Origin of the sequence: Isachenkonia alkalipeptolytica (assembly GCF_009910325.1) — a bacterium.
GTDB lineage: Bacteria > Bacillota > Clostridia > Peptostreptococcales > T1SED10-28 > Isachenkonia > Isachenkonia alkalipeptolytica.
Genome location: NZ_SUMG01000002.1, coordinates 230,686 through 288,356, shown reverse-complemented (window position 1 = coordinate 288,356; position 57,671 = coordinate 230,686). Strand labels below are relative to the sequence as shown.

Annotated in this window: 49 protein-coding genes, 5 tRNA genes and 1 other annotated feature (2 of these 55 only partly in view); of the genes, 49 read left to right on the top strand and 5 right to left on the bottom strand. The window is 46.0% G+C overall.

Features of this window, described 5'->3' with window-relative positions; all coding sequences use genetic code 11:
• From purF to ISALK_RS02960, 30 genes are all read left to right on the top strand, one after another.
• On the top strand, window positions 1-689 hold the final stretch of the coding sequence (purF, locus tag ISALK_RS03105; protein WP_160718929.1) for an amidophosphoribosyltransferase. The gene continues 763 nt to the left of window position 1, outside the view; only the last 689 of its 1,452 coding nucleotides appear in the window; its start codon lies beyond the left edge, outside the window; it ends in the stop codon at window positions 687-689.
• A gap of 118 nt (window positions 690-807) precedes the next feature.
• Window positions 808-1,854, top strand: coding sequence for a phosphoribosylformylglycinamidine cyclo-ligase (gene purM / locus ISALK_RS03100; RefSeq protein ID WP_160718927.1), 1,047 nt, complete (start codon window positions 808-810; stop codon window positions 1,852-1,854).
• Window positions 1,842-2,471, top strand: coding sequence for a phosphoribosylglycinamide formyltransferase (gene purN, locus ISALK_RS03095; RefSeq protein WP_160718925.1), 630 nt, complete (start codon window positions 1,842-1,844; stop codon window positions 2,469-2,471). The genes purM and purN overlap by 13 nt, the downstream gene beginning before the upstream one ends.
• A gap of 145 nt (window positions 2,472-2,616) precedes the next feature.
• Window positions 2,617-4,263 (top strand): bifunctional phosphoribosylaminoimidazolecarboxamide formyltransferase/IMP cyclohydrolase, encoded by a 1,647-nt coding sequence (gene purH, locus ISALK_RS03090; protein ID WP_160718923.1) that lies wholly within the window; start codon window positions 2,617-2,619, stop codon window positions 4,261-4,263.
• A 15-nt stretch (window positions 4,264-4,278) separates the two neighbouring features.
• Window positions 4,279-5,529, top strand: a complete 1,251-nt coding sequence (gene purD / locus ISALK_RS03085; RefSeq protein ID WP_160718921.1) for a phosphoribosylamine--glycine ligase — start codon at window positions 4,279-4,281, stop codon at window positions 5,527-5,529.
• A gap of 284 nt (window positions 5,530-5,813) precedes the next feature.
• A complete protein-coding gene (locus ISALK_RS03080; protein ID WP_160718919.1) occupies window positions 5,814-6,923 on the top strand; it encodes a metallophosphoesterase in 1,110 nt (369 codons plus the stop codon).
• Between the two features lie 146 nt (window positions 6,924-7,069).
• Complete coding sequence (locus tag ISALK_RS15300; RefSeq protein WP_371723457.1) at window positions 7,070-7,747, top strand: methyl-accepting chemotaxis protein; 678 nt, start codon at window positions 7,070-7,072, stop codon at window positions 7,745-7,747.
• A gap of 208 nt (window positions 7,748-7,955) precedes the next feature.
• Window positions 7,956-10,031, top strand: coding sequence for an ATP-binding protein (locus ISALK_RS03070; RefSeq protein ID WP_160718915.1), 2,076 nt, complete (start codon window positions 7,956-7,958; stop codon window positions 10,029-10,031).
• Window positions 9,997-11,175 carry a hybrid sensor histidine kinase/response regulator gene (locus tag ISALK_RS03065; protein WP_160718913.1) on the top strand — a complete coding sequence of 393 codons (1,179 nt, stop codon included), beginning with the start codon at window positions 9,997-9,999 and terminating at the stop codon, window positions 11,173-11,175. Before ISALK_RS03070 ends, ISALK_RS03065 begins: the two co-directional genes overlap by 35 nt.
• Window positions 11,150-11,791 (top strand): pyroglutamyl-peptidase I, encoded by a 642-nt coding sequence (gene pcp, locus ISALK_RS03060; protein ID WP_201756826.1) that lies wholly within the window; start codon window positions 11,150-11,152, stop codon window positions 11,789-11,791. The genes ISALK_RS03065 and pcp overlap by 26 nt, the downstream gene beginning before the upstream one ends.
• Window positions 11,792-11,953: 162 nt before the next feature.
• A complete protein-coding gene (pcrA, locus tag ISALK_RS03055) occupies window positions 11,954-14,101 on the top strand; it encodes a DNA helicase PcrA (protein ID WP_160718909.1) in 2,148 nt (715 codons plus the stop codon).
• 13 nt (window positions 14,102-14,114) lie between these two features.
• A complete protein-coding gene (gene ligA, locus ISALK_RS03050) occupies window positions 14,115-16,199 on the top strand; it encodes an NAD-dependent DNA ligase LigA (protein WP_160718907.1) in 2,085 nt (694 codons plus the stop codon).
• Window positions 16,200-16,202: 3 nt separating this feature from the next.
• Window positions 16,203-16,901, top strand: a complete 699-nt coding sequence (locus ISALK_RS03045; protein ID WP_160718904.1) for a TIGR01906 family membrane protein — start codon at window positions 16,203-16,205, stop codon at window positions 16,899-16,901.
• Window positions 16,902-16,970: 69 nt separating this feature from the next.
• The gene (gene gatC / locus ISALK_RS03040; RefSeq protein WP_160718901.1) at window positions 16,971-17,273 is read left to right on the top strand and encodes an Asp-tRNA(Asn)/Glu-tRNA(Gln) amidotransferase subunit GatC; all 303 of its coding nucleotides are present in this window, start codon (window positions 16,971-16,973) and stop codon (window positions 17,271-17,273) included.
• Window positions 17,274-17,311: 38 nt separating this feature from the next.
• On the top strand, window positions 17,312-18,799 hold the full coding sequence (gene gatA, locus ISALK_RS03035) for an Asp-tRNA(Asn)/Glu-tRNA(Gln) amidotransferase subunit GatA (protein ID WP_160718898.1): 1,488 nt from the start codon (window positions 17,312-17,314) through the stop codon (window positions 18,797-18,799).
• A gap of 1 nt (window position 18,800) precedes the next feature.
• Window positions 18,801-20,255 (top strand): Asp-tRNA(Asn)/Glu-tRNA(Gln) amidotransferase subunit GatB, encoded by a 1,455-nt coding sequence (gene gatB / locus ISALK_RS03030; RefSeq protein ID WP_160718895.1) that lies wholly within the window; start codon window positions 18,801-18,803, stop codon window positions 20,253-20,255.
• 188 nt (window positions 20,256-20,443) lie between these two features.
• Entirely contained in the window at window positions 20,444-20,659 is a 216-nt protein-coding gene (locus ISALK_RS03025) for a FeoA family protein (RefSeq protein ID WP_160718893.1), read from the top strand.
• Window positions 20,660-22,435, top strand: a complete 1,776-nt coding sequence (locus ISALK_RS03020) for a FeoB small GTPase domain-containing protein (protein ID WP_371723433.1) — start codon at window positions 20,660-20,662, stop codon at window positions 22,433-22,435.
• Between the two features lie 96 nt (window positions 22,436-22,531).
• Window positions 22,532-23,161: a Rossmann-fold NAD(P)-binding domain-containing protein gene (locus tag ISALK_RS03015; RefSeq protein ID WP_160718889.1), complete on the top strand. Its 630-nt coding sequence runs from the start codon at window positions 22,532-22,534 to the stop codon at window positions 23,159-23,161.
• Window positions 23,097-24,131 (top strand): lysylphosphatidylglycerol synthase transmembrane domain-containing protein, encoded by a 1,035-nt coding sequence (locus ISALK_RS03010; RefSeq protein WP_160718886.1) that lies wholly within the window; start codon window positions 23,097-23,099, stop codon window positions 24,129-24,131. The genes ISALK_RS03015 and ISALK_RS03010 overlap by 65 nt, the downstream gene beginning before the upstream one ends.
• Window positions 24,132-24,281: 150 nt before the next feature.
• Window positions 24,282-25,265, top strand: coding sequence for an AIR synthase family protein (locus ISALK_RS03005; protein WP_160718881.1), 984 nt, complete (start codon window positions 24,282-24,284; stop codon window positions 25,263-25,265).
• A 177-nt stretch (window positions 25,266-25,442) separates the two neighbouring features.
• Complete coding sequence (locus tag ISALK_RS03000; protein WP_371723430.1) at window positions 25,443-25,967, top strand: DUF2179 domain-containing protein; 525 nt, start codon at window positions 25,443-25,445, stop codon at window positions 25,965-25,967.
• Window positions 25,968-26,177: 210 nt separating this feature from the next.
• Window positions 26,178-26,933 (top strand): ribonuclease PH, encoded by a 756-nt coding sequence (rph, locus tag ISALK_RS02995; RefSeq protein ID WP_160718878.1) that lies wholly within the window; start codon window positions 26,178-26,180, stop codon window positions 26,931-26,933.
• A complete protein-coding gene (locus ISALK_RS02990; protein WP_160718875.1) occupies window positions 26,934-27,536 on the top strand; it encodes an XTP/dITP diphosphatase in 603 nt (200 codons plus the stop codon).
• 28 nt (window positions 27,537-27,564) lie between these two features.
• Entirely contained in the window at window positions 27,565-28,050 is a 486-nt protein-coding gene (locus ISALK_RS02985) for a metallophosphoesterase family protein (RefSeq protein ID WP_160718872.1), read from the top strand.
• 164 nt (window positions 28,051-28,214) lie between these two features.
• Window positions 28,215-28,288, top strand: a tRNA-Gly gene (locus tag ISALK_RS02980).
• Window positions 28,289-28,296: 8 nt separating this feature from the next.
• Window positions 28,297-28,372, top strand: a tRNA-His gene (locus ISALK_RS02975).
• Between the two features lie 122 nt (window positions 28,373-28,494).
• Window positions 28,495-28,569 (top strand) — tRNA-Gly (locus ISALK_RS02970).
• A 9-nt stretch (window positions 28,570-28,578) separates the two neighbouring features.
• Window positions 28,579-28,655, top strand: a tRNA-Arg gene (locus ISALK_RS02965).
• A gap of 30 nt (window positions 28,656-28,685) precedes the next feature.
• Window positions 28,686-28,762, top strand: a tRNA-Arg gene (locus ISALK_RS02960).
• Between the two features lie 138 nt (window positions 28,763-28,900).
• On the opposite strand, the gene ISALK_RS02955 is transcribed toward ISALK_RS02960, so the two are convergent.
• Window positions 28,901-29,893 (bottom strand): dihydroorotate dehydrogenase-like protein, encoded by a 993-nt coding sequence (locus ISALK_RS02955; protein WP_160718868.1) that lies wholly within the window; start codon window positions 29,891-29,893, stop codon window positions 28,901-28,903.
• Between the two features lie 214 nt (window positions 29,894-30,107).
• On the opposite strand from ISALK_RS02955, the gene ISALK_RS02950 reads away from it, so the two are divergent.
• The 5 genes from ISALK_RS02950 (at window position 30,108) to ISALK_RS02930 (ending at window position 35,224) form a co-directional block, all read left to right on the top strand.
• Window positions 30,108-30,665, top strand: coding sequence for a YtxH domain-containing protein (locus tag ISALK_RS02950; protein ID WP_160718866.1), 558 nt, complete (start codon window positions 30,108-30,110; stop codon window positions 30,663-30,665).
• A 277-nt stretch (window positions 30,666-30,942) separates the two neighbouring features.
• The gene (locus tag ISALK_RS02945) at window positions 30,943-31,686 is read left to right on the top strand and encodes an ABC transporter ATP-binding protein (RefSeq protein WP_160718864.1); all 744 of its coding nucleotides are present in this window, start codon (window positions 30,943-30,945) and stop codon (window positions 31,684-31,686) included.
• On the top strand, window positions 31,686-32,759 hold the full coding sequence (locus tag ISALK_RS02940) for a Lon protease family protein (protein ID WP_160718862.1): 1,074 nt from the start codon (window positions 31,686-31,688) through the stop codon (window positions 32,757-32,759). The genes ISALK_RS02945 and ISALK_RS02940 overlap by 1 nt, the downstream gene beginning before the upstream one ends.
• A gap of 12 nt (window positions 32,760-32,771) precedes the next feature.
• Entirely contained in the window at window positions 32,772-34,010 is a 1,239-nt protein-coding gene (locus ISALK_RS02935) for an ABC transporter permease (protein ID WP_160718860.1), read from the top strand.
• A complete protein-coding gene (locus ISALK_RS02930; protein ID WP_160718858.1) occupies window positions 34,007-35,224 on the top strand; it encodes an ABC transporter permease in 1,218 nt (405 codons plus the stop codon). The genes ISALK_RS02935 and ISALK_RS02930 overlap by 4 nt, the downstream gene beginning before the upstream one ends.
• 120 nt (window positions 35,225-35,344) lie before the next feature.
• Here the strand turns inward: ISALK_RS02930 and ISALK_RS02925 are convergent, their stop codons facing one another.
• A complete protein-coding gene (locus tag ISALK_RS02925) occupies window positions 35,345-36,715 on the bottom strand; it encodes an alanine/glycine:cation symporter family protein (RefSeq protein ID WP_160718856.1) in 1,371 nt (456 codons plus the stop codon).
• Window positions 36,716-37,244: 529 nt separating this feature from the next.
• Between ISALK_RS02925 and ISALK_RS02920 the strand changes: the two genes are divergently transcribed.
• The 10 genes from ISALK_RS02920 (at window position 37,245) to aroF (ending at window position 50,642) form a co-directional block, all read left to right on the top strand.
• Window positions 37,245-39,002, top strand: coding sequence for an ABC transporter substrate-binding protein (locus ISALK_RS02920; RefSeq protein WP_160718854.1), 1,758 nt, complete (start codon window positions 37,245-37,247; stop codon window positions 39,000-39,002).
• Between the two features lie 179 nt (window positions 39,003-39,181).
• Entirely contained in the window at window positions 39,182-40,162 is a 981-nt protein-coding gene (locus ISALK_RS02915; protein WP_160718852.1) for an ABC transporter permease, read from the top strand.
• 13 nt (window positions 40,163-40,175) lie between these two features.
• Window positions 40,176-41,156 (top strand): oligopeptide ABC transporter permease, encoded by a 981-nt coding sequence (gene opp4C, locus ISALK_RS02910; protein WP_160718850.1) that lies wholly within the window; start codon window positions 40,176-40,178, stop codon window positions 41,154-41,156.
• Between the two features lie 8 nt (window positions 41,157-41,164).
• A complete protein-coding gene (locus ISALK_RS02905) occupies window positions 41,165-42,142 on the top strand; it encodes an ABC transporter ATP-binding protein (RefSeq protein ID WP_160718848.1) in 978 nt (325 codons plus the stop codon).
• A 3-nt stretch (window positions 42,143-42,145) separates the two neighbouring features.
• Window positions 42,146-43,129, top strand: coding sequence for an ABC transporter ATP-binding protein (locus ISALK_RS02900; RefSeq protein ID WP_160718846.1), 984 nt, complete (start codon window positions 42,146-42,148; stop codon window positions 43,127-43,129).
• The gene (locus ISALK_RS02895; protein WP_160718844.1) at window positions 43,130-43,354 is read left to right on the top strand and encodes a hypothetical protein; all 225 of its coding nucleotides are present in this window, start codon (window positions 43,130-43,132) and stop codon (window positions 43,352-43,354) included.
• A 167-nt stretch (window positions 43,355-43,521) separates the two neighbouring features.
• Complete coding sequence (locus tag ISALK_RS02890) at window positions 43,522-44,676, top strand: fused response regulator/phosphatase (protein ID WP_160718842.1); 1,155 nt, start codon at window positions 43,522-43,524, stop codon at window positions 44,674-44,676.
• Window positions 44,677-44,735: 59 nt separating this feature from the next.
• Window positions 44,736-45,051 (top strand) — a binding site (T-box leader).
• Between the two features lie 112 nt (window positions 45,052-45,163).
• Window positions 45,164-48,274, top strand: coding sequence for an isoleucine--tRNA ligase (gene ileS, locus ISALK_RS02885; RefSeq protein WP_160718840.1), 3,111 nt, complete (start codon window positions 45,164-45,166; stop codon window positions 48,272-48,274).
• 371 nt (window positions 48,275-48,645) lie between these two features.
• The gene (locus ISALK_RS02880) at window positions 48,646-49,566 is read left to right on the top strand and encodes a YncE family protein (RefSeq protein WP_160718838.1); all 921 of its coding nucleotides are present in this window, start codon (window positions 48,646-48,648) and stop codon (window positions 49,564-49,566) included.
• Window positions 49,567-49,907: 341 nt separating this feature from the next.
• Window positions 49,908-50,642, top strand: coding sequence for a 3-deoxy-7-phosphoheptulonate synthase (gene aroF, locus ISALK_RS02875; protein WP_160718836.1), 735 nt, complete (start codon window positions 49,908-49,910; stop codon window positions 50,640-50,642).
• Between the two features lie 200 nt (window positions 50,643-50,842).
• Here the strand turns inward: aroF and ISALK_RS02870 are convergent, their stop codons facing one another.
• Window positions 50,843-52,024: a trans-sulfuration enzyme family protein gene (locus ISALK_RS02870; protein WP_160718834.1), complete on the bottom strand. Its 1,182-nt coding sequence runs from the start codon at window positions 52,022-52,024 to the stop codon at window positions 50,843-50,845.
• Between the two features lie 334 nt (window positions 52,025-52,358).
• Here ISALK_RS02870 and ISALK_RS02865 point away from each other — a divergent pair, with 334 nt between their 5' ends.
• From ISALK_RS02865 to clpX, 4 genes are all read left to right on the top strand, one after another.
• On the top strand, window positions 52,359-52,982 hold the full coding sequence (locus tag ISALK_RS02865; protein WP_236660235.1) for a nitroreductase family protein: 624 nt from the start codon (window positions 52,359-52,361) through the stop codon (window positions 52,980-52,982).
• Window positions 52,983-53,188: 206 nt separating this feature from the next.
• Window positions 53,189-54,526 carry a trigger factor gene (gene tig / locus ISALK_RS02860; RefSeq protein ID WP_160718832.1) on the top strand — a complete coding sequence of 446 codons (1,338 nt, stop codon included), beginning with the start codon at window positions 53,189-53,191 and terminating at the stop codon, window positions 54,524-54,526.
• Between the two features lie 158 nt (window positions 54,527-54,684).
• Entirely contained in the window at window positions 54,685-55,269 is a 585-nt protein-coding gene (gene clpP, locus ISALK_RS02855) for an ATP-dependent Clp endopeptidase proteolytic subunit ClpP (RefSeq protein WP_160718830.1), read from the top strand.
• A gap of 21 nt (window positions 55,270-55,290) precedes the next feature.
• The gene (gene clpX / locus ISALK_RS02850) at window positions 55,291-56,568 is read left to right on the top strand and encodes an ATP-dependent Clp protease ATP-binding subunit ClpX (protein ID WP_160718828.1); all 1,278 of its coding nucleotides are present in this window, start codon (window positions 55,291-55,293) and stop codon (window positions 56,566-56,568) included.
• Between the two features lie 159 nt (window positions 56,569-56,727).
• Here clpX and ISALK_RS02845 read toward each other — a convergent pair whose 3' ends face one another.
• Both ISALK_RS02845 and ISALK_RS02840 read right to left on the bottom strand, forming a co-directional pair.
• Window positions 56,728-57,252, bottom strand: coding sequence for a chromate transporter (locus tag ISALK_RS02845; RefSeq protein ID WP_160718826.1), 525 nt, complete (start codon window positions 57,250-57,252; stop codon window positions 56,728-56,730).
• On the bottom strand, window positions 57,239-57,671 hold the 3' portion of the coding sequence (locus tag ISALK_RS02840; RefSeq protein ID WP_160718824.1) for a chromate transporter. 119 nt of this gene lie beyond the right edge of the window; the window shows 433 of its 552 coding nt (coding positions 120-552); its start codon lies off the right edge, out of view — the gene reads right to left on this strand; the stop codon is at window positions 57,239-57,241. The genes ISALK_RS02845 and ISALK_RS02840 overlap by 14 nt, the downstream gene beginning before the upstream one ends.

Sequence of the window (57,671 nt, the reverse complement as noted above, 5' to 3'; positions counted from 1 at the left end):
TCTTTGAATATATTTATTTTGCAAGGCCGGACAGTGTCTTAGACGGGGTCAGCGTCTATGAAGCCCGATTAAATGCAGGGAAAATCCTTGCCAAGGAACATCCGGTAAAGGCGGACATGGTGGCGCCGGTGCCCGACTCCTCCATTCCCGCAGCCCTGGGCTACGCCCAGGCTTCCGGCATCCCCTATGGGGACGCCTTAATGAAAAACAAATACATCGGCCGGACCTTCATCCAGCCGGAGCAGTCTCTTCGGGAGATTGCAGTGAAACTGAAGCTGATTCCCTTTCGGGAAAACATCAAGGGCAAAAGCATCGTGATTATTGACGACTCCATCGTCCGGGGAACCACCAGTCGACGGATCGTTCACAGTTTGAAAAAAGCCGGTGCCCGGGAAGTGCATGTGCGGATCAGTTCGCCTCCGGTGGTGGGGAGCTGCTACTTCGGCATCGATACTCCCCACCGAAGAAGTTTAATTGCCGCAACCCAAAACGTAGAGGAAATTCGAAAAACCATCGGCGCCGACAGTCTGGGATTTATCAGTATCGACGGCTTAACCGAGTCCATCGGGACCCACCGGGATCGCTTCTGCCTGGCCTGTTTTGATCAGAAGTATCCCATGGACGTAAAGGAACAGCAGAAAGCCAACGGAGACGGACCGGAAAAGACCTTTAACCGGTTGCAGCCCTAAAAAACGACGGAGGATAGAAAAAATCCACGGTCGATAGAAAAATTTACCAGGACGATCGAGAAAATTAACGATGAAGAAGGATAGGAAAATTCAAACCGTAAGGAAAAGGGGTGCCATGATGAACAACACCTATAAGAGTGCAGGAGTGGACGTGGAAGAAGGACAAAAGGCAGTAGAACTGATGAAAAATGCGGTCAAGGAGACCTTTACCAACAACGTATTAACAGGCCTTGGAGGCTTCGGAGGGCTCTTTGAGCTGGACATGGAAGGAATCAACAAGCCGGTACTGGTATCGGGAACCGACGGTGTGGGCACGAAATTAAAGCTGGCCTTTATGATGGATCAACACGATACCATCGGTCAGGACTGTGTGGCCATGTGCGTCAACGATATTCTCTGTCAGGGGGCGAAACCCCTATTTTTCTTGGACTATCTGGCCACGGGAAAACTGAAGGCGGAACGGGCGGAAACCATTGTCACCGGCATTGCCAAAGCCTGTAAAGAATCCGGGGCGGCCCTGATCGGAGGAGAAACCGCGGAGATGCCCGGTTTTTACGATGAAGGGGAATACGACCTGGCAGGCTTTGTGGTAGGCATTGTGGACAAGGAGCGAATCATCACCGGGGAAAACATCCGGCCCGGGGATGCCTTAGTGGGCATCGCCTCCAGCGGGGTACACAGCAACGGTTTTTCTCTGGCCCGAAAGATTTTTTTCGAACAGGAAAACATGAAGCCCACGGAGCACAGTCTCCGCCTGGGGAAAACCATCGGCGAGGCCCTGTTAACCCCGACGAAGCTCTACGTCAAACCGATTTTAACATTGCTGGACACCGTTAAGGTAAAAGGCATGAGTCATATTACCGGCGGAGGATTCTATGAGAATATTCCCCGGATGCTTCCCGAAGGAACCGGGGTAAAAATCAAGGAAAACAGCTTTCCCGTGCCAGAGATCTTCAAAATGATTCAGGACATGGGAAAGATCGATGAAAGGGAAATGTACAAAACCTTCAATATGGGCATCGGCATGGTGCTGGCGGTGTCACCGGAGGATCTGGAAAAAACCTTAACCACCTTGAAAGCATCGGGGGAAGAGGCCTATCCTATCGGAGAAATCATCAAGGAAACCAAGGAATCCCGGGAATCGGTGATTGTATGGAAAGAGTAAAACTGGCCGTGCTCCTCTCCGGCGGCGGCACCAACCTGCAGGCGGTGCTGGACCAAATCGACCAGGGTGCCCTTTCGGCGGAGGTGGTATTGATCGCCTCCAACAAAGAGGGGGCCTACGGCCTGACCCGGGGAGGGCAGCGGGGAATTCCCACGGCGGTGTTTCAGCGCCAAAGTTTTCCTTCGAAGGACCAGCGGGACCGGGAACTTCTTCGGGCCCTGAAAAGTTCCGGTGCGGACTTGGTGGTCCTGGCCGGCTATCTGGGCCAGATTCCCGGCTTTATCATTGAAGCCTATCCGAATCAAATCATCAACATCCATCCCTCGCTGCTCCCCTGTTTCGGCGGGAAAGGCTACTACGGAGAAAAGGTGCACCAAGGGGTGTATAACCGGGGGATGAAAGTCACCGGGGCCACGGTGCATTTCGTCAGTGAAGAGACCGACGGCGGCCCCATCATTTTACAGGAAGCGGTGGGCATCGACTTTGAAGACGGGGTTTCGGATATTCAACAAAAAGTATTGACCCTCGAACACCGACTGCTGCCCGAGGCCATAGAACTGATCGCCGAAGGTCGGGTAGAGGTCATCGGAAACCGGGTGAAAATTCGGGAGAGATAAAACCGCCGGTGAGCGCTTCGGAGATGGGCGAATAACAAATAACGAATAACAAATAACGAATAACAAATAACGAATAATAAATAACGAATAATAAATAACCAATAGCGAATATGACAATCAACAGGAATAATAGGAGGCGGTTCATATGAAAAGAGCACTGATCAGTGTTTCCGATAAAGATGGAATTTTGGATTTTGCCCGGGGATTATCCAAAGAGGGCATTGAAATCCTCTCCACGGGCGGCACGGCAAAACTTCTTCGGGAGGGGGGTCTCACGGTAAAAGACGTATCCGAGGTGACGGGCTTTCCCGAATGTCTGGACGGTCGGGTAAAGACCCTCCATCCCAAGGTCCACGGCGGGATCCTGGCCAAGCGGGGAGACGAAGACCATCAAAAGACCCTGAAGGACCTGGAAATCGATGCCATCGATCTGGTGGTGATCAATCTGTACCCCTTTAAAGAAACGATTGCCAAAGAGGCAGTCAGCCTTGAGGAGGCCATCGAAAATATCGACATCGGCGGACCTACCATGCTTCGCTCCGCAGCGAAGAACTTTGAAGATGTGACTGTGGTCACGGACCGGCGGGACTATGACCGGGTATTAAAGGAAATTCAAAAACGGGGGGACACCAGTCTTGTCACCCGGTATGAGCTGGCATTGAAGGTATTTAGGGAAACTGCCTATTACGACGGACTGATCGCAGAACACCTGGGGAAAAATATGAAAAAGCATCTGGAAGAGCATATCGGCAAAGGCAATACCGAAAAAGGAATGGCCGCCGGTGAAACCGATCAAGGGGATGAAGCCGACAGTACCCATAAGGCTGATAAAGCCTATCCTGAAGACTTCGCCTTTCCCGAAAAGCTGACCCTTCCCTATGAAAAGGTGATGGACCTTCGCTACGGCGAGAATCCCCATCAAAAAGCGGCCTTTTACCGGGAAGCGGGAAATGTGCCCGGAAGTCTGGTCCATGCAGAGCAGCTACAGGGTAAAGCCCTTTCCTTTAACAACTTAAACGATACCCAGGGGGCCTTGGAGCTGTTAAAGGAATTTGAGAAGCCCACGGCGGTGGCGGTAAAACATACCAACCCCTGCGGAGTGGCCAGTAACGAGACCATCGAAAAGGCTTTTGAAAAGTGTTACGCCGCGGATCCGAAGTCGATCTTCGGAGGCATCGTGGCCTTAAACCGGGAGGTGGACGAAAGTACCGCCAGGGAAATGGAAGAGATCTTCCTGGAAGTGGTAGTGGCCCCGGGCTTTAGCCGGGAAGCCCTGGAGGTTTTTAAGACTAAAAAGAATCTTCGGATTCTCCAGCTCCCGGATATTTTACAACGGGAACGGGGTATGGATATCAAAAAAGTCTCCGGCGGCCTGTTGGTTCAGGATAAGGACCGGGATTTGATTTCGGATAGTAAAATCGTAACGGAAAAAGCCCCCGGAGATGAAGAAATGAAAGATCTGGAGTTTGCCTATAAAGTGGCAAAGCACGTGAAAAGCAACGGTGTGGTGATTGCCAAGGATCAGCAGACCCTGGCCATCGGACCGGGACAGACCAGTCGGATCTGGGCCCTGGATAACGCCATTCGAAACGTGGAACATGACCTTGCCGGCAGTGTGCTGGCCTCCGACGCCTTCTTTCCCTTCGACGACTGCGTAATGAAGGCAAAAGAGCAGGGAATCTCCGCTATTATTCAACCGGGAGGGTCCCTAAAGGATGAAGATTCCATTCAGTGCTGCGACCGTTATGGAATCAGTATGGTATTTACCGGGATGCGCCATTTTAAACACTAAAAACGAGGTGAGGATATGAAAGTTCTTTTGATCGGAAGCGGCGGCCGGGAGCATGCCCTGGCTTGGAAAATAAAGGAGAGTCCCTTGGTCCAAAAGCTGTTTATCGCTCCGGGAAATCCGGGGATGGAGGAGCTGGGAGAATTGGTGGACCTCTCTCACGGGGATCTGCAGGGGCTTTTGGACTTTGCAAAGAACGAAAGGGTGGACTTGACCGTGGTAGGTCCTGAGGATCCCCTGGTACAAGGGATCGGGGATCTTTTTCGCCGGGAGGGCCTTAGGATTATCGCACCGGATAAAAAAGGGGCGGTGCTTGAAGGCAGCAAGGCTTTTTCTAAGGATTTTATGGAGCGCTACAAAATCCCCACGGCAAAATCCCATAAAACCGGGGATTACAACAAAGCCCTGGAAATCATCGAAGAATATCAATATCCCCTGGTGTTAAAGGCCGACGGTTTGGCGGCGGGAAAAGGGGTGTTGATCTGTGAATCCAGGAAAGAGGCGGAGGCCGGCCTGAAAAAGATTTTAAAGGATCGGGACTTCGGGGACGCCGGGGACCAAGTGGTGATTGAAGAATTTTTAACCGGTAGGGAAACTTCGGTAATCGCCTTTGTGGACGGAAAGACCATGACCCCCATGGTAAGCTCCCGGGATTATAAGCGCATCGGAGAAGGGGACCGGGGCCTGAACACCGGAGGGATGGGAACCTACTCCCCCAATGAAGCCTATACCGAGGACGTGGAGGCTCGGGTCCGGGAAGAAATATTAGCACCGACCCTAAAGGGGATTCAACAGGAAAAAATGGATTACCGGGGAATTATTTTCATCGGCATTATGATCACCGACGAGGGGCCCAAGGTTCTGGAGTATAACGTGCGTTTCGGAGACCCGGAAACCCAGGTGATTTTAACCCGGCTGGATACAGACCTGGTGGAAATTTTCAATGCTTTGGAGGCGGGTTCCCTGGAGAAGGTGGATATTCAGTGGAAGGCGGAAAAAGCGGTCTGTGTGATTCTGGCATCCGAGGGTTATCCTGAAGCCTATGAAAAGGGGAAGGAAATTCAAGGACTGGAAAACATCGATGATCGGACAAGGGTATTCCACGGAGGAACCAAGAGGGAACAGGGGCGTCTTTTAACCGCCGGGGGTCGGGTACTGGGGGTCACCTCCCTGGATGAAACCCTGGAAAAAGCCCGAAAAAGAGCCTATGAAAATGTTCAAAAAATCGAATTTCCCGGGAAAACCTTTCGCAGGGACATTGCCCGGTAAAGGAAAGCAGAACAAAGGGGACAAAGTGCCGAAGAAGTTTGAGCAAAGACAAAGAAGTTTGAGCAAAAATAAAAAAGTTTGAGCAAAGACAAAAAAAGTCTAAAGACCTCCGAGTAGCAAGGGCGGGAGTCTTTGGACTTCTTTTCGTTTTTTTCGTTTCAATCCCGGGAGGAAAGGGTATGATAAAGAGAGCGAAGGGCCGGGGAATTTAGTAAAAGCAGATGGGGATTTACCGGCAAAAAATGAATTTTGAAATAGAAAAATTCAAAAAAGGTGGAAACATAATGGGCAAAAAACTTAACATCGCAGCAATGGGGTTGTTCTTTACCGCTCTTTACTTGGGAATGAATTATTATGTATATCGGGGGAGTATCCGGGGGCTGGAAGTTCCGGAACCTCTCCTTTGGCTTTTGAGGGGGGCATTTCTTGTGATCGGTTCCTTTTTTATTTTCGGTATGTTTCTTCGAAAAAAGCCCTATATTCGAAACATCGCCTACCTGGGAAACTTTTGGCTGGGGATCCTGTCCATGGCAATTTCCGTATTTTTGATCCGGGACCTGGCCTCTTTGGTTATGAATTTTGATATGAGTCGATCCACGGTGATTGCTTTAATCGTTACGGTGCTGATCACCGCCTATTCTTTTTATAATGGAACCAGTGTGCCGATTGTTCGGGAGGTCACCATCCCTACATCGAAAATCACGGAGGCCTCCCAGGGGGTTACCATTACCCAGCTGACGGATATGCATATCGGAATGCTGACTTCGAAAAAATGGCTGGAAAAAACCGTGGAAATAGCCAATGGGCTGAACTCGGATTACATTGTGATCACCGGGGATTTAATCGATGGCAACCGGGACAGCATTCAGAGTTTCATGCCGATACTCAAGGGGCTGCGGGCCCTTAGGGGGAAATATGCCATCATGGGGAATCACGAGATTTACAGCGGATTAAAGGATTATCACCGATTTGTCAAGGAGAGCGGACTGACTCCTTTACGTAACGAGGGGGTGACAATCTCTAACCACCTGGAAATCTATGGTGTGGACGATCTTACCGTGGAAAAATACCTGGAAACCCCGATCGATCTTAAGGAAATTTTAAGGGACGTGGACCCGGATCGCTACTCCGTGTTACTGCTTCACCAGCCGGAGCGGTTTTCTCAGGCCGTGGACCAGGGCATCGACCTTCAGCTTTCGGGACATACCCACAGCGGACAGATTCCCCCTTTGGAATGGATCATCCCCTTTTACTTTCGGTACTCCAAGGGACTGTATAATCGAAAGAATTCCCATATATACACCAGTCCCGGCACCGGGGTTTGGGGTCCGCCCATGCGATTTTTATCGAAAAATGAGATCACGAAGTTTCATATTGTACCCAAGGGGGAATAAATCCCCGGGGATTTAACTAAAGGAACTTCCAATTTAGGAATCTTTCCTATATAATATAGGCTGAATATCCTTCCGTATAATATTAGGGATATCGAAGGATAAAAGCAAAGCAACGTTGTAGGACAAATATATGATTTTAGGAGGAGATTATTATCAAAATCGGAATTATCGGAGGGGGACAGGGCGGAAACGGCATCCTTAAATCCCTGTTGAAAATGGAAACCGTAACGGTTCAGGGGGTTGTGGATCTTCGGGAGGACGCGGAAGCGATGGTTACCGCAAAGGAACAGGGCGTCTTTACCACCACTTCCATGGAAGCCCTGTTTGAAAAAGAAATGGATCTGATCATCGAGGTTACGGGAAATGAAAAGGTGAAAAAACAATTAAATGAGCTGAACACAGGAAATACGGATATTATGGGCAGTAAAAGTGCAGCCTTGATGATGAACTTAGTGGATCAGGGAGAGGAACTGAATCAAAACCTGGAAGCTCATATTCACGAGGTGAATCGTTTAAGTGATAACTTGGAAAGCTTTATCGCCGATACCGTGGGCAACATTCAAAAAACCGATGAAATTGTGCGTTATATGAATAAGGTTACGAATCAAACCAATATTCTTGGACTGAATGCCTCCATTGAAGCCGCCCGGGCGGGGGAAGCCGGTCGAGGATTTGCAGTGGTGGCAAAGGAAGTGCAGAGTCTTGCCAACAACAGTGATACCCTGGCCGAGGAAATCAACAGCATCCTGGGGAAAATCAAAGAGGACGTGGAAGGTACCCAGGCCATGGTGAAGGATCTGAAAGAAGCCGCCGGGAAAGCCTAAGCAGGAAGTCTTGATCCCGGGCCTATAAAACCGAAAGGATTTTCATCGGTAAAACCACCAGGCTACATAGTCAAGGAAATAGAAGAAGCGGATTTTGCTACCGCTTCTTTTCTTTTTATGCAAAAATTTGATATAATGGGGGAAAAGACGATGGTAGGCGTAAATACTGATGAAACTCCGGAAAAAACCAGGAAATGAGGTGTTCGCTTTGGATCAGAAAACAGAAAACTATGGAAAACAGGAAAGACGGAAGGGCTATCAGGAGTACCAACGAATTCTTTCCCTCTTTGATAATATCAGTGAACTGATTTATATTATTGATCCGAAAAACTACCAAATTGTTTATGCGAACAAAACCGCCACAGAACTTTGGGGCGGGGACATGATCGGGAAAACCTGTTACGAAGTGATGCAGGATCGAAAGGTTCCCTGCGATTTTTGTGAGAATGCCTCGTTGATGATCAATGAGGGAGAGGTATACCGCTTTGAAACCTATGATGAAAAGCAGGAACGGTATTATTTGAAGGAAGCGAAAATGATTGATTGGCCGGGCTACGAGAAAGTCCGTTTAGAAACCGCCATTGATATTACCGAGGTGAAAAGGACTCACCGGAACTTAGAAGAGCGGGTGCGTTATGAAACGGAGCTTTCCAATGTCTCCCAGCAATTGTTGAAGGAGGAAATGGAAGAGGCCTTACAAGGGGCCTTGGTCCATTTGCAAAGAGCCTCAGGGGCCAGTCGTGTATATATATTCGAGAACGTTGAAGAATACAATTTAGCCACAAAGGAAAGAAAACTCTATACAAAGTATGCCTATGAAGCCTGTGCAGCGGGGATTAAACCCCAGATCGACACCCCGGCCCTAAAACGTTTTGATTTAGAACCGGATTTTACTCGATGGAAAAATCAATTGTCCCGGGGGTTTTATATCGCCGGGGATGTGGAGGATTTTCCCCCATCGGAAATTGAAGTGTTGAGCAGCCAGGGGATCCAGTCCCTGCTGGTGATCCCTATTTTTGTCGAAAAAAAATGGTATGGCTTTTTAGGATTTGATGAAGTCCTCCAAAAGCGGCGGTGGAATGAACAGGATGTTGGGATCTTAAACACCGCAGCGGATATGATGGGAAGTTATATTGAAAAGAAAAAGCGGGAGACCGCCATGAAAAACTCCCAAAAGAAACTGCGGGTGGCCATGAAAAATGCCCAGGAGGCCAATCGGCAAAAGAGTGAGTTTATTGCCAATATGAGTCATGAAATCCGAACTCCCATGAACTCCATCATCGGCTTTGCAGAGATCCTGGAAAAGGAAATCCGGGATCCCGAGCACCGGGACTATATTCAATCCATAAAACAGGGGGGAGAAAATCTTCTCACGTTGATGAATGATATCCTGGATCTGTCGAAAATTGAGGCGGGGATGGTGAAGATTGAGAAAACCGAGGTTTCTCTAAGAAAGCTGATAGAAGAAATAAAGGATATTTTTGAACTGCGGGCGAAGCAAAAGAACATTCGCCTCCAGGTGGAAATCCAGGAGGACCTTCCCCGTCGCCTTTGGATTGACGAAACCAGAATCCGCCAAATTCTGTTAAATCTTGTGGGCAACGGCATCAAGTTTACGGATAAGGGCTTTGTCAAGATCAAGACCGCCTTTGAAAAGAAGGATCAGCGTCATGGAACCTTAAGAATCGAAGTGGTGGATACGGGAAAGGGGATATCCAAGCGGGGTCAAAAAGAGGTATTTAAACCCTTCGTCCAGTGGAACCCCAAGGAGGACGCTTCTCAGGGAACCGGCCTGGGCCTTTCCATCACAAAAAATCTTGTAGAAATCCTGGAAGGGGAGATTCACCTGTTTTCCGTACCCAAAAGAGGCACACGGTTTGAGCTGACATTCTACCCCGTGCAAATCGGCGGAGAAAATCAGTCCGTAAAAAATGAAAAGGAAGAAGGAGATTCCGGGGGCAATGTAGAATCTAATAATTATAGTATTTACGGCAACGTGGAAACCGTACTGGACTATTTTGATAATCAGGGGAAATGGGATTATCGAAGGGTTCGAAACAGCGCGTTCTTTCAGGACATTCGGAGCTTTGGGGAAACCCTTTTCAAACTGGGGCAAGAACAGGGGGTACCGGCCTTAAGGGAATACGCCGGGAAACTGAAGGAAAGTACGGATCGATTTGATATTGAGGGGATAAAGGATCTGCTGTACCATTACCCAAATCTTATACAGCGGATAAAGGAGCATAACAATGGAAGAAAAAAAGGGGAAAATACTGATTGTTGATGATGTGGCACAAAACATTCAACTGATCGCCAACTTTTTAAAAGAGGATTATGAACTGGCCTTTGCCCTTCATGGTAAAGAGGCGGTTCATCAAGCCCTGCAAAATTCCTTTGACCTGGTGTTGTTGGATATTATGATGCCTGAGGTTGACGGATTCAAGGTTTGTGAAGTCCTTAAAAATGAAGAGAAAACCAAAGAGGTGCCGGTGATTTTCTTAACGGCTAAGACGGATCATCAAAGTATTAAGAAGGGGTTTGACCTGGGAGGGGTGGACTATATCACAAAGCCTTTTAACGGCAGTGAGTTAAAGGCCCGGGTAAAAACCCATATGGAACTGAAGCGCTCGAAGGAAGCCCTGGAGGAGAAAAACCGGGCCCTGTTAGAGAGCAACCGGATTAAGGATAAATTCTTCTCGATCATCGCCCATGATTTAAAAAGTCCCTTAAATACCTTTGTAAGCCTGACCGCTTTGATGGAGGAGAATTATGAAGATTTTAGTGAAGAGGAGCGTAAGGATTTCTTACAGACCATGTCCGAGCATTCCCGGCAGTTAAACAAACTTTTGAACAACCTTCTTCAGTGGTCCATGCATCAACGGGGAGATATGAAGGTTTGTCCCGAAGAACTGTTTTTAAAGTCGGTGATTGAGGAGAATTTAAAGCTGTATCATCAGGAAATCCGTCGAAAGAAACTGCGGGTGGAGACGGAAGTGGAACCGGGATTGAAGGTCTTGGGAGATCCCTCTATGATTCAAACCATCTTTCGTAATCTTCTGTCCAATGCGGTGAAATTCACACCGAACCGGGGAGAAATCCGTATCCGGGGAAGGTTGGAACAGGAAGTGGTTTTAGTGGATATTAAGGACACGGGAGTGGGCATTCGAAAGGAAAGAATCCCCCACTTATTCCGTTTGGATCAGGTAAACACTACGAAGGGCACGAATTTCCAGCAGGGGACCGGCTTGGGTCTGATTCTTTGCCGAGAGTTTGTGAAATTTCACAAAGGGGAAATTGAAGTGGACAGCCAACCGGATGAAGGGACGAAAATTCAGGTAAAACTTCCGAAAAAACCGGTATTCTCCCCGGAGGATCTTAGGGAAAACAGGGAGGATGAGGAAAATGAAAATACTATTGGCAGCTTTTGATCCCTTTGGGGGAGCCGCGGTGAATCCTGCACTGGAAGCGGTAAAACAGGTGCAAAACACCATTGAGAACTGTCCGGTGGCGAAAGTGGAAATTCCCACGGTTTTTCATCGATCCATCAAGGTATTGAGGGAAAAGATCGAAGAGCTTCAGCCGGATATTATTCTCGTGGCGGGGCAAGCGGGGGGAAGGGCCCAGATCAGTGTGGAACGGCTGGGGATTAACATCGACGACGCCCGGATTCCCGACAATCAGGGAAATCAGCCGGTGGACGAGAAAATTGTGCCCGGAGGACCGGAGGCATATTTTTCCAACCTGCCGATCAAAGCCATGGCGGCGAGTATACGAAGGGAAGGGGTTCCCGCTGAAGTTTCCAATACCGCAGGAACCTTTGTATGCAACCATATCCTGTACGGACTGCTGCATCATATCGAGACTGAAAAACTTCAGGCCCGGGGCGGATTCATCCATGTACCCTTTATTCCCGCCCAGGTGACGAATAAACCGGGACAACCCTCCATGGCTCCGGGAGATATCACCAAAGCCTTAGAAGCCGCTTTAAGAGCAGCGGTACGTTATCAAGAGGACATTCGATCGGAAGAAGGGAGTCTACACTAGTGTCATTTGCACTGGTGTTTTCTTTTGACAAAGAAAAATACGTTAAACAGACGGGCCCTTATTATCAGGGGGACCTCTTTTCTATTGAAGAAAGTAGTAAAATATAATAAGATAAGAGGAGATTTTACTTATATAAACTTATTATACGAGGAGCGTACAACCATGAATATAAATCATTTGAATGACATGCAGCGCCAAGCGGTGTGTGAAACCGAAGGACCATTGCTGGTGCTGGCCGGTGCGGGCTCGGGAAAAACCCGGGTACTGACCCACCGAATTGCTTATCTGGTGGAGGAACTGGGCACGGACCCTTACAATATCCTGGCCATCACCTTTACCAACAAGGCGGCGAAGGAAATGAAGGAACGGGTGGAGGAGCTGTTGGATAAGCCCTATTATAATCTTTGGATCAGCACCTTTCACTCCGCCTGCGTTCGAATACTGAGACGGGAAATTGAAGCCCTGGGCTATACCAAAAACTTCGGGATCTACGATCCATCGGACCAACTGGTGGTGATGAAGGAGTGTATTAAAGCCTTAAAGCTGCCGGAAAAGGAATACCATCCCAAGGGCATGCTGGGTGCTATCGGCCGGGCCAAGGATAAGTTGATTACTCCCGATGAGTACTTAAAAATCGAGGGAGATGACTACCGCAACCAGCAGATTGAAAAGCTGTACCGAATGTATCAACGAACCCTTCGAAAGAACAACGCCCTGGATTTTGACGATTTGATTATGAAAACCGTTACCCTCTTTAAGGAAAATCCTAAGGTTTTACGGTACTATCAAAATCAGTTTAAATACATTTTAGTAGATGAATTTCAGGATACCAATATGGCTCAGTACACCTTAGTCAGTATGCTGGCGGATACCCATAAAAACATCTGTGTGGTGGGGGATGACGACCAGTCCATTTACGGTTGGCGAGGGGCGGACATTCAAAACATTCTCGGTTTTGAACAGGACTTTAACAAGGCGAAAACCATTAAACTGGAGCGGAACTACCGGTCCACTAATATTATCCTGGAGGCGGCCAATGAAGTGGTGGCCCATAACAGCCAGCGAAAGCCGAAAAAACTCTGGACGGATAACGATAAAGGGAAAGTACTGAATTATTATAAGGCGGATCAGGAACGGGATGAAGCAAGATACATTGCGGATACCATTGAAAAACAGCGGGACCAGGGGGAGCGGGCCTACAAGGATTTTGCTATCCTTTACCGCACCAATGTGCAGTCCCGGATTGTGGAGGAGATCCTGGTGCAACGGGGCATTCCCTATCAATTAATCGGCGGCACCCGGTTCTATGATCGTAAGGAGATCAAGGACATTATTTCCTATTTAAAAGCCATTGAAAACCCCGTGGATGATGTGGCCATTAAGCGGATCATCAATGAGCCGAAACGGGGGATCGGAAAGAAAACCATTGAGAAAATCGACGAGTATGCGGAGATGGAAAATCAGGACTTTTTCCTATCCTTAAAGGACTATCAACACATTCCCGGACTTACCACCCGGGTGAAAAACAAGATCAGGGAATTTTTAGGCGTGATGCTCCGCCTTCAGGAGACCATGCACACCTTGAGCATCACCGAGCTTACGGAGACCATTTATCAGGACACGGGATATCAGGAGAGTCTCGTGGCGGAAGGCACCATTGAAGCCAAGGCCCGGCTGGAGAACTTAGAGGAGTTTAAATCCATTACCATGGAATTTGATAAAACCTCGGAGGAAGGCACTTTGGAAGCCTTCCTGGGGCAGGTTTCCCTGGAAACCTCCATGGATCGCAGCGACGAATCCGAGGAAGGGGTGATGCTGATGACCCTGCACAGTGCCAAGGGTCTGGAATTTCCCGTGGTATTTTTACCGGGGATGGAAGAGGGAATTTTCCCCTCGCCGATCTCCATCCATGAAGGCAATGAAGAAGAGGAACGGCGGCTGTGTTACGTGGGGATTACCCGGGCCATGGAAGAGGTGCACTTTATCCATGCCACCATGCGAAACATCTACGGCAACACCCATGTGAACGATATGTCCCGCTTCCTAAAGGAGATTCCCGAAAACTTAATCAATATGGAAGATCCCTATGACCGACGGACGGCGGTGCAAAAACAGCGAATGAAAAAGACTTCGGACTTTACCGGGGAGTTCCCCATGGACCAGGTTCAGCCGGGAAGTCAGGTGTATCATCCGAAGTTCGGTCAGGGTAAAGTAGTGGGAAAACAGGGGTCCATGCTGACCATCATCTTTGATAAGGCGGGACTGAAAAAAATCGACCCGGCCTATATCAACCTGCAAATCCTGGAATAAAGGGAGGATTGTAATGGCAAATCAGAAGGAAAATCTCATACATGGCGGGAAAAAGACAGAGCAGATGCAAAAGCTGGTGGAAAAACTGAATGACTACGCCTATCACTATTATACCCTGGACAATCCTTTAGTCAGCGACAAAGAGTACGACGCGCTCTATGAAGAGCTGGAGGCTTTGGAAGAAGAGACCGGTATGCAACTGCAAAATTCTCCCACCCGAAGAGTGGGCGGTGAGCCCTTGGAGAAGTTCGAACCCCATCGGCATATTCGCCCGCTGCTCAGTCTCGATAAGTCCAAAAGCGTTGAAGATTTACGGGACTGGGAAACCCGGATGAAGCGGATTTTAGCCAACGATACCGAGTCCGCTACCGAACCCTTGGAATACGTGGTGGAATATAAATTTGACGGGTTAACCCTGAGTCTTACCTATGAAAAGGGAGAACTGGTCCAAGGGGCCAGTCGGGGAAACGGAGAAGTGGGGGAAGGGATTTTAGAACAGGTAAAGACCATTAAGTCCATTCCCCTGTCCATTCCCCATCAGGGAACCTTAGAAGTGCAGGGGGAAGGGCTGATGGCTCTTTCGGTGTTGGAGGAATACAACAAAAATGCGAAGACCCCCTTAAAAAATGCCCGAAACGGTGCGGCGGGAGCCCTTCGTAATCTCGACCCCAAGGTTACGGCAACAAGGAATTTGGATGCCTTTTTTTATCATATCAACTATTATGAGGACCGGGGGTTTAAGAGCCATATGGAAATGATTCAGTTTTTAAAGGATCAGCGCCTCCCTGTGGACCCCCATATTTATCTATGCAAAAACATGGAAGCGGTTATCGAAAAAATTGAAGCCCTGGAAAAAACCATCAAGGACCTGGACTATTTAACCGACGGAATTGTCATTAAGGTGAATAACTTAAAAACCCGGGAAAAACTGGGCTATACCCAGAAATTTCCCCGATGGGCCATGGCCTATAAATTTGAAGCCCAGGAGATGACCACCCTGCTTCGGGATGTGATCTGGCAGGTGGGCCGTACAGGAAAGCTCACCCCCACGGCGATTTTAGAGCCCGTGGAAATCGGAGGGGTCACCGTGGGACGGGCGACCCTGAACAACTACGGAGACATCCAGCGAAAAGACGTAAAAGTGGGCTGTCAGGTGTGGCTTCGAAGATCCAATGATGTCATCCCGGAGATTATGGGGGTGGTAAAGGAGAGCTGCGGTGAGGCCGAGGAGATTGAAAAGCCGGTCAACTGTCCCGCCTGTGGCACGGAAGTGGTGGAAAAAGGGGCTCATATCTTCTGTCCTAATTCCCTGTCCTGTAAACCCCAGCTGGTCTCAAGGATTTCCCATTTTTCCAGTCGGGACGCCATGGATATCGAAGGCCTGAGTGAGAAAATTACGGAGCAACTTCATGATGAAGTGGGGCTTCGGGGGATTGCGGATCTATACCGGTTGGAATATGAAGATTTAATTCAGTTGGAACGCTTCGGGGATAAGAAAACGAAAAACATCCTCGCCGCCATTGAGGACAGTAAAGACTGTGCACTCTCCCAGTTTGTGTACGCCTTGGGAATCCCCAATGTAGGAAGGAAGACCGCTAAGGATTTGGCCAGACATTATAAGACCCTGGAAAACCTGCGGAAGGCGGAGGTTGAGGAGTTGATCAGTCTCGGGGACATCGGAGAAATTGTGGCCCGGTCCGTGGTGGATTTTTTCCAGGAAGAGCGGATCAAAGAAAGCATTGATGCCCTATTGGCCGCGGGAGTAAATCCTAAACCGGAAACCCCACCGGGAAATGGGAACCTGTCCGGGGTAGAAAACACTGAAGGGGACAAAAGCCTCGCCGAAGAACATCCCTTCTACGGGAAAACCATGGTGATCACCGGCAGTTTCCAGCACTTCTCCAGCAGAAAAGAGATTCAGACCTACTTGGAAGAGGCGGGGGCTAAGGTTACGGGAAGCGTGAGCAAGAAGACGGATATCCTGATTGTAGGGGAGGATCCCGGCTCAAAACTTCAAAAAGCGGAGAGATTGCAGGCTGAAGGGGCGGAGATCGAAATTCTGACAGAAAGTGAATTTATTGAGAAGAAGGGGACCTAGACGATGAATCGATGGCTGAAACGGTTACTATATATCCTGGCGGGGATCCTATTAAGTGTGGTCCTCCTATTGACGGCAACAGAGCTGGTATCTTTTAATGTGGATCACTATCTTACCCAATTTGAGCGTTATGATGTACCGGAGGTCACGGGCATGGACATGGATAACCTGGAGTATACCGTGGAGGATATGCACCGGTATCTTCGGGGGGATGACCGCCACCGCTTGGAGACGGAAGCCTATTTCGGTGACGAGCTGCGCCCGGTATATGGAGAGCGGGAGATTCTTCATATGATCGATGTACGGGACCTCTTTGTGGCGGGGAGAAATATTCGGAACCTGGGAGCCCTGGCTTTTGCAGCCTTAATGGTGTTAATGATCTATAAGGACCGGGACTGGAAGAAAAACATCTGGAATTTCCTTTTTTATACCATGCTGGGGAATATTCTGTTTTTCGGAGTGTTGGCTTTGTTGATGTATGTGGATTTCGGACGGTATTTTGTAATTTTCCACTTGATTTTCTTCGACAATGATCTATGGCTGTTAAATCCCCAAACCGATACCTTGATCCAAATGCTGCCCCAGCCCTTCTTTTATAATACCGCGTACATGATTACGGGAATTTATGCGGGGACCATGGTTTTTCTCGGAGCGCTGGGTTTGTTTATGAAAAAACGACAACGGAAGAACGTTATAGAGTGATAGACCAATGAAGATGTAAAATTGCTATACAAAGAAGGATGAAATATTTATATTAAAGAAGGTGTGATGATGGAACGTTTTGAAAGAAAAGAACTGAATCGCTTATGCCGCCAAAGCAGACTGCGGTTAAAGAATAAAGAAATCCGTAAACTGCAAGAAGACCTACAGGAACTTTCCGGCTATTTAACAAAGCTTGAAGGAATAGAAGTTACCAATACCTACGAAGCCATAGAAGAGGGGTACTGGATGCATAAAAACAAAACCCCCCTTCGAAAGGACCGGGTGGAAGAGTTTGATCAAAAGGAGCTAATGAGAAAGAATTTTCCAAAGAGAAATCATAATTTTGTGACGGTACCGAAAGTGATCAAATAATCAGTGAAGAGTCTATGCAGAAAAGGGTGAGTAAAACATTGGATAATCAGGGATTAACCATTGAGCAAATACAAAATCAATTGGTAAGTAAAAAATACAGCGCAGAGGAACTGTTTAAGGATACCTTGGATACAATCAAAGAAAAAGAGCATAAGATCGGTGCCTTTATCACTCTTAGCGAGGAAGAAATTGTAAAAAAAGCACAGGGGTTGGATCGTAAACTTCAAAAGGGCACATCCCTCGGAAATTTAGAGGGGGCCCTTTATTCCATTAAGGATAACATTATGATGAAAAATCAGCGGTGCACCTGCGCTTCGAATATGCTTAAGAACTTTATCGCTCCCTATGACGGAGAGTGTACCCTAGGGCTGAATGAGGCCGGGGCTGTAAGCCTTGGGAAAACCAATATGGATGAGTTTGCCATGGGTTCCTCTACGGAGCATTCCGCCTTTAAGGTAACGAGAAACCCCCGGGATTATAAACGGGTGGCGGGTGGTTCCAGCGGCGGATCGGCTGCGGCAGTGGCTGCAGGCTTCGGGCACTTCTCTTTAGGGTCGGATACAGGAGGGTCGGTTCGTCAGCCCGCAGCCTTTTGCGGAGTGTTGGGAATGAAGCCGACCTATGGTCTTGTTTCAAGGCTGGGACTGGTGTCCTTTGCCCCCTCTATGGACCAAATCGGAATTCTAGCCAATAATAGCCGGGATATAGCCCGGGTGCTGGAGGAGATTCAAGGGCCGGACTTTTCCAAAGACTATACTTTGGTTCGGAAAAAACCGGTTTCCTATGATCAAGAGCTTCAAGCCTTTACAAAAGACCGGGAATCCCGAAAGGAAAAACCGTTAAAAGGGATTACCATCGGTATACCGAAGGAGTTTTTTGAAATATCCATGGAGAAGGAAGTGGAAAAAGCCCTGGACTCAGCGATGGAAGCCTTTAAAAGTCAAGGTGCAAAGTTGATTTCTCTATCAATTCCTCATTTTGGATACGGACTCTCGGCATATCACGTGCTAAGTATGGTGGAGGCGGTATCGAATCTGGCCCGTTTTGACGGCGTGGGTTACGGTAATCGAGCTTCGAACTGTGAGAACATTGAGGATGTTATTGAAAAAAGCCGAGGACAGGGTTTTGGGGAAGAAGTGAAAAGACGGCTGATTTTGGGAAATTATATTTTAAGCAAGGAAAAACAATCCCTTGTCAGGGCAAAGAAGGTGCAAAAACTGTTACAAGAGGATTTTCAACAGGGGTTTCAACAAGCGGATTTTCTTTTCACGCCCACGACCCATACCACAGCCTTTAAACTCGGAAAAAAAAGCAAAAGCCCCTTGGATATGCAGCGACTGGATGAATTAACGGTTCCCGTAAGCCTTACGGGATTGCCGGCGATTTCCGTGCCCTGTCAGGAGCCGGGGAACCTGCCGGTGGGAGGACAGCTGATCGGAAATTACTTTGATGAAACGGTGCTTCTTAAGGGAGCTTTAGGTCTTGAGCAGGTCTTAAGTCCAAATCAACAGAAGGGGAATCGGTGAAATGATAAAAGCGGAAACGGTAATCGGACTGGAAATACATGTGGAGCTTAATACGGAAACCAAAATTTTTTGCGGTTGCAAAAATCAAGCTTCGAAAAATCCTAATGAATATATCTGTCCCACCTGTTTGGGATATCCGGGAGCCTTGCCCAGACTGAATAAAAAGGTAGTGGATTATGCTCTGAAAGCCGCACTTGCTCTAAACTGCGAGGTTCAACGAAACACTCATATGGATCGAAAACACTATTTTTATCCCGATCTTCCTAAAGGATATCAGATCACCCAAGCCACAAAACCCTTAGGGATAAAGGGAAAACTGTATTTGGAAAAGGCAAAGAAAACCGTAGGGATTGAGCGGATTCATATTGAAGAGGATACGGGAAAAATGATGCACCGGAGCGATGATACGGATATCGATTATAATCGTAGCGGGGTACCCTTGATTGAAATTGTAACGGCACCGGATCTATCCAATGAAGTGGAACTATTAGAGTTTCTTGAAGAGTTGAAAAATCTCCTGGCTTTTTTGGAAATCTCCGACTTGAAAATGGAGGAGGGGTCCCTTCGCTGTGATTTAAACATTAATGTAATAGATCAGAAACGGGGGACTAAAACCCCGGTAATGGAAGTGAAAAATCTAAACTCCTTCAAAGGGGCGGTAAAAGCCGGGCTGTACGAACAGAAGCGATTAAGGAAGGCCCTGGGAAAAAACCGGGAGCTTACAAAAGAGACCCGGGGATGGGATCAGAAAAGAGAGGAAACCAAGACCCTTCGGAAAAAAGAGGACTCCCTGGAGTATCAGTACTTTATCGAACCGGAAATTCTTCCCCTTCAATTATCCCAGCGAAAAATTCGTAACACCGCCGGGCGTATGCCGGAACTGCCTCAACAGAAAAGAGTCCGTTTTAAAAAGCAGTACGATCTTCCCGATTACGATGTGGGAATTCTTGCAAAAAATCCTTATGTGGCGGATTTTTTTGAACAGGCCCTATTGGTTTGCTATGCTCCTAAACGGATCAGCAACTGGATTATGACTCAATTACTGTCAGAAATGCCGAAGGGGCTGGAAGGTTTTAAAGATCTCGCCTTAAAACCGAAGGATTTCGGAAAGTTGATGACACTGATCGAAGAGGGGAAGGTGCCGAAAAAAATCGGAGAAAAAGTCTTAAAGGAAATCTTGATAACCGGGGAGGATCCGGAAAGAATTCTAAAGAATCGAAATCTTGGGAAAATCACTGATCCCGAGGAGATTCAAAAAATTGTGGCGGAGCTTGTAGATCAGCTGTCCACCCAATACCCGGAATTGTTAAAGGACTATCAAAAAAAGCCGGATAAGGCGATGAAGTTCCTTATGGGTAAAGGGATGGAGCGAACCGGGGGACGGGTGGACCCGGAGAAGTTGCGAGAAAGCATTAAACAAGAACTATTATTGAAATTCCAACAAAAAGAGTACTAAAAAACTCTTGACTTCATTGAAAGATCTGTGATATTCTTTATACAAAGATAATGAAAATTATTATCAACACTTTAACAATAGAAACGGTACACAGATTAGTGAAAACCGAATACCGAATACTGATGGAAAATTGAGTTGCTCATGAATCCGTTATAAATACCAACAGACTTTCATAAGGAGATGAGACGATGTCACTGTATGCGATTGAAAAAGAACACCGATGTATTATTGAAAACCTGCCCCAATTAGGACTGCTGAAGTCCCTGGGGCTTCGAGAGGGAATCAATGTGGCGATCAAGTCCAAACAGCCTATGGGAGGACCGGTCATTGTACAGGTGGGTAGAAGATGCGTAGCCATCGCCCGGGATATCGCACAAGAGATTCAGGTGAGGGAGGTCAACTAAGTGGATTGTCATAACAAGAGCCCCGAAGTCGAGGTAGGCAAAGACACGCTGAAGTTCTTACTGATGGGAAATCCCAATGTAGGAAAAAGCGTGGTGTTTTCCAAACTTACGGGGGTAGAGGTGCTCGCCGCAAACTATACGGGAACCACGGTGGGCTACACCAAAGGAAAAGTTCGAGACTTAAAACAAGACGGCATACTAATTGACGTTCCGGGAACCTACGGCCTTGAGGCTACTTCTGAAGCCGAAGAAGTAGCCGTTAATTTTGTCAAGGAAGGGGCCGATGCCATCATCTGTGTCCTGGACGCCACAAATTTAGAGCGGAACTTAAATTTTGCCCTACAATTGAAAAAATTCGATATCCCCATGATCTTTGTCTTAAATCTGGTGGATGTCGCCGAGCAACAAGGGGTGATCATTGATGCCCAGGCCTTAGAGGAAGAACTGGAGGCTCCGGTGATCCCTACGATTGCGGTGCGGAATGTGGGGCTGCGGGACCTTTTATCCGCCATGGGAAACGTGGAAAAACGACAAAAGGAAGTATGTTACACCGCGGAAAAAGAACTGGTGGAAGAAGAGGAAACCCGTTGGAAGGAAATCGGTCGTATTGTAGAAAAGGTCCAGACCCTGGAGGAAAGAGAACCTTCCTTGACGGAAAAACTGGGCTACGCGTCGATGCAGCCCTGGCCGGGAATCCCCTTGGCGATTCTGGTATTGGCATTGGTCCTGGGCTTTGTGGTCGGGGGCGGAAAAGCCATTCGGGGAGCCTTGTTGCTTCCCTTCGTGTATAATATTTATGAGCCGGCGATGACGGCATTTATCGGAGGATTTATTACCGAGGGAACCGTGGTTTACAACGTATTAGTGGGAGATTATGGGGTGCTGATTAAGATAATTGAATGGCCCTTTGCCTTAGTCCTTCCCTATATCACCCTGTTTTATATTGCCCTGTCCACCTTGGAAGACAGCGGATATTTACCGAGAATCGGTGTGCTGATGGACGGCGCCCTTAGAAAAATCGGGGTGCAAGGGGGAAGCATTGTTCCTTTTATTATGGGTTACGGATGCGCTATACCGGCGATCTTAGGCTCTAAAGCTGCAACCACCCATAAGGAACGGGTGATTGTTGCAAGTCTGGTTTCCTTAGCGGTACCCTGTACGGCCCAAACCGCAGCCTTCTTTGTATTACTGGGAGACGAATCCCCCTGGATGCTGGTAGGGGTATACGGACTCTCGATTCTGGCCATGATTCTGGGGGGGGCGGTGCTTAACCGGATGCTTCCGGGGAAAGTGGATCCCATGCTGTTGGAAATTCCCAATCTGTTAAAGCCCGATGTGAAAACCGTGCTACAAAAGATTAAAATACGGGTGAAACATTACCTGGTGGAAGCCCAAATCCCCATGGCCCTGGGAATTCTCTTTGCGGCCATCATCGCAGAAACCGGCCTGATCCACGGGATCAGTGACTTCTTAAGTCCTGTGGTGACAGGATGGCTGGGACTTCCGGGCGAAGCGGGGCTTGCCCTGATGCTTGGGATTGTTCGACGGGAGCTGGCGGTACTGCCGCTGTTGGATATGAGCCTCAGCAGTCTGCAGATTTTCACCGGTGCCACCGTGGCACTGTTCTATCTGCCCTGTTTATCGGTGCTGGCCATACTCATTAAAGAGTTCAAGTTAAAGACCGGACTGGCCATTGCGGCCACCACCTTAATCGGCGCCTTTCTCATCGGCGGCGTAATCAATCAAACCGTTCGTTTTATCAGCGGTATTTTGTAGAGGGATGTAAAAATAAACGTTATAGGAATAATACTTTCAATATAGCAAGTGTTCGTAGAATTTCCCGTAAAAATAATCAAAAAAAGGAGCATGGTTATGATTCCGAAATTTACCCGATGTTTAGAAAAAACCCTATGTCACTTTCCAAGAATGGCTAAGCTATGTATGAATTACTACAATAACATCGTAAAAGAGGAAATCAATTTAGCCCAGATCAAGTCCGAGGATCATGTGCTTTTTATCGGGGGCGGAGCCATACCCAGCACGGCTTACCGGATTCATCAATACACCGGGGCAAAGATCGATGTGATTGATAAGGACCGCTGTGCGGTGAAATTGGCGAAAAAGCTTACCGGCTTATTGGGTCTTGAGGAGTCGGTAAAGGTATTTGAAGCCGACGGGAAGACCATCGACACCCGAAAATATTCGGTCATTCTGGTGGCCCTGCAGGCCTGTCCCCATCGGGATATTTTAGAGAACGCCCTGGGAAAAGCGGCGCCCAACACCCGGGTGGTAACCCGCTGTCCCGCCCACGGACTCCAGGCATTTTATGAAAGTGCTCCCAGGGACTCCCGGTGTTACACCAATGTTCAAGCCATGCAGGGAAGCCCCACCATGGAGGCCAGTTTACTGTTTATTAAAAACGAAGGAAGTGGTGTTGATGAAAAAGGCCATCCTGTTATTTGTCGGGATTCTCTTGATCGGGCTTATCGTCCGGTTTGCTGATACCAATGAGATTCTTCGTCATCTGGAAAACATTTCCCTCGGACAGATCATTTTTCTCTGTGCCCTGCAGCTGATCACCATCTTTTTAAACAGCGTTCAGCTGTTCACGTTGGCCAATCTTTTTGATTTACCCGTGGCCCTTCGCAAAATTTTCACCGTTTATATGAGCGGAACCTTTGTGGAGAGCGTTACTCCCTCGGTAAAAGCAGGAGGAGAAGCCACGAAAATATACCTGTTAACCAAGGAGCTGGACATTCCCTTAGGGGAGAGTTCAGCTTTAGTTGCGTTGCAGAAAACCATCAGCTTTTTAGCCTTTCTATCGATTAACGTCTTTACCATGACCTGGTTTATCCTTCGCCTGGGAGCAGAAGTGGACCAAAGTCGGCTGCTGATGGGAACTTTTGGACTGCTGCTGCTAATTTTTGTAGGAATTCTCAGTCTTATTTTCTGGCCGAAAAAGGAATACGGTTTTCTCGAAAAGCTCCCCTTAAACGAAAAGCGGCGGGATAAACTGGTGGGAGCCTTGATAAACTTCGAAAAAAACTTTCGAAAAATTTTGGCCCGGAAAAAAGCCATGGTCTTTCAGTTTCTCCTGGCTCTATTTATCTGGTCGTTTTTCGCCTTGAAGGCGTACCTGGTGGTGGTATTTTTAGGGATTTCCTTAAGCTTTATTGAAATTGCCGTGGTAACCTACCTTACTTATATGGTAGGAATGCTGCCCCTGCTTCCCGGAGGTCTGGGTTCCTTTGAAGGGAGCATGGTGTTCTTTGTGGCGCCCCTGGGTGTCGGAGTATCCTCGGGAATCACCCTGGCCATTGTGCTGCGCTTTGTCACTTTCTGGTTTGTTTTTCTGGTCAGCGCCTTATATCTTCTGGGGAAGGTGCTGTTGGAAGGTAAGCCCTTCCATGGTATAATGAACCTGGACAGTCTTTATAAGCGCCGGAAAAATCCCGGCAAGGACAAGCGGTGAGAGCTAAGGGATAAAAGTTAAGCCTTACAACTTAAATGTTACAATGCAAGTGTTGCAACTCAAGTCTTACAATTCAAGTGTTACAATTCAAGTGTTAAAATACAGGTGTAAAATCCAAGCTTGAAATCCATGTAAAAAGGAGTTTCAGTGATGAAAATCGGAAAAATTCCCGCAGAACTACTACAGGAACTGATATTTAAAAATATTAAACATAAACGAAAGGAAGTATTGATGGGCTCCGGTGTGGGGGAAGACTGTGCCGTGGTGGACTTTGGTGATTACATCGGAGTACTGAGTACGGATCCTATAACCGGAGCTTCTTCAGAGATCGGAAGTCTGGCAGTACATATTTCCTGTAACGACGTAGCCTCCAACGGCGTGGAGCCGGTTGGACTGTTGCTGACCATCCTGGCCCCTCCCGATGCCACCGAGGAGGAACTGAAGCGAATTATGGAAGATGCCAACCGTACGGCCTGTGAAGTGGATGTGGAAATCATGGGAGGACATACGGAAATTACCGATGCGGTGAATAAAATCGTCATCTCCACCACGGCCATCGGCCGGCAGCCGAAAAACGGCATGACCTTCTCTAAAGGAGCACAGCCGGGGGACCGCTTGATTATGACCAAGCACGGCGGCCTGGAAGGGGCGGCGATTATTGCCCACGACCTGGAAGAAAAACTGACAGGGAATGTTTCGAAGGAAGCAATCCTTGAGGCGAAAACCTATTCTAAGGAGATCAGTGTGGTAAAGGAAGGGAAAATTGCCGGAGCCTTTGGAGTAAACAGCATGCACGATGTTACGGAAGGGGGCATTCTCGGGGCTCTTTGGGAGCTGGGCGAGGCATCCTCCCTGGGCGTAAAAGTTTATCTAGAAGATATTCCCCTTCGTAGGGCAACCGTAGAGATCACGGAATACCTCGGGATTGATCCCCTAAAACTGATTTCCAGCGGTGTGATGGTCATGTCCGTGGACCCGTCAAAGAAAGAGGGGTTATTAAGGGAGTTTTCCAAAAACGGGGTGGAAGCCGCCGATGTGGGGGAAGTGATTGCAGGGGATTCCTATTTGCAAAAGGGAGACCACCGAGAGCCTCTGGGGCCCCCGGATACGGATGAATTGTATAAAGTGATATAGACGGGAAGTGTAGTAAAGGAAAAATAAGAAGTGCCCTACTCCTTTTATATCACCAATAAACGGGTAAGTGTAAAAGGTGTAGAATGTTTATTAAATCTCATTTTATTAAATCTCATTTTATTAAATCTCATTTTATTAAATCTCATGAAGGCAAGGAATTTTAAGGAGGCAGTTACAGTGTTAGTGCTAGTACTTAGTTATTTATTAATCTTTTTCGCCCGGGTCATTGATATTTCCCTGGCCACGATCCGAATGATTATGGTGGTGAGGGGAAAAAGAATGCAAGCGGCGCTGATCGGATTTGTGGAAGCCCTGGTGTTTGTTGTAGCCATCGGAAGAGTACTGAACCATATGGATGATCCGATTAATATTTTAATGTTTGCCCTGGGTTTTGCCACAGGGAATTACGTAGGTATGTGGGTCGAGGAAAAAATGGCGCTGGGAAATATCATCGTACAAGCCATAACTCCCTCCCATTATCAGGATTTGACGGAACAACTTCGGGAAGAAGGTTTTGGTGTAACGATTGTACAGGGATACGGCATAAAGGGAACCAACAATCTTGTCAATATTACTTTGCAGCGTAAACGCATGAATAAACTGATGCGTATCATCGATGAGTATGATAAGGAAATTTTTGTAACCGTAACCGATGCCCGGGCCATTCGAGGAGGATATTTCTCCGCATCCAAGCGAAAATAAAGGGCAAGTGCCATAAAACGGGATTCCTGGAAATCCAGGAATCCTCAAAATATTAAGAATCCAAAAAAATCTCGTGAAAACATGAATCAAAAACAAATGTATGATACAATCAAAAAGCTGAAAAACGCCGGGAAATAATCGATGGTCCTAATGTGTCGATGAACCGGAGGAAATGATCCGAAAGAACTATAAAGAGAGAGGACGTTTAAAATGAATCGAATCGATAATCGAAAGCCCGATGAACTCCGGGAGATGAAAATGATCACGGACTATATCAAACACCCCCAGGGGTCTGTATTGATTGAAATGGGAGAGACAAAGGTCATCTGCTCTGCTACGATTGAAGAGAAAGTCCCCTTCTTTCTTAAAAATTCGGGAACCGGCTGGATTACCGCAGAGTATTCCATGTTGCCGGGAGCCACCCATACCAGAAATATCCGGGAATCCAGCAAAGGGAAAATTGGAGGCAGAACCCAGGAAATTCAACGATTAATCGGACGGGCCCTGCGCTCCGTCGTAGATTTAAAAGCCTTAGGAGAAAAAACCATCTGGATCGACTGTGATGTGATTCAAGCCGACGGTGGTACCCGTACCGCATCTATTACCGGTGCTTTTGTGGCGCTGACCATGGCCGTGGATAAGCTTTACAACCAAGGGAAAATAAAAGTCTTTCCTATAAAGAGTTACGTATCCGCCATCAGTATCGGAGTTATGGAGGGCACCGAACTATTGGATCTTTGTTATGAAGAGGATTCCAAGGCCCATGTGGATATGAATGTGGTCATGACCGATCGGGGAGAATTTATTGAAGTTCAGGGAACCGGAGAAGAAGCGCCTTTTTCCAAGGAGCAGCTCTTAAGCCTACTGACCTTGGCGGAAAAAGGGAACCGGGAGCTGACCCGTATGCAACGGGAGATCTTAGGTCCTATTGGCGAGCGGATCGGAGAGTCGAAGGAGGAAAAATAAATGGAAGATAAAAAAACCTTGGTGATTGCCACGGGGAACCCCAATAAATTAAAGGAAATTCAAAGTTTGCTGCGGGATTTTCCAATTTCCGTTAAAAGCAAGGATGAGGCAGGTCTGAAGTCTCTCGAGATTGAAGAGACCGGCACCACCTTTGAGGAAAATGCACTGCTAAAGGCAAAAGGGATTCAGGCCCACACGGGAACCATGGTTCTTGCCGATGACTCGGGGATTACCGTGGACGCCTTACAGGGAGCTCCGGGGGTTTACTCCGCCCGCTATGCAGGGGAAGAGGGAAATGACCAACGGAACAATGAAAAGCTCTTAGACGCCTTAGAGGGCCTTCCTAAGGAAAAAAGGGGGGCGGCTTTTGTCTGCGTCATTGTTTTACTGTTTCCCGATGGGAAAGTCTTAAAAGCAAGGGGCGTGACCCGGGGTTATGTGGGCTTTGAAAAAAGAGGTCAAGGTGGGTTCGGATACGATCCGATTTTTGTTCTACCCCAGGGAAAAACCATGGGGGAATTGACAGGGAAAGAAAAAAATGAAATCAGTCATCGGGGGAAAGCTCTGAGAAAGATTAAAGAGCTTTTGAAAGAGGAATTTTAAATTCATAGAAATTTTAGAGGTGAAAAACGTGAAAATTGCAATACTAGGGGATAGTCATAATCATTTGGAAATACTGGACCAGCTTCATGAGGAGAATCGTTTTCAAGGGGTGGAGTTGATTCTTCATACAGGGGATATGTGTAACGACGGAAGTTATCTTGAAGATCTTACAGGAATCAAAGTAATCGGCGTAAAGGGGAATGCGGATCCGGTGTACACCGCCTGTGAGTCGGAAGTGGTGTTGGAGCTGGAAGGATACAAAATATTTTTAACCCATGGCCATCGTTACGGTGTAAAGGGGAGTAATGACCGGCTTTTTTACCGGGGGAAGGAAATCGGCGCGGATATTGTGGTTTTCGGACACAGCCATATCCCTCTTACAGTGGAGGAAGAAAACATGCTGTTGTTGAATCCCGGAAGCATCGGTTTTCCCCGGGGGCTCAGTAAAAAAAGCTACGGGATCGTAACCTTGGGGGATAATATTAAGGTGGATCTGGTGGAAATGGAGGATTAATAGCCTGAAAGAGAATTGTATTAAAGACTTTCCGCCTTCTGGATACCATGGATTTTGAGGGTTGGAGGGCCCCTGGAAGGAAGAAAAAAAATAAAATATAAAATATCTATTGACATAGGCCTGTGATGATGATAATATTATTTAGGTCGCAAGGTAATAGATGCGCGGGTGTAGTTCAGTGGCAGAACTTCAGCCTTCCAAGCTGATAGCGAGGGTTCGATTCCCTTCACCCGCTCCACAGATATGGTGGGTGTAGTCAAGGGGTTAAGACACAGGATTGTGATTCCTGCATGCGTGGGTTCAAATCCCATCACCCACCCCATTTTTTAAAAACACGATGCACACTATGTACTTCAGAGTTTTGAAGTATAGCCAAGTTGGTATGGCAGCGGATTTTAATTCCTTCATTTTTAGGTTTAAGTCCTGCTACTCAGCCAATGCTATGCGGAAGTGGCTCAGTGGTAGAGCATCGCCTTGCCAAGGCGAGGGTCGCGGGTTCAAATCCCGTCTTCCGCTCCAAAAAAATGCGTGCTCATAGCTCAGTTGGATAGAGCATCGGCCTTCTAAGCCGAGGGTCCGGGGTTCGAATCCCTGTGGGCACGCCATTTAAACTTTTTTACCGTATGGATCGATATGCGCCCTTAGCTCAGCTGGATAGAGTGACTGGCTTCGAACCAGTAAGTCGGGGGTTCGAATCCCTCAGGGCGTGCCAAAGGAAAACCACCTAAATCATCATGATTTAGGTGGTTTGTTTTTTGGGGATGATTTTTTGGGGATGATCGGTAAATGATCGGTAAATTATCGCAAAAAGTGTACCAGGGGGTCCGACCCCCTGGTACACTTTTTGCTTTTATAGATTTTCTTTGGATAGTAGCATTTTAATGTATTGACTTCGCTCATAAGCCCAGGGATCCTTCATATGGTCTTTGGCCATTTTGCCTCTGAAATCCTCGAGACGCTGATAGCCTTTTCCTTTCATCCATTCCTCCAGATCCTTTAGCAATACTTCAATTTGCTGAAGGCCGTTTTTATAAAGGGTACTGACCACCTGAACCCCTTGGGCCCCGGCCAGAAGCATTTTAATCATATCTTCTCCCTGGATGATGCCTTTGCTGCTGATGATATCTCCTTTATAGACCGGGCTTAACAGTGCGGTCCATCGAAGGGCTAATAAACTGTCTGAGGATTGGGAGAAATCAAAGGAAATATTTTCTTCTTCCTCGTTGATGTCGATTTCCGGTTGAAACAATCGGTTAAACAGGATTACGGCATCGGCCCCGGCATTTTCCAAATCTTTGACCACGCTTGCCATGTTGGTATAGTAGGGACTGAGTTTAACGGATACAGGAATGTTAACGGCGGCTTTGACGCTTTTTAAAACCTCCACATTTTTACGTTCGATGGCCTCCGCGGTGATATCGGAATTTTGGGGAAGTTCATAGAAGTTCAGTTCCAATCCGTCCACGCCGGTTTTTTCGATGGCCTGGGCATATTCTACCCATGTATCCAGGTTGTGAGCATTAAGACTGGCAATAATGGGGACATGCACCTTGTTTTTTACTTTTTTCAACCAGTATAAATGCTCCTGGGTTCCTTTATAGTCAATATGGGGATAAATCGAGGTCATTTCCGCATGAATATGGTCGAATTTTTCCATCTCCTCTTCAAACTTAAAACGGGTGAGTTCAATTTCCTCTTCAAACAAAGACTTTACCACAATGGCACCTACACCGGAGAATTCTAATCGCTTCAAATTTTTCATATCGCTGGATAATGCACTGGCACCGGCTACAATAGGATTTTTCATCGGGATACCCATATACGTAGTTTCTAAATTTAACAAAATCAACACCTCCATAGTTTTTTATGTATTTCTTTTTCTTCTTACTACATGTATACCTTTTAAAAGAAATATTAATCAGAAAATTCCTGATCCTTTGGGAAACTATGAAATTAAGAGGAATTTTTCAAAAAAGCACATAAAAAAGAAGAAAAAAAGTTTTAGACCCGGGGATAATGGGTAGGAAATACACAAACTGATAAAGGGGAGTGCTATAATGAATAAAAAAGATGTAAGCAAAAAAATTGAAAACCTGAAGGATCGAATGAATCCGAAAAAACGGGAGGAAGAAAAGGCTAAAGAACACCGGAAAGGATTAGCAAAAGGTGCCGCCGCCGGAGGCGTCCTGGGAGGTTTAGCAGGAATTTTGTTCGCTCCCGACAAAGGTGAAAATACCCGTAAAAAGGCAAAGGAAGAAATCGAAAAAAATACGGAGAAGGTTAAAGAGAACATCGGAGAAACCAAGGAAAGCCTGGAGAAAAATCTTGAAGAAACCAAGGTTAAGGCGAAGGACTTCTATGAGGAGAAAAAGGAAACCGTAGAAGAAAAAGTGGAAAAAGCCAAAGATCGATTGAGCAAAAGCAAAGAAGAAGCGGAAGAGGAATTAGAGGAAAAAATTGAAGAAATGGAAGAAAAGAAGGAAGAAGTGGAAAAAAAGGCGGAAAAGCAGAAAAAAGCCGTGGAAAAAGACGTGAAAGATTTAAAAAAGGAAGTTCAGGATAAAGCGGAAGCACGAAAAGAAGAAATTAAAAAAGATGTAAAGGATACTAAATAAATTTTAAAGAGTTTCCAACTCCAATAGGGATCGTGCTCTATTGGAGTTTTTTTGTATAGTTGAAATCGAAGGGATAAACCTTACAAAAATCCCTTATGCTTCAGGCCTTGACTTTATCCCCCTTCCCGGTAGGATTTTTTCCGTGGTGCTATTTTCCTGGAAGACTAGCTATTTTCCTCGGAATCCTACAAGAAGAAACTAAAATATGGTAAAATATAAGACAGAAGGAATATAATAAAATATAGAAGAAAATACTGTATAAAAAATGGGGGATGCTATGGGAGCGGTAAAGGCGCAAGAGGTTTATTATGGGTACGGCAAGGAGGAAGTACTAAAGGGGATCAGTTTTGAAGCCAACAAAGGAGAAATCCTGGGGATTTTAGGGGATAACGGAGCGGGAAAGTCCACACTGTTATCCATACTTGCCACCCTGCAAGAGGCGAAGAAGGGAACCCTTTATTACTATGATCAGCGAAAAGAGGATTACGCCCTCCAAAGGCTTCGGGAAGATATCGGGTACGTTCCCCAGGAAATCGCTCTTTACCTGGAGGAAACCCCTTATCAGAATCTGAAAATCTTTGCCAGGCTTCAAGGCCTTAAGGGAAAGAATCTCCGGGATCGGGTGTTAAGCACCCTACAAGACCTGGATCTTGTAGAAGAGATGGACAAGCCGGTAAAAACCTTATCCGGCGGGATGAAAAGACGGACCAATTTAGGGGTGGCCCTGATTCACCGGCCAAGTCTTTTGATTCTGGATGAACCCACCGTAGGGATTGATTTTAACTCCCGAAAAGCCATATTAAAAGTGTTGCGGGGGCTTTCTAAAAAGGGGCGAACAATTATTTATTCCACCCATGCCTTAGAGGAAGTTCAGTATGTTTGTGATCGGGCCCTGGTTATTGAACAGGGAACCATTCAGCAGGAACTGTCCATAAATGAGGGGAACGATGGAATATTTGAAGGAAAATCCATGGAAGAAGTATTTAAAAAGTGGTTTGTAGAAGAAAAGGAGGAAGAATAATGAATATAAAAAAACGATGGTTGATTGGAGCCTTGTTAATCCTGTCCCTGGTGGCTTTTGTAGGGTGCAGTGACGATGGGGAAGAACTCAGTGATATGGAAATTTTCGAACGGGCTTTTATGCAGAATCTGGAAAGACACAGCTATGAATTTACTGGTGAGATGGGCCTTATGGTAGAGTACCTAAACATGCCCGACCAATCCCTGGGAAGTATGTTAGGGGCCTTTAATAATATGAGCATGAACTTCGAAGGGATGATCAACGGGGAGGATCTTATGGATCCGGAAATGTATATGTCCGGTCAATTTAATGCCGCCGGTATGGGCGTCGCGATGGAGATGTACATGCTGGAGGAACAGATTGCCATAAAAGCTCCTATGATGGCACAGATCATGGGGGATCAGCGGCTGGCCGACGGATACCTGATCATGGATCTGGAAGAGGACTTTTATAACCAGGAAGGCTTTGAGGAAATGGATCCCCGGGATCAGGAAGAGCTCTATGGAATGCTTCAGCAATTTGGAGAGATCTATATGGAGATCGTGGAAGAGGAATTTATCACCAATGAGGGAGAGACGGAAATAGAGATCAATGAAGAAAGCCTGGATGTTCAGGAATTTGAAATCTATATGGGCAGAGAAGAAATAAGAACGGTACTGGAAAGTATTCCGGAGTTAATGGAGGAGGAGTCCTTTAGGGAACTCCTTACGGAAGTGGCACGAATCAGCGATGGAGAAATTCCCGTAGAAGAGATGGAACAGGAACTTGACCGTTTTATAGAGGAATTTGATCAGGAAAAAGTTGACGAGGTAATGGATGAATTGGATCAGGTTCTGGACTTTGAAGAAAGTTACTTTTCCATGACCCTGTATATCGATGAAGACTATAATATTGTCAAGGAACAATACGATGTAAATATAGTGGTTGATCAAGAAGAAACGGCCTTCAGTCTCCAGATCTTAGGAGGGATGGAGTACTGGAACATCAACGGAGATATCGATATTGAAGCACCGGAATTTACTGATGAAAATAGTGTACCCCTGCAAGAGCTGATGTTTGCACCGGGATTTTAGGGAGGAAAAAGCATGTTTGCATCTTTAGGGAGAGGATTACGGGTAGCGTTGGAAGAGATGAAAAAATCCTTGCGGCATAAGAAAAAAACCTTGGGAATGATCGTCATTCCCTTGGTTTTTATTTTTTTGTTAACCACGGGCTTCGGCGGGTTTTTTGAACAGGGACTGTTTATCGATTCCTTCTCCGTGGCGGTGGTCAATGAGGACCAGCATCCCATGGCCCATCTTTTAATGGATCAGATTAGAGGGGACGAAGGGCTGCAAGAGTTGATTGCCATTGTGGAGGCCGAGGACGGAGAGGCTGCGGAGGAAATGGTAGGAAGGGGGGAGGTTTTTGCCGGAGTGGTGATCCCCGAAGACTTTGTAGGGAGTCTGGAGCGGGGAGAATCCCGGGAGCTGATCCTATACACCGGTCCCCGGGATCCCTTTAAGTCTCAAGTTTTGACAGGGGTTATGGAGAGCTTTATGTACAGCGTATCCGCCGGGCAAAGCGGAGTGAACGCGGTTTGGGATTACTACCGGGAACAGGGACTTTCCCTGGAGGAGCGCCGGGAGAAAATCGCCCCGGCAATACAGGATATTACTTTCCGGGCCTTGAATGCCCAGGATACCATGATGCGGGAAGAACAGGTAGAAGGGATCAATACCATGGATCCCGGGGTGTATTACCTTCATTCCGTGGTCTTCAGTCTGTTGTTGTTTGCAGCCTTGTTTCTGGGCAGGGATCTGATCCGGGAAAAGGAGTTAGGGCTGATGCGACGGGTGCCCTTTACGGGGACAAGCATAGGGGAATATTACGGGGGAAAAATTCTCGGACACAGTGTCCGAATGATTCTTTTCGGCGGCGGATTTCTGATAGCCGCCCAGTATTTGTTCTTCAGCGGCTGGGACCGGTCTCTGTTCATATCAGTAGGGTACTTAAGTCTTTGGATTTTACTGATTTTATCCGGGGCGGGTCTGCTGGCCTTACTGCTAAAAAAAACCGACATCTACTTTACCCTGGGAAATTTTTTGGTGTTTTCCCTGATTCTGCTGGGCGGAGGATTGATTCCCTATTATTACCTCCCCTACGGACTGGATCGGGTCGCCGCTTTTCTTCCGAATCACCATTATTTACAAGGGATACAACAGATCCGACTGGGGGATTTTCAGGGTATGATCTTTCAGGGGATGCTTATTTTTCTCGGCAGTCTGCTCTTTTTTATCCTGGGAGTCCTTCGTATAAACCGAGGGGCAGGTGATCCCTCATGAAAATATGTACCGTTGGATGGCTTCAGATTCATGGATACTTTAGGAAAAAACTCTCGTGGCTTCTGATTATCCTCCTTCCCTTAGGGTTTTCCTATTTTGCCCTGGGACTTTTTCAGGGGGAGGCTGCCGGGGGTAAAATTCCGGTGGTTATCGTCGATGAAGACCAAAGTGCCTACTCGGAAACTCTGAAGGAACTTTTGCGGGAAGAACCTTATTTGGAGGTCCTGGAAAGGGATTTGGAAGCCGGTCTCGAGGATTTACGGGAGAACCGGGTGGAGGGCGTGTATCGTATTCAGGAGGGTTTTGAAGAGGAGATACAAAGGGACCGAACGCCGGAGCTGGTGTCTTACACCTCATCCCTTGCCCAAGGAGGCGGTGCCGTAGGGGAGATTGTGATCTCCAGGAGCATTCGTATTTTAAGCAGTACCCGGGCGGCCAATCTGATTGTAGCCGAGGCGGAGGACCGGGGAGAAGTGGAAGACCGGGAAGCTCTGTGGGAGGAATCCTTCCGGCAGTCGGAGTCCTACTGGGAACCGGAGCCCTTGATGACCCTCTCGATGGAAGAAGTATTGACGGAGTCCGGGGAAGGCAATGGGGAAGGAAGCGAAAATGGCAGTCCCGGAACCTTGGGGGCGGCAGGCTTTTTAACAGGACCCCATGGGCTGTTGATTATTTACAGCACTTTGTTTTCCCTTTGGATTTTTTATAAACGACGGGAGGATATATCCCGGGGGCTTTATAAAAGGCAGGGGCAGATCGTCGGGGAAATCTCCTTATATACGGGAAAATTTATCGGAGACTTCCTGTTTCTGTCACTGCATCACGGGATTTTACTGAGCAGCATCTATCTATTCCAGGGAGAAGCCTTAAGAGGGGATTTAATTCACCACGTATTCCTGCTGTTGATGGTCCAGGTACTGTTCATCGGATTATGGTCCTTCCTGAGCAATCTGAAAATGGGAAAAGAATTCCTGGTTGTGGGACTGCCCATTGGGGTTCTGATCACTTCCATGGTCTCGGGAGCCCTGTGGCCGGCGGAACTCCTTTCAGAAGCCTTACAGCACATTGCTATGCTCTTTCCCCAGGGAATCTATATGAGAGGGGTGGGGTACAGTTACATCGGTGCCACAGGGGCTCTTTATACCACGATGTTGTGGGGAATAGGAATAGGATGTCTCCTTCTGTGGGCGGGGTACCGTAAACAGCCCCAATAACCCCTCCTTGGCATAAAAGCAATTTAATGCAGTAAAAGCATTCTAAAAAACAACAAAAGAATGCTAAAAAAAGAAGGTCTTCCCGGGGGAAAACCTTCTTTTTAAATTAGTAAATTTTAGTTATTTTTTATTGTCCAAATTATGTTTATCCATATACTTTTGTTTCTCCTTCGCAAGGGCGCCTCCAAGAAGAATCAGGGCAACCAGGTTCGGAGCGATCATCAGACCGTTTAAGGTATCCGCTACTCCCCAAATAACTTCCAGGCCGCCGACGGCGCCGACGAATAGGAAGGCTAAGAATAGCAGTCGGTAAGGAATAACAATGTTTCGTCCGAAGATGTATTCCCAACTCTTTTCACCATAGAAATTCCAAGTAAGCATGGTGGTGTAGGCGAAGAATACGATGGAAATCAGAATAATGTATCCTCCGGGGCCGGGAAGTCCACGGTTGAAAGCGGCAGTGGTTAAGTCCGCGCCGGTTTCTCCGGTTCCTAAGGCTCCTGTGGTTAAAATAACTAAGGAAGTCATGGTACAAACGATAATCGTATCAATGAATACTTCCCAGATTCCCCACATACCTTGTCGAGTGGGGCTGTTCTTTGCCTGGGCATGTACGATGGAAGCGGCGCCAAGGCCGGCTTCGTTGGAGAATACGCCTCGGGCAATACCGAATCGGATGGTAGTTCCTACGGCAACACCTGCACCACCGGCTGCGGCGGCATTAGGGTTGAAAGCATAGTAGAAAATATCTCCCAGAGCTGCGGGAATTTCCGTGAGGTTAAGCACCAAAATAATAAAGGAACCGACGATGTAGATGACTGCCATGGTAGGAACCACTTTTTCTGCTGTTTTTGCAATTCGCTCGATTCCTCCAAGGGTAACGAGACCTACTAAGACTACAATGACTATACCGGTAATCCAAGGTTCGATTCCGAATTCTTCCATTGAAACAGCCACGGTGTTGGACTGTACCATGTTTCCGATTCCAAGAGCCGCCAGTCCTGCAAAGATTGCGTATAGGACACTGAGCCATTTCCAACCGGAACCCAGTCCGTTTTCAATGTACTGCATAACCCCACCGGAAAAAGATCCGTCGGGATTGGTGTTTCTAAACTTAACACCCAGGGAGGCTTCTCCGAACTTTGTCGCCATTCCCACAAGGGCGGAAAGCCACATCCAGAATACCGCTCCCGGTCCACCGAGATAAATTGCGGTGGCCACCCCGGCAATGTTTCCCACGCCGATGGTCGCCGCCATAGCGGAACTTACGGATTGAAAGGAGGTAATGGCTCCCGCTTCCGCATCGTCCTCTTCTTTACCCTTTCTAAACATAGAACCGAAGGTATACTTCCAGGCATGGCCTAAATGGGTGAATTGGAAGAAACCTATCCGAATTGTTAAATACAAACCGGTGGCAATCAGTAAAACCAAGAAGGGGGGCCCCCAAACTATATCACCTATAAAATCGCTAATATTAATAATTGCATCCAAATTTACAACCTCCTTATTAAAGACAGATTTTTGTTAAACCTTGGGATCTTTACATCGATCGTAATGCTGCGTTCTGCTCCTTCCCTCCTTTCCTTATAAGATTTTTGATGACCCATGCAATGATTCAGAAATATCCAAATATTTTGCATGTTCAAAAATAAATATACCATAAAATGAAAAAAAATAAAAGAACTTCTGGTAAATTTGCCTTAGATAATTAAATTAGCTATATAAAACAAAAATTTGATATATTAAGAATATAGTATATAATCGCAGGGAGGATTTCCCTGAATGCTATTGTGAATTAATTGAAAATATTAAGGAAACATAAAAAAGTAAAAATTTTTTTTTATGAACAGAGATCTTTATACATGTTGGAAAATGGTAGCCTCGAGAAAAGGGAGAAAGTTGCGGGAGGCGAAAGACCTCAAAAATTATTGACAGAAAATTTAAATGATTATATAATGTGTTTAAATATTTTAGTCGATAAAATATTTGTTCAAAAAACTTTTTTAAAGGAGGAGTATGAATGAAGAAAAAGTTAATTTTGCTGTTGGCCCTGCTAATGGTGATGAGTTTGTTCCTTGCAGCTTGTGGAACAGATGAAGATCCGGTAGACGAAGAGGAAAACGGCGAAGCAGTCGAAGGAGAGAACGGCGAAGACGAAGACGAAGGTGACGACGAAGAAGAAGCAGCACATGAAATTGGAGGAACAGTGATGGTCGGGGTTACGGAAATTTCCGGTAACTTTAACCCGGCGTATTATTCTTCAAGTTATGACGGTTATGTTGTAGACTTAACCTTCCAAACCTTAATGAACCGGGACATCGACGGTAACTGGGTAATGGAAGCGGCAGATGACTGGGAAGTAAATGAAGAGGGTGACCAAATCACTTTCTACATGAACGAAGACAACTATTTCTCTGATGGAGAGCAAGTAACGGCTCACGACGTGGTATGGTCTTACAAGCTTCTTTCTGACCCATCCTACACGGGACGATATGGTTCCATTGCAGACGGGCTACTTGGATACGACGAGTATGCTGACGGAGATACTGAAGACTTCCCGGGAGTAGTTGCGGAAGATGATTTCACAGTAGTGTTTACTTTCCAAGAGCCACTACGAACAAACATTGCCAACACTACTTTCCACATTATGCCAGAGCACTATTACGGAGAGGCAATGGAGTATGGAGACACTGAAGGGGTTACCGAACTGAGTACAGACCCAATCGGTTCCGGACCATACACCTTAGGAGATTTTGCTCCTGAAGAGTATGTATACCTTGAAAGAAACTTGGATTATATGTATGAAGATTTATTCCTAATCGAAGAAATCTTACTGGAAGCAACGGAAATGACTACGGAAATGGATGATTTGTTAACCGGTACCGTAGACTTATTAGCCGGTCAAATTGACCCGGACAACATTCGAGACGCGGAAGCGGCTGAAAACATCAACTTGAACAGCTACCCACGAAGCGGATACGGATACGTTAAGACCAACAACGAATTTGGTCCCACCGCAGAAAAAGAAGTAAGACAAGCCCTTTACTATTCTTTTAACCTTGAAGAGTTTGTAAGTGAGTACTTCGATGGTTATGCAAACACTCAGTACCACCCCTATTCGCAAGAATCCTGGGCAGTAACGGATGAATGGGTAGACTCTATTGCAGCTTACGACTTTGATATGGATCGAGCAAAAGAGATCTTAGACGACGCCGACTGGCAAGTTGGCGACAGCGGTTACAGAGAAAAAGACGGCGAAGAACTGGAGCTTTTCATTTTAACCATGCCGGAACATGATATCCTTGAAACCTTAGTACCCATGTGGGAACGAGACTGGGGCGGAGAGCTTGATATCAACCTGAACATTTCACAACAAGAGTTCAACTCCATCCTGGATACGATTATCTATGACTCCGATGCCAACGTTGAAGAGTGGAGCATGTTCTTCTTAGCAACAACCATTACAAGCTACGACCCTCATGGTACGGTAGAAGGTTCTTTCCACTCTAGAAACATCGGATCCGGACAGAACAATACTTCCAGATATTCTAACCCTGAGTTGGATGAAATGATGGACGATGCGGAAAGAATTATGGATCAAGAAGAAGCCATCCCTGCATACCAGGAAATCGGTGAAATCTTAACGGAAGATGCAGCATTCATGCCTGTATATGCCAACACCTACTTTGATTTCTATGATGAAAAAATTGTAGACTTCGAAACCCACGGTATCTACAACTGGGTAGCAGCAATGCGACACGCAAGAATTGAAGAGTAAAATTTAAAGCATCGAGAAATAAAAAACTGAATAGGGGTTTAGGTCTTAGGGGCTAAACCCTCTGGAAAACACATTGAAAGGCAATTCTACGAAAGCTGTAGGGTTGCCTTCGATGTCAGAATGGAGAGTTTTTTGATAATTTAAAATATTACTAGACGACATATTGAGGAGTGAAGAGTATGCTAAGATTTTTAGGGAAACGTCTATTACAATTAATCCCAACATTATTGATCATTTCAATGTTGATATTTATTGTACTAGACTTTATGCCGGGAGATCCGGTACAAGCCTATCTAGGACAGGGCTCGGAAGTATCTCCTGAAAGACAGGAACAAATTCGTGAACAATTAGGTTTAGATCGACCCCTTCCAATTCAGTACTTCAATTGGCTAGGAAGGGTATTAACAGGAGACTTAGGTAGAACCAATATCTATAATGCGGATGTTAGTGAAGTGATTTTCGGATTCATCTGGAACTCCTTTTTATTGAATATCTTTGCATTGATCTTCGCATTACTTATCGCCATCCCCGTGGGGATCAAATCCGCGGTAAAAAAGTATGGCCTGTTTGATAATTTCTTTACGGTGTTTTCACTCACCGGGGTGTCCATGCCCACTTTTTTCTTTGCCTTGATACTGATATTTCTCTTTGCAAGGAACATCGAATGGATTCCCTTAAACGGAATGAGAACTTCTATTATGGCTGTTCGTGGTTATGACAGTCTGTGGCAGAATATTGTGGACGTTGGTCGTCATATGCTGCTTCCCGTACTTGTATTAACCATGACAAGTTTGGCAACCCTTACCCGTTACACGCGAAACTCTGTAATCGAGGTAATTAACCAAGACTATATTCGAACTGCGCGATCCAAGGGATTAAAGGAAAAAGTGGTAATTTACAAACATGCCTTTAGAAATGCCTTACTTCCCTTAATTACCATTCTCGGAATGTGGGTTCCCGCCTTATTCGGTGGAGCGATCTTACTTGAAACCGTATTCCTATGGCCGGGAATTGGAAGAGTATTACTAAACGGTATTACCAGTCAGGATCTATCACTAGTTATGGCAACTCTGGTATTCTATGCACTTTTAAGAGTAATCGGAAATCTTTTAGCCGATGTTTCTTATGGGCTTGCAGATCCCAGAGTACGAGTAAAGTAGGAGGAGGGAAATTATGTCTGAAGCAAATGTTGATCAAAATGTGAATGCTCCTCGCTTGAAGCCCGAAGGTCCGTGGAAGATTGCGTGGAATCGATTCAAAAAAAATAAAATAGCATTGGTCGGTGGGATAAGTTTTGTAGCCATCGTCATTGCAGTAATCATCATACCGATGATTTATTCGTTTAACCTATGGCGGGATGTGGAAGGTGTCACCACCGGGCAGCTCGTTCGAGAAACCTTGAATGTGGATCTTCGAGCCCATGGTTTTGAGTTGGAGAACTCGGAGCAGCCCCCCTCAAGAGAAAACCTCTTAGGTACGGACCGTCAAGGACGGGACGTCATGTTCCGATTGTTTTATGGGGGACGGATCTCCATGTTGGTCGGGGTCCTCTCGGCGTTCTTAACGGTAACCCTGGGAACCTTGGTTGGTGGTGTGGCAGGATACTATGGAGGAAAAACTGATGGATTTCTAATGCGTTTCGCGGAAATTGTTCAGTCCATCCCCTTTTTACCGATGATGATGGTAATATCCGCAGCCATGCGCTGGGTACCCTCAGAACAAACCATGCTTGTTGTAGTATTCGTAGTCGGTATCCTCAGTTGGCCGGGACTCGCCCGTGTGGTTCGTGGTCAAATACTCTCCCTCCGGGAGCAGGAATTCATGCAGGCGACGGAAATTCTAGGTATTTCGGATACTTCAAGGATTGGACGGCATTTACTGCCGAATGTATTGGCCTATATTATTGTAAGTGCTACCCTTGGAATGGGTTCGGCGATTCTTATGGAAGCGGGACTGTCTTTCTTAGGGCTAGGGGTTACACCTCCAATGCCAAGTTGGGGTAATATGATTCAGACCGCACGGAACTCCACGGTATTCCTCAACTATCCATGGATTTGGATTCCACCGGGTTTGATGATTATGTTAACCGTAGTAAGTGTAAATTTGTTAGGTGAAGGTCTTAGAGATGCTTTCGACCCAAAAGAGATTAGGTAGGTGTTGATATGAAAGAGATATTAAAAGTAGAAAACTTGACAACTCATTTCTTTACCGATAAAGGTGTCGTACGGGCAGTGGACGGCAACAGCTTTAGTATTTACGAAGGGAAAACCCTGGGTGTGGTAGGCGAGTCGGGATGTGGCAAGAGCATTACCGCCATGAGTATCCTGAACTTAATTGAGAAACCGGGACAGATTGTAGACGGCTCCGTGAAGTTCCTAGGGGAAGAATTAGTAGGCACCACGGATAAAAGAATTCGTGAAATCCGTGGAAATGAAATCTCAATGATTTTCCAGGAACCCATGACATCGTTAAATCCTGTATTTAAAGTGGGAGATCAAATCGGCGAAGCCTTAATTCTTCACCGAAACATGTCCAAAAAAGAAGCGAAGAACGTCGGTATCGAAATGTTGCAATTGGTAGGAATTCCCAGAGCGGAAAAGGTCATTGACGACTATCCCCATCAATTATCCGGTGGAATGCGACAACGGGTAATGATTGCCATGTCCCTGGCCTGTAATCCGAAACTGTTAATTGCCGATGAGCCTACAACGGCTCTGGACGTAACCATTCAAGCTCAAATTTTATCATTGATGAATCGATTGAAGACCGAAACGGATACGGCGATTATGATGATCACCCATGATTTAGGGGTTGTGGCCCAAATGGCGGATCATGTACTGGTGATGTATTCCGGAAAGATCGTAGAGTCCGCTCCGGTAAATGAACTTTACGGAAATCCGAAGCATCCCTATACCATCGGATTACTAAAGTCCATCCCCCGCTTGGATGAAACCCGGGAGGAACTGAATACCATTGAAGGAACGGTACCCAGTCCTTTTGAATTACCACAGGGCTGCTACTTTGAACCGAGATGTGACAAGGCCATGGAAATTTGCAAGCATAAACACCCGGAAACCTATAAAATCAACGAAAATCATACGGCGAGCTGTTATCTGTATGCGGAAGAGGGGGAGGAGTAGAATATGCGAGATAAGAGAGAGCCGATATTAGAAGTCAAAAACGTGAAAAAGTATTTTCCCGTTAGCGCAGGAGTATTTAAAAAACCCCTTCAGGTAAAAGCCGTGGATGATGTTTCCTTTACCATGTATAAAGGAGAAACCCTAGGTCTAGTAGGGGAATCCGGTTGTGGGAAATCCACACTGGGAAGAACCATTGTACGACTGTACGAACCCACGGATGGAGAAATTATTTTCAAGGGTAACGACATTTCTCATCTCAGCAGTCATAAACTGAAATATCTGCGTCAACAGATGCAGCTGATTTTTCAGGATCCTTACAGTTCCTTGAATCCTCGAATGAACGTAAACTCCATTGTAGGAGAAGCCATGCTTACCCACAAGATGGTAAAAAAAGGCCCGGAATATGAGGACCGGGTAGTAGAGATTGTTGAAAAATGTGGATTGGCCGCCTATCACGTGAATCGTTATCCTCACCAGTTCTCCGGTGGACAGCGACAGCGGATCGGTGTGGCCCGGGCCCTGGCTTTGAATCCTGAATTTATTGTTGCGGATGAGCCGGTTTCCGCCCTGGATGTATCGGTACAGTCCCAGGTGCTGAACATGATGAATAGTCTGAAGGACGAGTTTGGTCTTTCCTATCTGTTTATTTCCCATGACTTGAGTGTGGTAAAGCATATCAGTGACCGTATCGGGGTTATGTATTTAGGGTCTTTGGTGGAGCTGACCAATAAAGAAGCCTTATACGAGAAGCCACTGCATCCATATACCAAAGCCTTACTGGCTGCAATTCCCGAGCCGGATCCAACAAAGATCAAAAAGATGGAGGCCATAAAAGGGGAGATCCCAAGTAATATCAATACCCCTTCCGGTTGCAAATTTCATACCCGGTGCCCTTATATGAAGGATATCTGTAAAGAAGAGGTACCGGAATTCCGAGAGCTGGAAGAAGATCATTTTGTGGCATGTCATTTTGCAGGAGAGATCTAAATGTTTAATCGTGATCCATTTTCTAAAGACGAAGAGCAAAAACCCTCGAAAAAACCAAGGGATAAAGCTTTAGAGAAAAAAGAACTGGATGAAGATAAAAAAGATGTGGAATTGGAAAAGGGAGATTTCCTGGCGATGATGATCGCCTTTGGAATGTATGCCCTGCCGGTTTTACTACTGGTAATTTTATTTTTTCTAGGCATCACCTGGCTACTCTTTGGGTAGCTCCTCAATGAAAAACCCCTTTAATTAGGGGTTTTTTTAATAGTCTATTTTACAGCAGGACTTCAAGAGGAGGGGGACATTCATTGATTGTAATAGAGAAATATTTAAATTTATGGTACAATCTATACCAAAAGAAAATTGTTTAAAAGGATAGGGGGGGATCGATCATGCATTACAGTGTTTTAATAGTGGACGATATGCCGGTGAACCGGAAACTGATGAAGAAGGTGCTGAAAAATAGCGTGGAGGAAGTCACCTTCTATGAGGCGGAGGACGGTTTTGAAGCCTTGGAACTATTGGGAAAGAAAGAAATTGATTTAATCATCCTGGATTTGATGATGCCGGGGAAAGACGGTTATCAAGTGCTTCGGGAGATCAAGGGGAAAGAGGCCTTAAAGGATATACCGGTTATTGTAAATTCCGCCGTGGACGATATGGGCAGTTTTAAAGAAACCCTAACCCTTGGGGCCATAGATTACTTCACAAAGCCCATTACGCCGGATCAAATGAAGGTGATTATTCCCTTAAAGGTTCATAACGCCCTGAAGTTTTACGAGCAGAAAAAAGAGCTGATGAAGGCCAACGAAAAAATGATGCAGGAGATGAAAATCGCCAGCGTTCTTCAAAAAGCCCTGATTACGGGAGAACAGGACTTAAAGAAGGTTCGGGTGAAAAGTAAATATATTCCCTCCAGTCAAATCGGAGGAGATTTTCATGACTGTATAGAAACGGAAGACAAAGTATGGTTTATCATCGCCGATGTAACCGGTCACGGGGTGGCGGCGGCCATGGTATCCTCTATGGTCAAGGTGATTTTTAATCATGTGATTCAAGAGAGTAGGTCCCCCAAAGAGGTGTTAGAGCATATTAATTATACCTTTTACCACATGATGAGTGATAACCGCCACCTTTGTTTTTCCGCCTTTGTGGGGGTCATTGAAAAGGACCGGTTAACCTATGCCAATGCGGGGCATCCCTATGCCGGGCTTTATCAAAAGAACTCCGGGGAAGTAAGAAGTCTTGAACAAAACGGTTTTCTGATCGGCGTTTTTGAAGATACGGACTACGAGGATCTGACCACGGCCATCGAACCCGGGGACTTTATCATCGCCTATACCGACGGTTTGTATGAGACCAAAATGGATGAGGGCGAAAGTTCCAACAGTCATGAAACCGTATTTGAAGAAATGAAAAAGCATAAATCCTTGATTCCCCATCGCCAGGAGGATTTTATGAAAGCCATGATTCACAGTTTTGGAAAATTCGAGGACGGAGATTTTGAAGATGACGTGGCCTTGATGATGATTGAGGTGAAATCTTAGGTTCTTTTCTTGACAGAAGACCCTGATTTTGTGTACAATAGATTAAACTCAAGAATAATCAAAAGGTTCCGACGGGAAGAGTAGTTTAATCCCTTTGTTAAAGAGATGCAACTCCAGGCTGAAAAGTTGCAACAAAGCATTAAATGAAGATCATCCCCGAGCCGATTCTTAGAAAACTTTCGGATAGTTTGAGGTGGACGGCGTAAGGGCCGGGCACTTAAACTTAAAATCGAAAGGAAAGTAAAAGAATCCGTAGAGAATACGTTACATTCCCTAAAGTGATGGAAAACTGTGTCAATGCTGTCTGATGCTTGTATCGGATGAAGGGCAGGTTTTCTGTAATCAGGGTGGTACCGCGAATCCATCGTCCCTAAGGTTTATTTCTTGGGGACTTTTTTTATTTCCCTCCGGGAAAGAAAGAACACCATAAAGGGAGCAAGGATACAGTAAAATGGTAAAAAAAGAATAACAGAAAGGATGTTGCAATGTGAAAAATTTTAAAGCTTTGCCCAAGGACCCCGTTGCCAAGCGAGAAGAAAAAGTAACGGATTTTTGGATTTCCGAGATAATTCTAGACAAAAGCATTGAAAATCGAGAAGGAAAGACCCCCTTTGTTTTCTATGAAGGCCCTCCCACAGCCAACGGGAAGCCGGGAATTCATCACGTGATTTCCAGAACCCTAAAGGACTCGGTTTGTCGTCACCGAACCATGAAGGGGTATCAGGTGAAACGAAAAGCCGGGTGGGACACCCACGGACTGCCTGTGGAGATCGAAGTGGAAAAACAGTTGGGTCTGTCCAACAAACAGGAAATTGAAGACTACGGACTGGAAAAGTTTAATGATCAATGCCGGCATTCGGTCTTTACCTATGAGAAACAGTGGCGGGAGATGACGGAGAAAATGGGCTACTCCATTGATCTGGACAATCCCTACATCACCTTAGACAACGATTACATTGAATCCGTTTGGTGGATCCTGGATAAATTCTTTAAAGAGGATTTCATCTATGAGGGCCATAAAATCCTTCCCTACTGTCCGAGATGCGGAACAGGACTTGCCTCCCATGAGGTTTCCCAGGGATATAAGGAGATCAAATCCAATACGGTAACGGCGAAGTTCAAGCGAAAGGGTCACGAGGAGTACTTTTTAGTATGGACCACAACCCCCTGGACCCTGGCTTCCAATGTTGCCCTGGCCGTACATCCCGACCACACCTACCTAAAAGTAAAAGCCAATGAGGAACTGTATTACGTAGAAGAGAATCTGGCGAAACAAGTGGTGGGGGAAGATTTTGAAGTAGTGGACAGCATAATGGGAAAAGACATGGAATACATGGAATACGAACAGTTAATGCCCTTCGTCAAGCCGGATAAAAAAGCGTTTTTCGTAACCGTGGCGGATTTTGTTACCACGGATGACGGTACAGGCATTGTCCACCTGGCTCCGGCCTTTGGAGAGGATGACTACCAGGTGGGACAGAAATACAACCTTCCTGTATTGCAGCCCGTGGACGAAAAGGGAGAATATACCGATACCCCCTGGAAGGGCCGCTTTGTCATGGACGAAACCGTGGATGTGGATATTATCAAATGGCTTCACGGCCAGGGAAAGCTCTTTAAAAAGGAAAAACAGGAGCACAACTACCCTCACTGCTGGAGATGTTCCACGCCCCTATTGTACTACGGAAAGCCCAGCTGGTATATTGAAATGACGAAAATTAAGGACCGGTTGATTGAAAACAACAACAGTGTCAACTGGTATCCGGATTACGTGGGAGAAAAACGTTTTGGCAACTGGCTGGAAAATTTGAATGACTGGGCCATTTCCAGAAACCGATACTGGGGAACACCGCTGAATATTTGGACCTGTGAATGCGGAAACAAAACCTCCATCGGATCCCAAAAGGAATTAAAGGAAAGAGCCGTTGAAAACCTGACGGAAGATGTGGAACTGCACCGACCTTATGTGGATGACGTGCACCTGAACTGTGATCAGTGCGGCGGTACTATGAACCGGGTGGAAGAGGTTATTGACTGCTGGTTTGACAGCGGGGCCATGCCCTTTGCCCAGCATCACTACCCCTTTGAGAATAAAGAGAATTTTGATGACTTGTTTCCTGCAGATTTTATCTGCGAAGGGATTGACCAAACGAGAGGATGGTTCTACTCCTTACTGGCGATTTCCAGCTTTGTCAAAGGAGTCTCCCCTTACAAGAACGTGCTGGTCAACGACCTGATTCTTGATAAAGAGGGTAAGAAAATGTCTAAATCCAAGGGCAACACCGTGGATCCCTTTACCCTGTTCGAAGAGTACGGCGCCGATGCCCTGCGCTGGTACCTCCTTTATGTATCCCCGGCCTGGACCCCGACGAAGTTTGATATTGAAGGGCTCAAAGAAGTAAAAAGCAAGTTCTTCGGCACCCTGGAGAATGTTTACAACTTCTTTACTTTATACGCCAACACCGACGGGGTAAACCCGAAGGAATTCTTTGTGGAGTACAAGGACCGACCGGAGCTGGACCAATGGATTCTATCGAAATACAACAGTGTAATCAAAGAAGTGGACCAGGACCTGCTGGTTTATGATCTAACCAAAGCGGTTCGGAAAATCCAGGACTTTGTCAATGAGGATTTGTCCAATTGGTATATTCGCCGGGCAAGACGAAGATTTTGGGCCTCGGAACTGGACCAGGATAAAAAGGCGGTATACAACACCACCCACGAAATCCTGGGCGGGGTAGCAAGAATGATGGCCCCCTTCGCACCCTTTATGGCTGATGAGCTGTATCAGCGTTTGACGGGAGAAGAGTCGGTGCATCTTGCGGACTATCCGGAAGTGAATGAGAGCCTGGTGCAAAAAGAAGTGGAAGAGCCCATGGACTTGGTTCGGGACCTGGTGGGTCTTGGACGGGCCACAAGGGAAAAATCCAAACTGAAGGTGCGCCAACCCTTAAACAAGATTATTGTGGACGGAAGAAAAAAACATTTAATCAACGGTCTGACTCCCCTTCTGAAGGAAGAGCTGAACATTAAAGAAGTGGAGTTTACGGAAAACTTGAATGAATATATGAACTTTAGCCTAAAGCCCAACTTTAAGGTGGCGGGACCGAAACTGGGCGGAAAAATCAAAGCCCTTCCCAAGGTTTTAAACACCCTGGACACGGATAAAGCCGTGGAGCAAGTAAAAAGAGAGGGCTCCATTGAAGTGGAAATGGACGGGGAAAAGATCACCTTGGGGGAAGAGGATTTAATGATCAACATCTCGGCGAAGGAAGGCTTTACCGTGGAAATGGACGGTACCAAGTTTGTGATCCTGGATACCACCCTGACCCCGGACTTAATTGATGAAGGTTATGCCCGGGAGTTCGTCTCAAAGGTACAGCAAATACGAAAGAATCAGGACTTCGAAGTCTTAGACAACATCGAAATCACCTACTGCGGCAGCGAAGAAATTCAAAAGGCCGTGGAGAAACACCGGGACTACATCATGAAAGAAACCCTGGCGACAAAACTACAGGCCACGGATGAAAAATGCGAAGAGGAATACAATCTAAACGATCACCCCACGGGCATCGCCGTAAAGCGGGTCGAAGCCTAGAAATAAAAAGAAGGAAAGATGACAGCGGGACGGAGTTTTTGTCATCTTTTTCTTCTTTTTATTCTTTAGTCTTGTTCTTTTACCGCTTTTGTCTATTCAGTTTTATGCTTTTGTCTATTTAGTTCTACGTTACCTTCTATTTAGTTCTACGATACCTTCTGTGTAGTTTTCCGCTTTATCCTACGCCCCTGTTGTCCCTGGAAAGGCTCCCCAGACCTAAAATCCTTTGACGGAATTTTCTGAGGGCTGCTGACGGGATAAGAGAATAATGATATAATTAGGTTTGCGAAATACTTTTGCGAAATACTTTTGCGAAATACTTTTGCGAAATACTTTTGCCAAGGATTGAAAATATTAAAGGAGGTCATTACATGGTCGAGTACTTAATCGTGTTAAACAAAGATGAAGACAGCATTTCCTTTGTGGATATTAAAAAGGGGGAAGAGGTAAAAAAGATTGACACCGATCACAACCCCCACGAAGTGGTGGTCACCAAGGACGGAAAGAAAACCTACGTTACCTGCTCCCTGGGAAATACCATTGATGTAATCGATAATGAGCGTTTGGAAATCGTAAAAAGAATCACCCATGAAGATTTTAACTTTCCCCATGGACTTGATCTGGTCAAGGAAGACCGTAAATTATATGTGGCATCCACCTATAGTGAAAAAATCTTTATCATCGATACCAAAACCGATGAAATTGAGAAGGTTTTTCCCACCTTCCAGGGACTGTCCCATATGGTGGAGCCTTCTCCTGACAGAAAAACCTTATATGTTCCCAACATCGGTTCCGATAATGTAACCGTCATTGATGTGGAAAAGGAAGAGATCACCGGACATTTTCCCGTGGGTAAGGGCCCGGAAGGTCTAGCCTGCTCGAAGGATGGAAAATACGTTTACGTGGCAAACCAGGAGGACAACACCCTTTATGTAGTGAACCGGGAAACCTTGAAACCGGATTTCAAAAGACGGGTAGGGGATTGCCCCATACGGATCGTCTTCTCCCCCGACGGCCGTTACGCCTTGATTCCGAACCGCTTCTCCCGGGATGTTTCGGTGATTGATACAAAGCACCGGATGAAGGGTAAGGAAGTGCCCTGGGAGATTAAGCGAATCCCCATCGGTATCTGGCCGGGAGGCGTATGTTTTAATGAGTCGGGATCCACGGCTTTTGTGGCCAATAACAAAACCAACGATATCTCCTTCATTGATATGAATACCCTAGAGGAGATCAAGCGAGTGAAAGTCGGTGTGCATCCTGACGGGATGGCGTATTTGAAAAAAGGATAATGGGTCGCGGCATAGTAGTAATGGAAAGCGGTAAAGAAATAATGGATAGGGCATAGGAAAGGAAACTTAAATTCTGCTACCGATCTTTGCAACACCTCTTGGAAAAGAGAATACTTGATAATTTTTGCTAATCATAGTATATTATCTTAGACAGGAAAATGATTCCGCATGAATTCGAGAAGCAATAATGAAAGAGGTATAGCCAATTTATAAATAGAGCAGTCACCGGCTACCGAAGGGAATCTGCGGAAAAAATAGGAATAGCAAATAATTTAAAAGTAAGAGAGCTGCGGGATGACAAAAACTCCGTCCCGCTGTCATCTTTTGATAGAGGTGAAAGTATGAAAGAGCAAAGCAGAATGGAAAAAATGATGATCGCGGGACCCTGCTCCATTGAGAGCTACGGCCAAGCCATGGAGACCGCAAAATACTTGAAAAGCTTAGGGGTGAAGAATTTTCGGGGCGGGGCCTTTAAGCCCAGGACCTCCCCTGACAGTTTTCAGGGATTAGGCCGGGAGGCCTTGGAGATTATGAAGGCGGTAAAAAAGGAGACGGGACTCATTACCTCCACGGAGGTGATGGACGGAAAGGATATAGCGGCGGTGTACGATGCCGTGGATATCCTCCAGATCGGATCCCGGAATATGCATAACTATACCTTGCTGCAAACCGTGGGGGCCCAGGATAAACCCATTATTTTAAAAAGGGGAATGTCCGCCACTATGGAGGAATGGATCAAGGCCAGTGAATACATTCGAAGGGCGGGGAACGACAACATCATCATGTGTGAACGGGGAATCCGGACTTTTGATACCTATACCCGAAACACCATGGATATTGCTGCGATTCCCATTATTAAAAATGAAACGGGGTTACCGGTGATTGCGGACCCCAGCCATGGTACCGGGCGCAAGGAACTGATTCTCCCCATGTCTAAGGCGGCCTTGGCCGCCGGAGCCGATGGTATTATGGTGGAGGTCCATCCCCAGCCGGAAAGGGCCTTATCCGACGGAGAACAATCCCTGAGCTTTGAAGAGTTCCGATATTTTTATCGGGAAATCAAAAGCCGGGATTAGAGATTAAAAAACAAAGTACAAACAGCATAAAAACAACGCATAAAAAAGAAAGCATAAAAAACTAGACACCCTGGGATGTCTAGTTTTTTCGTTTTTATAAATGATTTTTTAAAATCAGCATCAAAAATCAGCATCAAAAATCAGCATTAGAAATCAGCATTAGAAAACAGCATTAGAAAACAGGATTTCAAGCCAGGATGTTAAACCAGCTTTAGAGCTCGGTCCAAGGCGTCGATCAAATCTTCCGCGTTTTCAATTCCTACGGAAACACGAACCAATCCGTCGGTGATGCCTGCAGCCCGTCGATCCTCTTCCGGTACGGGAGAGTGAGTCATGGATGCCGGGTGTTGGATAAGGGAATCCACGGTACCTAAACTTACCGCCAGGTGGAAAACCTCGATATTGTTCATCAAGACCTTGCCGGCCTCTAGGCCTCCATGCAGTTCAAAGGCAATCATACCACCGAAACCGTCGGCTTGTTCCTTGGCCAGTTGGTGCTGGGGATGGGAGGGAAGACCGGGGTAAAAAATGGTTTTCACCTTGGGGTGGGCCTCTAAGAACTTGGCGACCTCCATAGCGTTTTTCTCATGTTCTTTCATCCGAATGGCCAGGGTCTTGATTCCCCGCTGCATCAACCAGGCATCAAAGGGACTGGTGATCCCTCCTAAATCCTTTTGGGTTGTCATACGGATCGTATCCATATCTTCCTTGCTGCCCACTAAAATTCCCGCAACCACATCGCCGTGGCCGTTGAGATACTTTGTGGCACTGTGCAGTACAATATCCGCTCCAAGATTCAGAGGTCTTTGCAGATAGGGTGTCATATAAGTATTGTCGATAATAAGACGGGCATTATTTTCATGGGCAATGTCCGCGCAGGCTTTGATATCCGTAAGCTGCATCACTGGATTTGCCGGGGATTCGATGTATACAATTTTTGTATTGGGGCGCATGGCATTTTTAAAGTTTTCAGGATTGGAAGCGTCGTTGACAAAAGTCACTTCAATACCCCACTTCTTAATGATTTCACTGAGAAAACTGTGGGTGCATCCATAGAGGCACTGCTGAGCCACAATATGGTCTCCCTGTTCCACGAAAGCTAAAATCGAAGCGCTTACCGCCGCCATACCGGAACCATAAACAGTGGCATCTTCCCCCTCTTCCAAGAGGGCCATTTTCTCTTCCAGGCACCGTACTGTAGGGTTGCCCAGTCGGGAGTAGATGTAACCCGGCTCTTCCCCTGCGAATCGAGCAGCCCCCTGCTCAGCGTTATCAAATACAAAGGTTGAAGTCTGGTAAAGGGGTTGGATATGAGAGCCTGTGTTTTTGCAAGGCTCTGCATAGGTGATTTTTGTTTCCCGTTTCATGTTTTTTAAATCCATTGAACATTTCCTCCTTTAAAAGATCATTAATTAATAAAACTGTTTGGTGAAACTGTTAAAAATATATCCTACCCTTACAGTATAAGCTAGATTACATAGAAAATCTCCTTTTTTCACAATAAATTTTAAAATATATTAAAAAATTTAAAGAGACTTCTTTGGGGAGATAAGCCCCCGGCACAAAAGAAGGGACTTAGGGAAGGTGCACCGAAGGGAACCAGGATCCTCTTAAAGAATGGTTAGAGAAGAATGGACTGGGTATAATAAGAATTAGATTAAAAAATCAAATATCTGGGGAAGTTAGTCCCATGGTATTGAGAAAAGGAGTGGGAAAATGGAAATAACAAAAGCTATTGAAAATCGGATGTCCTATCGAAGCTTTAAAAATGATCCTATTGAGCGGAAAAAAATCGAGGAAATTGTTAAGGCCGGGTCGCTGGCGCCTTCCTGCTTTAATAACCAGCCCTGGAGATATGTGGTGGTGGATACAAAAGAGGACTTGGAAAAGTTATACCCTGCCATTGCAGAGGGAAACTACTGGATGAAACTGGCTCCGGTAATTATCGCCATCGTCTCCCATAAGGATTTTGACTGCGTGATCAAAAGTCGAACCTATCACCAATTTGATACGGGCATGGCCACGGGATTTATGTTGTTAAAAGCCCAGGAGCTGGGGATTCATACCCATTTAGTTGCCGGTTACAGCCCGAGTAAAACGAGAAAAATCCTGGGGATTCCCGAAGACATGGAAGTGGTTTCCCTAATGGCTCTGGGCTATCTTTCGGAAGATCTTCCCCAAGAGCTGTCGGACCAACACAAAAGTATCGATGAAGAAAAACTCCGGGGAAAAAGAGCGAAGCGTCATCCCTTAGAAAAAATCCTTCACTACAACGGATACGATGGAAAAAAAGACGAAGAAGAACGGCAAAAGATGGAAAAAAGTGAGGATGAGAAATAAAAATAGGAAAAAAGTCCGCCGCTTCTCTAAAAACTCAATCTATGTATTGACATAATCACAAAAATTGGATAGTATTAGTTATAAACCTTGTAGATGAATGTACCCTTTAAAAGAAGTTTGACATCCAATGACCCCTGGATGTTTTTTGATGTGAAGGGACATCGTATATAAAGAAAATTCTATAAATTTAGAGGAGGACCATTTTAATGAGTTCAGAAATTGTAAAGCAAGAAAACAACGAGATCACCCTGAAGGTAATGGTAGACAAATCCGAGTTTAACAAAGCAGTAAACGAAGCCTATAAAAAAACCAAGCATCGATTCAACATCCCTGGTTTTAGAAAGGGAAAAGCGCCGAAGCAAATCATTCAGCAACGGTACGGTAAGGAAGTTTTCTATGAAGAAGCGATTAATATCGCCTTTCCCAAGGCTTATGAAAAAGCGTTGGATGATCTGAATATTGACCCCGTAGATCAACCGGAAATCGATATTGAGAACATTGATCCTGAAAAAGACTTAGAGTTTACCGCAAAAGTAGAAGTTATGCCGGAAATTGAAATCAGCGACTACAAAGGATTGGAAGCGGAAAAAACCAAGTTTGAAGTAACCGAGGAAGAAATTGACATGGAACTGAAGACCATGCAAGAGCAAAATGCTCGAATGATTACCATTGAAGATCGAGAAGCAAAGGATGGAGACATCCTAACCATAGACTTTGAAGGATTCATTGACGGCGAGGCCTTCGAGGGTGGAAAAGCTGAGGACCATGAGCTTACCCTGGGAACGGGACAATTTATCCCTGGATTCGAAGAGCAGTTGATCGGTGTGAAAACCGGAGAGGAAAAGGAAGTAACCGTATCCTTCCCAGAGGATTATCAAGCGGAAAACCTGGCTGGAAAAGAAGCGAAGTTTAATGTAACCGTAAAGGAAATCAAGGAAAAGGAACTTCCCGCCTTAGACGATGAGTTTGCCAAGGACGTTTCCGAGTTCGATACCTTAGAGGAATTGAAAAAGGATGTTGAAGAAAAAATTGCGGAAGGAAAGAAAAAGACCCAGGACCAGGAAGTGGAAAAGCAGGTTATGGATCAGCTGATCGAAAAAGTTGACGTGGATATTCCCGATGCGGTAATCAAGCGGCAAACCGACATGATGATCCGAGATTTTGATATGCAGCTTCGTTACCAAGGTCTGGAACTGAAAAAATATCTGGAAATGACCGGAGCTTCTGAAGACGACCTTCGGGAACAAATGAAGGACGACGCGGAAAAGCGGGTAAAGACCCAACTGGCCCTTGAAAAAATCGGAGAGCTTGAAAATATCGAACCTACGGAAGAAGATGTAGAGGAAGAAATTAAAAAACTTGCAGAGCAGTACAACCAAGAGGTGGAAAAAATCAAAGAAACCCTTGGGGATGCAGAAAAAGAAAACATCAAAGACAGCTTAAAAAATCGGAAGACCGCGGAACTATTGGTGCAGGAAGCCAAAGTAGTGGAAGTGGAGCCGAAAACCGAGGAAGCAGAAACCGCTGAAGACACCGAGGCTTAAGACAACCGAGTAAAGGAAACCTAAAAAATACCATGAAAGGGCCCCTAGCGGCCCTTTTGAAAAACCTGATTTTACCAATATCTGAAATTCCAAGAAACACTTTATCAGGGTAGAAAACACAACATTATGAAAATTCGAACTAAAAGGAGGAACCAACCATGGCATTAATTCCTATGGTCGTAGAACAAACCAGTCGAGGGGAACGATCTTACGATATTTACTCCAGACTGTTAAAAGAAAGAATAATTTTTTTAACCAGCGAAATCAATGATCAAACCGCAAGTCTTATGGTAGCCCAGCTTTTATTTTTAGAGGCGGAGGATCCCGAGAAGGATATTCAAATATATATCAACAGTCCGGGAGGCTCCATTACTGCGGGTATGGCCATTTATGATACAATGAATCATGTAAAACCGGATGTAGCCACCACTTGCGTGGGTATGGCCGCCAGCATGGGCGCGTTTTTACTTGCGGCCGGTGCTAAGGGCAAAAGAGTTGCCCTGCCCAATGCGGAAGTGATGATGCATCAGCCCTTAGGAGGGACCCGAGGTCAAGCGGAAGATATCCGAATTCATGCGGACCGTATTGTAAAAATGCGAGAGCATATGAACCAAATTCTATCGGAGAAGACGGGACAATCCCTGGAAAAAATTCAAAAGGATACGGATCGTGATTTCTTTATGTCCGCGGAAGAAGCTAAAGAATACGGGGTTATTGATAAGGTAATTATTCAAAAACCGTAACCCTACAAGAGAGGTGTTAATATGGCTAAATATGAAGAGAAAAAGCAATTGAAGTGTTCTTTTTGCGGAAAGTCTCAAGACCAAGTAAAAAGACTGATTGCCGGGCCGAATGTTTATATTTGTGATGAGTGTATTGACTTATGTCAGGAAATCATCCAGGAAGAATTTGAAGAGCACGAAGAAATGGAAGCAAAGGATCTGCCGAAACCGAAAGAGATTAAAGAGATTCTTGGTGAATATGTCATCGGTCAGGATGATGCGAAAAAAACCCTGGCCGTGGCAGTATACAACCACTATAAGCGGGTGAACAACGAATCCAAAACCGAAGATGTTGAACTGGAAAAAAGCAATATCGCCATGCTTGGACCCACAGGAAGCGGTAAAACCCTACTGGCCCAAACCTTGGCAAAGCTATTGAATGTCCCCTTTGCTATTGCTGATGCCACCGCCCTGACGGAAGCCGGATATGTGGGAGAAGACGTGGAAAATATTCTTCTTAAGATTATTCAAGCGGCGGATTTCGATGTGGAAAAAGCGGAAAAAGGGATTATCTATATCGATGAGATCGACAAGGTATCGAAAAAATCCGATAATCCATCCATCACCCGAGACGTTAGCGGGGAAGGTGTACAACAGGCCCTTCTGAAAATATTAGAAGGTACCGTTGCCAGCGTACCCCCTCAAGGAGGTAGAAAGCATCCCCATCAGGATTTCATTCAAATCGACACGAAAAATATCCTGTTTATTGTGGGTGGCGCCTTCGGCGGTATCGAAAAGGTAATCCAGAACCGAATTGGAAAGAAATCCATGGGCTTCGGTGCCGATGTGGCTAAGACCAACAAAATGGATGAAAAAGAGCTTCTGAAACAGCTTGAACCCGAGGATTTACTGAAGTACGGACTAATTCCCGAATTTGTAGGACGAATCCCTGTGCTGGTAACCTTGGAAGAACTGGACGAAGCAGCGTTGGTACAGATTTTAACGGAGCCGAAAAATGCGTTGACTAAGCAGTATAAAAAACTGTTCCAATTGGATGAAGTGGAAGTGGACTTTGAACATGAGGCCCTGGTCGCAATTGCGAAAAAAGCAATTGTCAGAAAAACTGGAGCCCGAGGTCTTCGAGGGATCACGGAAAGCATTATGAACGAGATTATGTATGACATCCCTTCGAGGGACGATATTGAAAAGATCATCATCACCCAAAAAACCGTGGATGAAGGAGCGGCACCAACCATTGTGCTAAAATCCACAAAAGAAATAGAAAACAAGGAAGAAAACCAGGCGGAAAATGCCTCCTAAGAAAAACCAGGCATAAGGCTTAGGCAAGACACAAAAAAGGATGGTCTATTAAAGACCATCCTTTTTATAATGGGGATGACAGCGGGACGGAGTTTTTGTCATCTTTTTTTCCAAAAAAAGATGACAAAAACTCCGTCCCGCTGTCATCCGCTGTTATATTTAAAAAGAATACAGTATGATTCCCAGGGTGCCGGAAATACCTACAATGGCAATGGGATGAAGTTTAAACTTCCCGATGATCAGCAGGGCTAAAAATCCAATGCCGAAGGTTCGAAAATCCACCACGGAGGTATCAAATAAGGAGACACAGGCCGCAGCGATGAGACCGATAACCGCAGGACGGATTCCACGGAAAATCCCTTCGATGAGACTGGACTCTCGATGCTTTAAAATAATACTGGCCATTACGGTAACAATTAAAAAGGAAAAGGAAACCACACCGATGGTGCCCACAATACCGCCGATAAGACCCACATGCTTAAAGCCGATAAAGGTAGCTGCATTAATGGAAATAGGGCCGGGAGACATTTGAGACAGGGCGATGATATCCACAAACTCGCTGAGTTCCAGCCACTGATGGTTTCGAACCACTTCCTGTTCGATTAGGGGAAGCATGGCATAGCCGCCGCCGAAGCTGAAAGCTCCTATGCGTAAGAATACTAAGAAAATGTTAAGAAGCTCCATGTTTTTCCTCCTTCTTTTCCCGAATTAGCCCGATGGTGGCGGCGGCAATGATTACAAGAATGGGATGAATCCCAAAAAACACGATCGCGATAAAGGCGGCGGTACCCACAAGAATGTTAAAACCGGTGGTGTCCAGATTTTTCGCCAACTTCACAGCGGCCATAAAGATCAATGCCACAATGGCCGGTCGAACCCCTTTGAAAAACAGTTCGATGCTTTCAACGTCTTGTACCTGCTGATAAAATACGGCAAGGACGGTGATGACCATCATTGAGGGAAGCACCGTACCCAGGAGGGCGGAAAGGGCGCCGGGGATCCCGTAGAGCTTAAACCCCACAAAAACCGAAGTATTCACCGCCACGGCGCCGGGAAGACTTTGGGCCACGGCAATGATATCCAAAAACTCTTTTTCCTTAATA

Excerpts from the sequence above, each read along its gene's own strand:
- purM (WP_160718927.1), top strand. The coding sequence starts at position 808 with ATGAACAACACCTATAAGAGTGCAGGAGTGGACGTGGAAGAAGGACAA.
- purN (WP_160718925.1), top strand. The coding sequence starts at position 1,842 with ATGGAAAGAGTAAAACTGGCCGTGCTCCTCTCCGGCGGCGGCACCAAC.
- purH (WP_160718923.1), top strand. The coding sequence starts at position 2,617 with ATGAAAAGAGCACTGATCAGTGTTTCCGATAAAGATGGAATTTTGGAT.
- purD (WP_160718921.1), top strand. The coding sequence starts at position 4,279 with ATGAAAGTTCTTTTGATCGGAAGCGGCGGCCGGGAGCATGCCCTGGCT.
- ISALK_RS03080 (WP_160718919.1), top strand. The coding sequence starts at position 5,814 with ATGGGCAAAAAACTTAACATCGCAGCAATGGGGTTGTTCTTTACCGCT.
- ISALK_RS03065 (WP_160718913.1), top strand. The coding sequence starts at position 9,997 with ATGGAAGAAAAAAAGGGGAAAATACTGATTGTTGATGATGTGGCACAA.
- pcp (WP_201756826.1), top strand. The coding sequence starts at position 11,150 with ATGAAAATACTATTGGCAGCTTTTGATCCCTTTGGGGGAGCCGCGGTG.
- pcrA (WP_160718909.1), top strand. The coding sequence starts at position 11,954 with ATGAATATAAATCATTTGAATGACATGCAGCGCCAAGCGGTGTGTGAA.
- ligA (WP_160718907.1), top strand. The coding sequence starts at position 14,115 with ATGGCAAATCAGAAGGAAAATCTCATACATGGCGGGAAAAAGACAGAG.
- ISALK_RS03045 (WP_160718904.1), top strand. The coding sequence starts at position 16,203 with ATGAATCGATGGCTGAAACGGTTACTATATATCCTGGCGGGGATCCTA.
- gatC (WP_160718901.1), top strand. The coding sequence starts at position 16,971 with ATGGAACGTTTTGAAAGAAAAGAACTGAATCGCTTATGCCGCCAAAGC.
- gatB (WP_160718895.1), top strand. The coding sequence starts at position 18,801 with ATGATAAAAGCGGAAACGGTAATCGGACTGGAAATACATGTGGAGCTT.
- ISALK_RS03025 (WP_160718893.1), top strand. The coding sequence starts at position 20,444 with ATGTCACTGTATGCGATTGAAAAAGAACACCGATGTATTATTGAAAAC.
- ISALK_RS03015 (WP_160718889.1), top strand. The coding sequence starts at position 22,532 with ATGATTCCGAAATTTACCCGATGTTTAGAAAAAACCCTATGTCACTTT.
- ISALK_RS03010 (WP_160718886.1), top strand. The coding sequence starts at position 23,097 with ATGAAAAAGGCCATCCTGTTATTTGTCGGGATTCTCTTGATCGGGCTT.
- ISALK_RS03005 (WP_160718881.1), top strand. The coding sequence starts at position 24,282 with ATGAAAATCGGAAAAATTCCCGCAGAACTACTACAGGAACTGATATTT.
- rph (WP_160718878.1), top strand. The coding sequence starts at position 26,178 with ATGAATCGAATCGATAATCGAAAGCCCGATGAACTCCGGGAGATGAAA.
- ISALK_RS02990 (WP_160718875.1), top strand. The coding sequence starts at position 26,934 with ATGGAAGATAAAAAAACCTTGGTGATTGCCACGGGGAACCCCAATAAA.
- ISALK_RS02950 (WP_160718866.1), top strand. The coding sequence starts at position 30,108 with ATGAATAAAAAAGATGTAAGCAAAAAAATTGAAAACCTGAAGGATCGA.
- ISALK_RS02945 (WP_160718864.1), top strand. The coding sequence starts at position 30,943 with ATGGGAGCGGTAAAGGCGCAAGAGGTTTATTATGGGTACGGCAAGGAG.
- ISALK_RS02940 (WP_160718862.1), top strand. The coding sequence starts at position 31,686 with ATGAATATAAAAAAACGATGGTTGATTGGAGCCTTGTTAATCCTGTCC.
- ISALK_RS02935 (WP_160718860.1), top strand. The coding sequence starts at position 32,772 with ATGTTTGCATCTTTAGGGAGAGGATTACGGGTAGCGTTGGAAGAGATG.
- ISALK_RS02930 (WP_160718858.1), top strand. The coding sequence starts at position 34,007 with ATGAAAATATGTACCGTTGGATGGCTTCAGATTCATGGATACTTTAGG.
- ISALK_RS02920 (WP_160718854.1), top strand. The coding sequence starts at position 37,245 with ATGAAGAAAAAGTTAATTTTGCTGTTGGCCCTGCTAATGGTGATGAGT.
- ISALK_RS02915 (WP_160718852.1), top strand. The coding sequence starts at position 39,182 with ATGCTAAGATTTTTAGGGAAACGTCTATTACAATTAATCCCAACATTA.
- opp4C (WP_160718850.1), top strand. The coding sequence starts at position 40,176 with ATGTCTGAAGCAAATGTTGATCAAAATGTGAATGCTCCTCGCTTGAAG.
- ISALK_RS02905 (WP_160718848.1), top strand. The coding sequence starts at position 41,165 with ATGAAAGAGATATTAAAAGTAGAAAACTTGACAACTCATTTCTTTACC.
- ISALK_RS02900 (WP_160718846.1), top strand. The coding sequence starts at position 42,146 with ATGCGAGATAAGAGAGAGCCGATATTAGAAGTCAAAAACGTGAAAAAG.
- ISALK_RS02895 (WP_160718844.1), top strand. The coding sequence starts at position 43,130 with ATGTTTAATCGTGATCCATTTTCTAAAGACGAAGAGCAAAAACCCTCG.
- ISALK_RS02890 (WP_160718842.1), top strand. The coding sequence starts at position 43,522 with ATGCATTACAGTGTTTTAATAGTGGACGATATGCCGGTGAACCGGAAA.
- ISALK_RS02880 (WP_160718838.1), top strand. The coding sequence starts at position 48,646 with ATGGTCGAGTACTTAATCGTGTTAAACAAAGATGAAGACAGCATTTCC.
- aroF (WP_160718836.1), top strand. The coding sequence starts at position 49,908 with ATGAAAGAGCAAAGCAGAATGGAAAAAATGATGATCGCGGGACCCTGC.
- ISALK_RS02870 (WP_160718834.1), bottom strand. The coding sequence starts at position 52,024 with ATGGATTTAAAAAACATGAAACGGGAAACAAAAATCACCTATGCAGAG.
- ISALK_RS02865 (WP_236660235.1), top strand. The coding sequence starts at position 52,359 with ATGGAAATAACAAAAGCTATTGAAAATCGGATGTCCTATCGAAGCTTT.
- tig (WP_160718832.1), top strand. The coding sequence starts at position 53,189 with ATGAGTTCAGAAATTGTAAAGCAAGAAAACAACGAGATCACCCTGAAG.
- clpP (WP_160718830.1), top strand. The coding sequence starts at position 54,685 with ATGGCATTAATTCCTATGGTCGTAGAACAAACCAGTCGAGGGGAACGA.
- clpX (WP_160718828.1), top strand. The coding sequence starts at position 55,291 with ATGGCTAAATATGAAGAGAAAAAGCAATTGAAGTGTTCTTTTTGCGGA.
- ISALK_RS02845 (WP_160718826.1), bottom strand. The coding sequence starts at position 57,252 with ATGGAGCTTCTTAACATTTTCTTAGTATTCTTACGCATAGGAGCTTTC.